Source organism: Nocardia sp. JW2 (assembly GCF_051843015.1).
Taxonomy (GTDB): domain Bacteria; phylum Actinomycetota; class Actinomycetes; order Mycobacteriales; family Mycobacteriaceae; genus Nocardia; species Nocardia coubleae.
Map to the genome: position 1 here is coordinate 225972 of NZ_JBPXLK010000006.1, position 55885 is coordinate 281856.

Below are 55885 nucleotides of genomic sequence, written 5' to 3' on the forward strand. Positions count from 1 at the left end.
CAGCGAACGCGTCCCGAACAGCGAACTGTCGAAGCTGGGCCCCTCGTCGGGCTCGGTGTGATACCGCTCGACCCGCAACACCTCGTTGCGGGACCCGAAGATGAGCGGCACCCGCTGATGCACCTGCGTCGGCGGCACCAGCATCACCCGTTCGTGCCCGGTGGTGGCGGCCCCGCCCGCCTGCTCGACGATGAACGCGATCGGGTTGGCGCCGTACAGCAGCGAAACCCGCCCCGGCCGTGCCGGATTGCGGGTGTCACGCGGGTACAGATACATGCCACCCCTGGTCAGGATGTGGAAGGTGTCGGCGACCAGCGACGCCACCCAGCGCATGTTGAAATCCCGGCCCCTCGGCCCGTCCACCCCTTCCAGGCACTCCTGCACATACCGGCGCACCGGCCGCTCCCAGAACCGTTCGTTGGCGGCGTTGATCGCGAAACCCGAAGTGTCCTGCGGGATCCGCATGCGCGGGTGGGTGAGCACGAACGCGCCGATCTCCCGGTCGAGGGTGAACCCGTCGACGCCGCTGCCGGTGGTGAGCACCAGCATCGTGGCAGGCCCGTACAGGGTGAACCCCGCGCACACCTGCCGCACACCGGGCTGCAGGAAGTCGGCGTCGCACGGTTCGGCGGTGCCCTCGAGCACCTCCTGCGGTGCGCGCAGAATGCTGAAGATCGAACCCACCGGCAGATTCACGTCGATATTGCTCGACCCGTCCAGAGCGTCGAACGCCAGCAGATACTTGCCGCGCCGCTGGGTGGCCGGCACCGCCAACGCGGTGGCACGCTGCTCGGACAACAACCCCGACAGGTGGCCGGTCCACTGGGTCTGGGCCACCATGATCTCGTCGGTCAACGCGTCGAGACGGACGCTCGCCGACTGCGGTCCGTCCTCGCGTCCCGGAATCGCCCCGCGTGTCACCTGATTGGCGATGATCTTGGTGGCGGTGGCGACCACATTCACCAGCGCGGAGAATTCCCCCGACGACCCGGGATGGCGGTGTTCCTCCTCGATCGTGTAGCGGGTCAGCGTTTTCAAACTGGTCGGCATGGCGAGGCACCCACCTCCTCGAAAACGCTGCTGCCCAACACGTCCTCGGCGCACAACGTGACCAGATCCTCGCGTGACAACGGCCGCCCCGCTTCCACCAGTCGCTTGGCCTGGCGCAATCGGCACCGATCTATCGCATTGCGCACACTGCGCGCGTTGGAGAACCGGGGTCGCGTCATCCGCACCGTCAGATACCGGGAGAACGCCTCGCGCGCCGCGGCGTCGAAAACGAAATTCTCCGCCGCCACCATCAGTTCCGCGATGGCAAGCAATTCCTCCTTGGTGTAATCGACGAACTCCAGGTGATGCGCCACCCGCGACGACAACCCCGGATTGGCCGAGAAGAACTTGTCCATCCGATCCGGGTAGCCGGCGAAGATCACCACCAGATTCGCCCGCTCGTTCTCCATCTCCTGCAGCAGGATCTCGATCACCTCCTGCCCGTAATCGCGTTCGTTCTCCGGACGGAACAGGTAATAGGCCTCATCGATGAACAACACCCCACCGGCGGCCTTGGCGATCGCCTCCTTGGTCTTCGGGGCGGTGTGGCCGATGAACTGACCGACGAGATCGTCGCGGGTCACCGTGTGCACCTTCGGTTTACGGATATAGCCCAGCGCGTGCAGCATCTGCGCCATCCGCAACGCCACCGTCGTCTTGCCGGTGCCCGGTGGGCCGGTGAAACTCATGTGCATCGTCGGGCGCGACGATTCGAGACCGAACCGGCGGCGCGCTCGATCGATCATCAACAGCGCCGCGATCTCCCGTACCCGCAGCTTCACATTCGCCAGCCCGATCAGTTCGGCATCCAGCGCGGTCAGGGTCTCGGCCACATCGTGACCGGCCAGATCCTGCGAAAGATCCAGCAGCGCATCGGCATCGAGCAGTTCCTCGGTCTGCGCCACGTCCTCGGCCGGACGCGACGGCCGGACGTCGGTGACGCCCGGCCGCGGCAGCCGGAAACCGTTGGCGGTTCCCTCAGCCCCCATACCGCTGTCCCTGCGGACGTTCGGTGGCGTAGGAGCGCACGCTGTAGACTTGGCGGCGGTCGGTGCCCTCGGCGCGAGCCAGTTCGAAACCTGGCTCCTCCGCCGGACGCTGCACCAGGAAACTCAGCGCCGTCGTCTGCTTGGTGTAGGTGGCGTCATAGGCGTTGACCCGCACGTAGTGGCGCGGAAACGTCGACCGGCAGGCGTTGATCTCGGCGAGCACCCCGTCGGGTTCGTCCAGATCGAACAGCGGCAGACCCCACATCTCCCAGTAGGTGTTGCGCGGATGCGGATCGTCGGTGTACTCGATCGACACCGGCCAGTTGTTGAGCAGCGCGTACCGCACCTGGGCGGCGATCTCGGTGTCGGTGAGTTCGGGCAGATACGAGAACGTTCCGTGTCGCAAATACATGACCGGTCTCCCTACAGGCTCGGCGTCGGCACCGCGTCGGGTGCGTCGGTGGACGTGTAATCGAAGGTGACATCACCCCAGGTCGACAGCGCGACCTCGAGCGGGCGGCATGTCGAGGCCGCCGTCCGCAGCACATCGGGACCTTCTTTGAACAGGTCACGGCCCTCGTTGCGGGCCTTGACCACCGCCTCGAGCGCCACCCGGTTGGCTTCGGCGCCCGCCGCGATGCCGAGCGGATGACCGATCGTTCCGCCGCCGAACTGCAGGATCACATCGTCACCGAACAGGTCGAGCAGCTGATGCATCTGACCCGCGTGGATACCGCCGGAGGCCACCGGCATCACACCGGGCAGGCTCGCCCACTCCTGATCGAAGAAGATGCCGTTGCTCAGCTGCGCCGGAATGTGGTTCTCGCGCAAGGTGTCGTAGAAACCGCGGGTCGTCGCCGGATCGCCTTCCAATTTGCCGACCACGGTTCCCGCGTGCAGATGATCCACCCCGATCAGCCGGCACCATTTGGCCAGCACCCGGAAACTCACCCCGTGCGTCTTCTGCCGGGTGAACGTCGAATGCCCGGCCCGGTGCAGATGCAGCAGCACGCCGTTGCGCCGCGCCCACTTCGACATCGACTGCATCGCCGTATAACCCACGGTCAGGTCCATCATGATGACGACCGACCCGATTTCCTTGGCGAACTCGGCCCGCTCGTACATGTCCTCCATGGTCGCGGCGGTGACATTGAGGTAATGGCCTTTGATCTCGCCCGTTTCGGCCATCGCCCGGTTCACCCCCTCCATCGCGAACAGGTACCGGTCGCGCCAGCGCATGAAAGGCTGCGAATTGATGTTCTCGTCGTCCTTGGTGAAATCGAGGCCACCCTTACAGGCCTCGTAGATCACGCGCCCGTAATTGCGGGCCGACAAACCGAGCTTCGGTTTCACCGTGGCACCGAGCAGTGGTCTGCCGTATTTGTTGAGGTATTCGCGTTCCATCACCGTGCCGTGCGGCGGACCCTGGAAGGTTTTCACATACGCCACCGGAATGCGCATGTCCTCGAGGCGCAATGCCAGCAATGGTTTGAACCCGAACACATTGCCGATCACCGATGAGGTGAGGTTGGTGATCGACCCTTCTTCGAAAAGGTCCAGATCGTAGGCGATATAGGCGAAGTACTCGCCCTCACGCCCCGGCACCGGGTCGACCCGGTAGCACTTGGCCTGATACTTCGAATGCGCGGTGAGCCGGTCGGTCCACACGACAGTCCAAGTGGCAGTGGAGGATTCACCCGCCACCGCGGCCGCCGCCTCGATCGGATCGACACCGGGCTGCGGGGTCACCCGGAACACGGCGAGCACGTCGGTGTCGGCGGGCACGTAGTCGGGCGAGTAATAGCCCATCGAGGCGTAGGACTGTACACCCGGATCCCAACGATCCCGTTCGGTTTCTTCCGCCATGGTTCCTCCTGTGGAATCCGCTGTCCCGTAGCGAATTCCAGGATGGGGGGCACCGGCCGGGGAAACAATCAGAATGTTTCCGACAACGCTCAACCGAAACGTTGAGTTTGCTACCGTCGGGTATGGGCAGGGTCAGTTCGGGTCGGATGGAAACTTTCCTCGCGGTCGCCCGCCTGGGATCCATCCGCCGTGCCGCGGCACAACTCCACGTCACCGAAGCCGCCGTCTCGGCCGCCGTCACCCATGTCGAAAAGCAGCTCGGCGCCAAACTGATCGTTCGTTCAGGACGGGGTATCGCGCTCAGCGAAGCGGGCCGGGTGTACGCCGAATACTGCCGGGGGATCCTCGGTTTGATGAAGGAGGCGCACGCCGCCGTCCGGCAGGCCGACGCCGGGCGATTACGCATCGGCGTCGTGGCCACCGCGGGCGAATCCGTGGTGCTGCGGCCGCTCGCCTCGTTTCGCCGCCGCTACCCCGATGTGGAACTGAGCCTGTCGATCCAGCCGCGCGACGTGCTGTTCCTCGAATTGCAGCACCACGAAACCGATCTCGTCATCGCGGGCCGACCGCCCCACGACGCGGGCCTGGTCATCCAGGCGCGCCGCCCCAGCACCCTGGTCGTCGTCGGCACCGACAATCCCGACCCGCGCCACACCACCTGGCTGCTGCGCGGCACCGGTTCGGGCACCCGCGAAGCCACCCTCGCCCTGCTCGACCGCCTCCAGATCGACCCACCAACCCTGACACTCGGCTCCCACGGCGCCGTCATCGCCGCCGCCCGCGAAGGCCTCGGGATCACCCTCATCCACTCCGACGCCGTCGGCGAACACCTCCGCTCCGGCGCCCTCCACACCATCGACGTCCCCGGCACCCCCCTCGACCGCCCCTGGCACGCCGTCACCACCCCCACCCCCACCCTCACCACCCGCCTGTTCCTCGCCCACCTCATCGACCCCGCCGAAACAGGCCCCGCCGATGCCTTCCACGCCGCCATCGGCCCGTGATCACCGGTTCGCCGAGGCGGTCCGCGATCGGAGCCGTGGTGCTCGGACAGGTGGTCGATCCCGGTCGAAGAAGCCGTGGACGGGCGCTTGTGCGGTGAGTACCGTCGTCTGGCAGGGGGCGGGATCGTCATCCGGTCGAATGAAGGGGTGGGACATGGCAACCGAGGTGAAACTTTCCGGGGACGCACTCGAACTACCGGGTGGGGTGCGCGTGACATTCGTGCGGACTTTGCGGCTGCCCGAGACGGGGACCTACCCGTTGCCGCCGGGGCTCGGCACCTTCCCGCTGAGGCGGGTCGCCGACTACCCCGACACCGTGCCCGAGGAATGGCGGGAACGCGGCGGGGTCATGTTGCCGGTCTATCAGCGCGAGGCCCTGTGGTTGAAATTCAGCGCAACCACCCCGGCCGCCTTGAAAGTGGCGGTCGGCAAGGTGTGCGCGGTGTCGGGTAAGCCATGGAGTGACGTGCTCGGCAAGGACCCGCAGAACTACCTCGCCCTGCCCGACCAACCGTGGCTCGACGGCATCAACTCCGGTGACGGCGTCGTGCGCCAGTTCGTCGCGGTGCCGATGGGGCTCGGCGCGACCGTCGAAGGGCAGGTCACCGGCACCGAGCAGTGGGGTGGGGTGCAGCTGGCGGTGCACGGGCTCACCGAAACGGCGCTTGCGATCTGGCGCAGGCAGCAGGAACAGGCACGCCCACGCCATCTGCCAGCTCCTCCGCCGGGAGGTAATCCGCCCTGGGCGACAACGGCTTACGGCGCTCCGATGCCGGTGAGCGCCCCGCCGTACGGTGCCGCGGTCGCAGGTGCGCCTGCGGGAAGTCCGGTCGGCGCTCCCCCTCCCGTAGCGCCCGGCAGTGCGCCCGCCCCGTCCGCCGCGCCCAGGCCGTCCGGTGCGCCCGGTGGCGCCCCCGCAGGTGCCGCCCGAAAAGCTCGAGGCCGCGCACGCCCGCAAGCCAGATCGATGGGTCTCGGCGCCGGCGGCACGATGCGCCAGGAGATCTACGCCGACCACCGCCCCGTCGACGACTACCGCCGCGAAGCCGACGCCCGGATCTTCGTCCACCTCGCTTCCGCCGCCGAGTGGGAACAGATCACCGGCGAACCGGCCCCCTCCACCCCCGTCACCGCGCAGTCCTACGCCGAACACGGCCTTCCCTGGTTCGACTACTACGCCGCCGACGCCGAAGACCTCGCCCCGGCCGCCGAGCTCGCCGCCGTCGAACCCACCGGCAACTGGCTGGCCGACGAACAGCCGAACCCGCCGATCGAAGACGACCTTCCGGTGATCCCATTGGGCGACAAGGCAGTTCAAGACGGGAACTGGTAGCGCACGGTCGTGGTCGGCAGGCTGTGCCCGCAGCTTCCCATCGGCGCCGAGTCGAAGATCGGAGTTCTCCGACAGCCGATCCCGGGCCGCCAGTTCCTCGGCTAGCAACTCGGCGAAGGCATAGCTGCCGGTGGGCAAGGGCAATATCGACGGGCACACGGCCGCAATTCAGCCGCCTCATGTCAAGGCGGGCCCAGGGATTCGATTCCCCTAGGCCCCACAAGTCAGCGCTCGACGGAGTCGACCAGCGCCCGGTACACCCAATCGTGGGCGCGTCCCACGGTGATACGCGCACCGAGAAGCTGTTCTGTCAAAGTCCAATACCGGTGGATTCGCTGATCGCTGTCGGTCGCGTCGTTCAGTAGTTGCGCACGGAAACGTGGCGTATCTCGCTCCCCGCGCGCACCGGCATGCGCGTCGACGAACCGATCGAGTTCGTCACCGCCGCGTGGCCGCACACCGTCGGTAACCAGGGGCACCACGTCGGCCATCACGTCACCGATCTGTCCGTAGAGCCCGCGAGGTTCACGAATCCGATCGGCCGGTCCGCGCCAGTACTGCCGGCCCGCTAGGAGCACACCGGCGAATAGGCGGGCGGTGGTGGGAGATTCGGATATCGGCTGTTCGGCCGAACCCGCCACCACGCCCGCCGACCCGACGTACGATCCGTCTGTGGCCGAATCAGATCGTTCCACCCCGCTGCGTGTGCTGGTCTACAGCAATGACGCCGATACCCGTCAACAGGTGATTCTTGCGCTGGGGCCACGGCCCCGGCCGGATCTACCGGAGCTCGACTACCTCGAGGTCGCGACCGCGCCGGTCGTCATCGAGCAGATGGATGCCGGGGGGATAGATCTCGCGATTCTCGACGGGGAGTCCGTGCCCGCGGGCGGTCTCGGGATCGCCAAGCAGCTCAAGGACGAGATCGAGCAGTGCCCCCCGGTTGTCGTGCTCACCGGGCGGCCCGACGATGCCTGGCTGGCCAACTGGTCGCGGGCCGAGGCCTCGGTGTCGCACCCGATCGACCCCATGCAGCTCACCCGCGCGGTCGCGGGCGTGCTCAACGCGCGCTGAGCGCAGTGTCCCGTTCCGTCGGATAGTCGACGTCACCCCCATCCCCACAGAACCACTGGTAACCCCAGTGGTTCTGTGGTGTGTGCACCGGCCGGATTACCACCGTTTCGCTCATGAATCTCGGTACTGAATTCGATCAAACAGTCCCCTGGAAACGCGCGGCGCACCCCTGAAACCGCGATAGTCTGTGCTCTAGCTCACACGAGCGCGGGTTCTGTATAACGCTCCGCCATCGCTGCACAGCGGGCGAGGCCCCGGTTCGGCGGACAACGTTGTCGGCCCCGTCTCGCCGAAAGCTGCCGTCCGCGGCCGCGCCACACGGCACGGCCTGCTCCAGCGAGGAGGGGAAGTGCAGTCGTGAACATCGAAGTGCCCGCACTCGTACTCGGCGCCATCGCCGCGGCGTTCGCGGTGTTCTCCGTCATCATGGCGGCGCTCGTCGGCCCGAAGCGATACAACCGGGCCAAGCTCGAACCCTACGAATGCGGCATCGAGCCCACACCGCACGCCATCGCAGGCGGGCCGGGAGATGTTGGGGGCCAACGCTTCCCGGTGAAGTACTACCTCACCGCGATGCTGTTCATCATCTTCGACATCGAGATCGTGTTCCTCTACCCGTGGGCCGTCCATTTCGACGCCCTCGGGTTGTTCGGGTTCGCCGCGATGGCGCTGTTCATCGTCAATGTGTCGGTCGCCTACGCCTACGAATGGCGCCGCGGCGGCCTCAGCTGGGAATGAGTGGGAAATAATGGGTCTCGAAGAGAAACTGCCCAGCGGGTTCCTGCTGAGCACCGTCGAGGATTTCGCCGGATACCTGCGTAAAGGGTCGCTGTGGCCGGCCACCTTCGGCCTGGCCTGCTGCGCGATCGAGATGATGGCCACCGGCGCCGGACGATTCGACATCGCCCGCTTCGGCATGGAAGCCTTCCGCGCCTCGCCCCGCCAGGCCGATCTGATGATCGTCGCAGGCCGGGTGAGCCAGAAGATGGCACCGGTCCTGCGCCAGGTCTACGACCAGATGACCGAACCCAAGTGGGTGCTGGCCATGGGTGTCTGCGCGTCCTCGGGCGGAATGTTCAACAACTACGCCATCGTGCAGGGCGTCGACCACGTGGTCCCGGTCGACATCTACCTGCCCGGCTGCCCGCCCCGCCCGGAAATGCTGCTCAACGCCATCCTCGCGTTGCACGCCAAGATCGCCGAGATGCCGATGGGCGTCAACCGCGAGGAAGCGATCCGCGCCGCCGAACAGGCCGCGCTCGCCAGCACCCCGACCATCCGCATGGAGGGCCTGCTGCGATGACCTTCGACTCCCCCGACAACGCCGACAACACTGCGGGGCAGGGTATTCCGGAGGAAACCCCGGAAGCGCCCAAGCATCGCAAACCGGCCGAGGACGAGGTGATCGGCACCCGCCACGGCATGTTCGGCGTGCACGGCACCGGCGACACGTCCGGCTACGGCGGCCTGGTCACCCCGGTCGTGCTGCCCGGCGGCACGCCGCCACCGTACGGCGGCTGGTTCGACGCCTTCGTCGGCACGCTGCGCGCCGCCCTCACCCACCGCGTCATCGCCTTCGACACCGTCATCGAGAAGATCGTCGTCTTCCGCGGCGAACTCACCCTGCACGTGCGCCGCGAACACCTCGTCGACGTGGCGAGCGCCCTGCGCGACGACAGCTCGCTGCGCTTCGAGCTGTGCCTCGGCGTCAGCGGGGTGCACTACCCCGACGAAACCGGGCGCGAACTGCACGCCGTGTACCACCTGATGTCGATCACCCACAGCCGTCGGGTCCGCCTCGAGGTCTCGGTTCCCGATGCCGACCCGCACATCCCGTCGCTGTTCTCGGTGTATCCGACCGTCGACTGGCACGAACGCGAAACCTACGACTTCTTCGGCATCCTCTTCGACGGGCACCCCTCGCTCACCCGCATCACCATGCCCGACGACTGGCGCGGCCACCCGCAGCGCAAGGACTACCCGCTCGGCGGGATCCCGGTGGAGTACAAGGGCGCGCGCATACCGCCGCCCGACGAGCGGAGGACCTACAGCTGATGACCGACACCGATTTCCGCCGTGACGAACCACGGGTCGTCACCGTGGCGGGCCAGGACTGGGACCAGGTCGGCGAGGTGCTCGACGGTGCCGGTGAGGAACGCATCGTCGTCAACATGGGCCCCCAGCACCCCTCCACGCACGGGGTGCTGCGCCTGATCCTCGAGATCGAGGGCGAAACCGTCACCGAAGCCCGCTGCGGCATCGGCTACCTGCATACCGGTATCGAGAAGAACCTGGAGTTCCGCAACTGGACCCAGGGCGTCACTTTCGTGACCCGGATGGATTATCTGTCCCCGTTCTTCAACGAGACCGCCTACTGCCTCGGCGTGGAGAAACTGCTCGACATCACCGAACAGATCCCCGAACGCGCCACCGTGGTCCGTGTGCTGCTGATGGAGCTCAACCGCATCTCCTCGCACCTGGTGGCGCTGGCGACCGGCGGCATGGAACTGGGCGCGCTCACCCCGATGCTGTTCGGCTTCCGCGAACGCGAACTCATCCTCGACGTCTTCGAAACCATCACCGGGCTGCGGATGAACCACGCCTTCATCCGTCCCGGCGGCCTCGCCCAGGACCTGCCCGACGACGGTGTCACCAAGGTGCGCGAACTCCTCGACATCATGCCCGGCCGGTTGCGCGACATGGAACACCTGCTCAGCGCCAACCCGATCTGGAAGAAGCGCACCCAGGACATCGGCTACCTCGACCTCACCGGCTGCATGGCCCTCGGCATCACGGGGCCGGTGCTCCGCGCCACCGGTCTGCCCCACGACCTGCGCAAGTCCGATCCCTACTGCGGGTACGAGAACTACGAGTTCGACATCCCGACCACCACCGGCTGCGACTGCTACGGCCGTTACCTCATCCGGGTGGCCGAGATGCGCGAGTCGCTCAAGATCGTCGAACAATGCCTCGACCGGTTGCGCCCCGGTCCGGTGATGATCGACGACAGAAAGATCGCCTGGCCCGCCGACCTGAAACTGGGCCCCGACGGACTCGGCAACTCCCCCGAACACATCGGCAAGATCATGGGCACCTCCATGGAATCGCTGATCCACCACTTCAAGATCGTCACCGAGGGCATCAGAGTGCCTGCCGGGCAGGTGTATTCGGCTGTCGAGTCACCACGCGGCGAACTGGGCGTGCACATGGTCAGCGACGGCAGCACCCGCCCCTACCGGGTGCACTACCGAGACCCCTCGTTCACCAACCTGCAGGCGGTCGCCGCGATGTGCGAGGGCGGCATGGTCGCCGACGTCATCGCCTCCGTCGCCAGCATCGACCCCGTCATGGGAGGGGTAGACCGATGACCGAAAAGCCCGCGAGCCCAACGGTTCTGCTGAATCTCACCGTCCGGCCCGAGCCGTATCCGCCGCATATTCGCCAGCGTCTCGAGCTCGACGCCAAGGACATCATCACCCGCTACCCGCATCCGCGTTCGGCCCTGCTGCCACTGTTGCATCTGGTGCAAGCCGAGGACGGATATGTTACCGGTACCGGGATCGACTTCTGTGCCGAGCAATTGGGGCTCACCGGTGCCGAGGTCACCGCCGTGGCCACCTTCTATTCGATGTACCGCCGCACTCCCACCGGCGACTACCACGTGGGCGTGTGCACCAACACGCTGTGCGCGGTGCTCGGCGGCGACGCGATCTACGAAGCGTTGCAACAGCATCTGGGCATCGGCCACGGTCAGACCACTCCCGACGGCGCCGTCACCCTCGAACACATCGAGTGCAACGCCGCGTGCGACTACGCGCCGGTGATGATGGTGAACTGGGAGTTCTTCGACAACCAGACCCCCGAATCGGCCATCGAGATCACCGACGCGCTGCGTGCCGGGCATCAGGTGCGGCCCACCCGCGGCGCCCCGCTCTGCACGTTCCGCGAGACCGCGCGAATCCTCGCCGGCTTCCCCGACGAACGACCGGGTGTCCTCGAGGGCGCTCCCGGCGAGCCCACGCTGGCAGGATTGCGCATCGCCGACGGTCCGGCCTCGGACCCTGAAACAGGCCTCCCGGCAACGGATTCCGGAGACGGCGAGGGCACACGATGACCACGCTCACTCCTGTACTGAGCCGACACTGGGATCGTCCGCAGTCCTGGACGCTCGACACCTATTCCAGCACAGGCGGTTACGAAGGTCTGCGGGCCGCGCTGCGGATGCAGCCCGACGACGTCATCCAAACGGTCAAGGACGCGGGCCTGCGCGGACGCGGCGGCGCCGGTTTCCCCACCGGGATGAAGTGGTCGTTCATCCCGCAGGGCCCCGGCCCCGACGGCACGACCAAACCGCACTACCTCGTCGTCAACGCCGACGAGTCCGAACCCGGCACCTGCAAAGACATCCCGCTCATGCTGGCCACCCCGCACACTCTGATCGAGGGGGTGGTGATCGCCGCCTACGCCATTCGCGCGAACACCGCCTTCATCTACGTGCGTGGTGAAGTGGTCCCGGTGCTGCGCCGCCTGCAGGCCGCCGTCGCCGAGGCCTACGCCGCCGGATTCCTCGGCAACGACATCCTCGGCTCGGGTTTCGACCTGGAACTGATCGTGCACGCCGGCGCCGGCGCCTACATATGCGGCGAGGAAACCGCCCTGCTCGATTCGCTCGAGGGACGCCGCGGCCAGCCACGGCTACGACCACCGTTCCCCGCCGTCGCCGGCCTCTACGCCTGCCCGACGGTGGTCAACAATGTGGAATCCATCGCGTCGGTGCCCTCGATCCTGCGCAACGGCACCGATTGGTTCCGCTCGATGGGAAGCGAGAAGTCGCCCGGCTTCACCCTGTACTCCCTCTCGGGCCACGTCGCCCGCCCCGGCCAGTACGAGGCACCGCTCGGCATCACCCTGCGCGAACTGCTCGACTACGCAGGCGGCGTGCGCGCCGGGCACACCCTGAAGTTCTGGACACCCGGTGGTTCCTCGACACCGCTGTTCACCGCCGAGCACTTCGATGTCGCCCTCGACTACGAAGGTGTCGCCGCCGCCGGGTCCATGCTGGGCACCAAGGCATTGCAGATCTTCGACGACACCACCTGCGTGGTGCGGGCGGTGCTGCGCTGGACCGAGTTCTACGCCCACGAGTCCTGCGGCAAATGCACACCGTGCCGCGAAGGCACCTACTGGCTTGTGCAACTGCTGCACCGGCTCGAGGCGGGTCAGGGCACCGAGGCCGACCTCGACAAGCTCGCCGACATCGCCGACAACATCAACGGCAAATCGTTCTGCGCGCTCGGTGACGGCGCCGCCAGCCCGATCTTCTCCTCGCTGAAGTACTTCCGTGAGGAATACCTCGAGCATCAGCGTCGCGGCGGCTGCCCGTTCGACCCGGCCCGCGCCACGGCGTGGGCCTCAGGAAAGGCGACCCGATGACCGCGATCGCACCCGGCAACAACTCCGGGGTGGTGCCCGCCGACCTGGTGAGCGTCACCATCGACGACACCACCATCCAGGTCCCCGCGGGCACCTTGGTGATCCGCGCGGCCGAACTGATCGGCGTGCAGATCCCCCGCTTCTGCGACCACCCACTGCTCGACCCCGTCGGCGCCTGCCGCCAGTGCATCGTCGAGGTCGAAGGCCAGCGGAAACCGGTGGCCTCCTGCACGATTCCCGTCACCGACGGCATGGTGGTGCGCACCCAACTCAGCTCCCCGGTCGCCGAGAAGGCTCAGCGCGGGGTGATGGAACTGCTGCTCATCAACCACCCCCTGGATTGCCCGGTATGCGACAAGGGCGGCGAATGCCCGTTGCAGAACCAGGCCATGTCCACCGGCAGCGCCGAATCACGCTTCGAGGGTGAGAAACGCACCTACCCGAAGCCCATACCGCTGTCGTCGGCGGTGCTGCTCGACCGGGAACGGTGCGTACTGTGCGCCCGGTGCACCCGGTTCTCCCAGCAGGTGGCCGGTGACCCGTTCATCGAATTGATGGATCGTGGTGCGCTGCAACAGGTCGGTATCGCCCAGGCCGAACCGCTCGACTCGTACTTCTCCGGCAACACCGTGCAGATCTGCCCGGTCGGCGCGCTCACCGGCACCTCCTACCGGTTCCGTGCCCGCCCCTTCGACCTGGTCTCCACACCCAGCGTGTGCGAGCACTGCGCGTCGGGTTGCGCGCAACGCACCGATCACCGGCGCGGGAAAGTGTTGCGGCGCTTGGCCGGTGACGACCCGCAGGTCAACGAGGAATGGAACTGCGACAAGGGCCGCTGGGCCTTCGCCTACGCCACCGAACGCGACCGCCTCACCACCCCACTGGTGCGTGGCTGGGACGGCGTGCTCGCCCCCGCCTCCTGGCCCCAGGCCCTCGCCGCCGCCGCGACCGGTTTGCAGGCCGCCATCGGCAACGCCGGTGTGCTGGTCGGTGGGCGCGTCACCGAGGAAGAGGCCTACGCGTACAGCAAGTTCGCGCGAATGGTGCTGTCCACCAACGACATCGACTTCCGCGCCCGCGTGCACTCCGAGGAGGAGGAACAGTTCCTCGCCGCGTGCGTCGCCGGACGCGGCATCGACGTGGACTACACGGCGCTGAGCAAAGCGCCCGCAGTGCTGCTGGTCGGATTCGAACCCGAAGAGGAATCACCGATCGTCTACCTGCGGCTGCGCAAAGCCGTGCGCACTCGAGGTCTGCGGGTGGTGTCGTTGGCGCCGTTCGCTTCTCGCGGGCTCGAACGTCTCTCCGGTGCGCTCATTCAGACCCCGCCGTGCGCCGAGGCCGAGGTCCTCGACGCCGTGCTGGACGAAACCTCACCGGACGCCGCCGAACTCATGAACCTGCTGCGCACGCCTGGCGCGGTCGTCATGGCTGGCGAACGGCTCGCAGGCAGCCCGGGCGCCTTGTCGGCGGTGGTCCGGTTGGCCGAGGCCACCGGCGCCGCGCTCGCCTGGGTGCCACGCCGAGCCGGTGAACGCGGAGCACTCGAAGCAGGCGCATTGCCCAGTCTGTTGCCCGGTGGCAGGCCCGTCGTCGATCCGACCGCGCGCCAGCAGGTTCGTCACCGCTGGCAAAGTGGCGAACTGCCCGACGGTCCCGGGCGCGACACCTCGGCGATCCTCGCGGGCGCGGCCCAGTTCGGTGCACTGGTGATCGGCGGCGTGGATCCCGCCGACCTGCCCGACCCCGCTGCGGCCCTGGCCGCGATCGATGCCGCCCGATTCGTGGTGAGTCTCGAACAACGCCACAGCAGCGTCACCGAACGCGCCGACGTCGTGTTCCCCGTTGCCACCGTCGTCGAGAAGGCGGGCACCTTCCGCACTTGGGAAGGCAGACCGCGTCCGTTCGCGGCCGCACCCCTGGACACCACACGCCGCGTCGCCGCCCCCCTGTCGGACCTGCGCGTATTACATTCCCTGGCCGCCGAAATGGGTGTCCCGATCGCGCTGCCCGATGCCGCCGCGGCCCGGGCCGAACTCGACGCTCTCGGGGCTTGGAGCGGTGAGCCGATCGACGCACCCGAATTCTCGAGCCACCCCAGACCCGCACCCGGTCCCGGTACGGCGGTGCTGGCCGGGTGGCGGATGCTGCTCGACGCCGGTCGACTGCAGGACGGCGAACCCAACCTCGCCGGTGTCGCGCGACCACCGGTCGCCCGGCTCTCGGCCGCCACCGCCGCCGAGATCGAAGCCGACGACGCCGACCACATCATCGTCGCCACCGACCGTGGCGAGATCACCGTGCCGCTGATGATCACCGATCTGCCCGACCGGGTGGTGTGGCTGCCGCTGCACTCACCCGGTTGCACGGTCGGTACCACCCTCGGCGTGACGCCCGGCGCCGTGGTGCGCCTGCGCCGCGCCGACGACAGGATGAAGGAACACCGCCATGAGTGATCGTGTGCTACTCCTCGCGGCCGACGCCGGGCCGGTCTTCGGCACCGACCCGCTGTGGCTGGTCGTGGTCAAGGCGCTGGCGGTGTTCGTCTACCTGATGCTCGTCCCGTTGGTCGCGGTGTACGCCGAACGCAAGGTCGTCGCCTGGATGCAGATGCGGGTCGGCCCCAACCGGGTCGGCCCGGGCGGCATGTTCCAGTCGATCGCCGACGGCGTGAAGATGGCGCTCAAGGAAGACATCATCCCCGCCATCGTCGACAAGCCGATCTATGTGCTCGCACCGATCATCTCGGTGATCCCGGCCTTCATGGCGTTCGCGGTGATCCCGTTCGGACCGGAGGTGTCGATCTTCGGCACCCGCACCGCGCTGCAGCTCACCGACATGCCCGTCGGCGTGCTCTACATCCTGGCCATCACCTCCATCGGCGTGTACGGCATCGTGCTGGCCGGTTGGTCGTCGAACTCGACGTATCCGCTGCTCGGCGGGCTGCGTTCGACCGCACAGGTGATCTCCTACGAGATCGCGATGGCACTGACCTTCGCCACGGTGTTCCTGCTCTCGGGCACCATGGCGACCTCCGGCATCGTCACCGCCCAGGAGGGCACCTGGTACGTCTTTCTGTTGCTGCCGTCGTTCCTGATCTACTGCGTGGCGATGGTCGGTGAGACCAACCGGGCACCGTTCGACCTGCCCGAAGCCGAGGGTGAGCTCGTCGGTGGCTTCCACACCGAGTACTCCTCGCTGAAGTTCGCGATGTTCATGCTCGCCGAATACGTCAACATGGCAACGGTTTCCGCGCTCGCCACCACCCTGTTCCTCGGCGGGTGGCGCGCACCGTTCCCGATCAGCCTGTGGGAGGGCGCCAACTCCGGGTGGTGGCCGGTGCTGTGGTTCACCGCCAAGGTGTGGACGTTCCTGTTCGTGTTCGTCTGGTTGCGCGGCACCCTGCCACGACTGCGCTACGACCAGTTCATGAACCTCGGCTGGAAACTGCTCATCCCCACCTCGCTGGTGTGGGTCATGGTCGTGGCCGGTGCACGGGTGCTCGACATCGAGGGCATTCCCGGGCAGACACCTATCCTGGTCGGCACCGGCATCGTCGTCACCCTCGGGCTGATCGGCATGTTCGTGCGGGCAGGCCGCACGAAGGGACTGCCGCCGCTGCCGGAGGAACCCGCGAGCTCGCCTGTGTTCCTCGGTTTCCCGGTACCGCCGATTCCACCGCGCACAGCCGACGCCGAACCACGGATCGGTCTGCTCGATCCCTTCGCCGGGTTCGCCGTCACCGGGGCCACGATGTTCAAGAAGCCCAACACCGAGTTCTACCCAGAACAGAAGGTGCCGACCGCCCCGCGCTATCACGGTCGCCACCAGCTCAACCGCTACGCCGACGGCCTCGAGAAATGCATCGGCTGCGAACTGTGCGCCTGGGCGTGCCCGGCCGACGCGATCTACGTCGAAGGCGGCGACAACACCGAGGACGAACGGTTCTCCCCCGGTGAACGCTACGGGCGCGTGTACCAGATCAACTACCTGCGTTGCATCGGCTGCGGCCTGTGCATCGAGGCCTGCCCCACCCGGGCGCTCACCATGACCAACGAATACGAACTCACCGACGACAACCGCGCGGACCTGATCTACGAGAAGGACCGCCTGCTGGCGCCGATGGAGCCCGGCATGGTCGCTCCGCCGCACGCGATGGCACCCGGCACCGACGCCGCCGACTACTACCTCGGTCGCGTCGGACCCGCGGCGTCCGAAGAGGAGGTCCTGCGATGAACACCCTGCTGGCCGCCGACATCGCCGCCACCTCCACCGGGGAAGCCGTGCTGTTCTGGGTGCTCGCCCCCATCGCCGTGCTCGGCGCGCTCGGCATGGTGACCGCGGCCAAGGCCGTGCACTCGGCGCTGTGCCTGGCCGCGACCATGATCGCGCTCGCCGTGTTCTACATCGCCCAGGACGCCCTGTTCCTCGGTGTGGTGCAGATCGTGGTGTACACGGGCGCGGTGATGATGCTGTTCCTGTTCGTGCTGATGCTCGTCGGTGTGGACTCGGCCGAATCGTTGCGCGAAACCCTGCGCGGGCAACGCATCGCGGCCGCGATCGTCGGCCTCGGATTCGGCTTCCTGCTCATCGGCGGCATCGGGTCGGCATTGGGTGGCGACGGAACCCGCTTCGCGGGCAACGGTTTCGGTGAACGCGATGTGATCGCCGAACTCGCCGAACTGATCTTCTTGCGCTACGTCTGGGCGTTCGAACTCACCGGTGCCCTGCTCATCACCGCGACCATCGGCGCCATGGTGCTGGCCCACCGCGAACACTTCACGCCGCGCCGCGGTCAGCGCGAGATGTCACGTGACCGTTTCCGTACCGGCGGTGAACGCGCCACCCCGCAGCCGACACCGGGCGTCTTCGCCCGGCACAACGCCGTCGACAGCCCGGCCCTGCTGCCCGACGGTTCCTACGCCGAACACTCGGTGAGCACCATCCTGCGCCACCGCCGCACCCGCGCCCACGAAGAAGCGCTGTTCCTGGCGGCGGGCGCGGCACGCGGCGACAACCCGACGGCCGACGAGGAAGGCAAGCGGTGAACCCCCAGAACTACCTGTTCCTGTCCGCGCTGTTGTTCACCATCGGCGCCGCCGGAGTCCTGTTGCGGCGCAACGCGATCGTGGTGTTCATGTGTGTGGAGCTCATGCTCAACGCGGTGAACCTGGCCTTCGTCACCTTCGCCCGGCTGCACAGCGACCTCGACGGTCAGGTGATCGCCTTCTTCACCATGGTCGTGGCCGCCGCCGAGGTCGTCGTCGGTCTGGCGATCATCATGACGATCTTCCGTGCCCGCCGGTCGACCTCGGTCGACGCCGCCAACCTGCTGAAGTTCTGACATGGGTACCGCAACGTTGTGGCTGCTGCCCGCGATCCCCCTGTTCGGCGCGATCGTTCTGCTGTTGCTCGGGCGCCGCGCCGACGGCTGGGGGCACTACCTCGGTACGGCCGCCGCCCTCGGTTCGTTCGTCGTCGCGGTCGTCGCGTTCGTCGGCATGCTCGGTCGCGCCGACGCCGACCGAGCCCAGCATCTGGAGCTGTTCACCTGGGTGCCGGTGGCGCAGATGCAGGTCGGGTTCGGGCTGCAACTCGATCAGCTGTCGATCTGCTTCGCGCTGCTCATCACCGGCGTCGGTTCCCTGATCCACCTCTATTCGATCGGCTACATGAGCCACGATCCGGGCAGGCGCCGCTTCTTCGGCTACCTCAACCTGTTCCTGGCCGCCATGCTGGTGCTCGTCCTGGCCGACAACTTCCTCGTGCTGTACCTCGGCTGGGAAGGTGTGGGTCTTGCGTCGTACCTGCTGATCGGGTTCTGGTACGAGAAGCCCTCCGCCGCAACGGCTGCCAAGAAGGCATTCGTGGTGAACCGGGTCGGTGACATGGGTCTTGCCATCGCCATGATGGTCATGTTCGCGACCTTCGGCTCCTTCGACTTCCAGACCGTGTTCGCCGCCGCACCGGACGCGAGCGAAGGCACGCTCACCGTGATCGGGCTGATGTTGCTGCTCGCCGCGTGCGGTAAATCCGCGCAGGTGCCGCTGCAGTCCTGGCTCGGTGACGCCATGGAAGGCCCGACTCCGGTGTCGGCGCTCATCCACGCCGCCACCATGGTCACCGCCGGTGTGTACCTGATCGCGCGCGCCAACCCGATCTACGATCTGGCCCCCGGCGCACAGGCCGCGGTGCTCGCCGTCGGCGCGGTGACGTTGCTGTTCGGCGCGATCATCGGCTGCGCCAAGGACGACATCAAGAAGGCGCTGGCCGCCTCGACGATGAGCCAGATCGGCTACATGATCCTCGCCGTCGGTCTCGGCCCCGCCGGCTACGCCTTCGCGATCATGCACCTGCTCACCCACGGCTTCTTCAAGGCCGGGCTGTTCCTCGGCGCCGGATCGGTGATGCACGCGATGAACGACGAAACCGATATGCGCCGCTACGGCGGCCTCCGCACCCTGATGCCGATCACCTTCGTCACCTTCGGGCTCGGCTACCTGGCGATCATCGGCGTGCCACCACTGTCGGGCTTCTTCTCCAAGGACAAGATCATCGAGGCCGCCTTCGACCACGGCGGCCCAACCGGTGTCCTGCTCGGGGTGGTCACCCTGCTCGGCGCCGGGCTCACCGCCTTCTACATGACCCGGGTCATGCTGATGACGTTCTTCGGTGAACGCCGGTGGAAACCCGACACCCATCCGCACGAATCACCCGCGGTGATGACCGGGCCGATGATCCTGCTCGCCCTCGGATCCGTGTTCGCCGGTGGACTGTTCGTGTGGGGCTCGTCGCTGGTGCACTGGCTCGAACCCGTCGTCGGCTCGCACCACGCCGAACCCGTCGTCCCGCCCATCGTCGTCACCGGACTCGCGTTGACGGTGGTCGCGATCGGTGTCGCCGTGGCCTACCGCAAGTACGCCGAGTCGGCCGTTCCCGAGGTCGCGCCGGAGCCGGTCACCGTGCTCACCCGCGCCGCACGCAAGGATCTCTACGGTGATGCCGTCAACGAGGCGGCGTTCGAACGTCCCGGCCGCTACCTCACCCGGGCGCTGGTATTCGTCGATGCCAAGGGTGTCGACGGGATCGTCAACGGGACGGCCGCCGCCATCGGCGGGCTGTCGGCCCGGACCCGGCGCGTGCAAACAGGTTTCGTCCGCTCGTATGCCCTGTCCATGTTCACCGGCGCGGCCCTGGTGGCCGCTGCCCTGCTCGCGGTGAGGTTCTGGTGAACTCGTTTCCCTGGCTGACGACGCTCTGGCTCGCCCCCGCGATCGGTGCCGTCGCGGTGCTCGCGGTCCCCGCCGCCCAGCGCACCCTGGCCCGCGCGCTCGCGTTCACGGTGTCGTTCGGTGTGCTCGTGCTCGCCGTCGTGCTCGCGGTGAATTTCCGGCCCGGCGGTGAGCAATACCAATTCGTCGAATCCCACGAGTGGATCCCGGCGTTCGGTGTGGGTTACACCCTCGGCCTCGACGGCATCGCCACCGCCCTGGTACTGCTCACCGCGCTGCTCGTTCCGCTGCTGATCCTGGCGGGCTGGAACGACGACAGCGGCGACGGCCGCAAGAACGCCCACCTGTACATGGCGTTGATGCTGCTGGTCGAGTCGATGGTGCTGATCTCGTTCCTCGCCCTCGACATCCTGCTGTTCTACATCTTCTTCGAAGCCATGCTGATCCCGATGTACTTCCTCATCGGCGGCTTCGGCGCCCGCACCACCGACGCCGCCGTGCGCGCGCAACGCTCGCGCGCGGCGGTGAAGTTCCTGCTGTACAACCTGTTCGGCGGGTTGATCATGCTGGCCGCGGTGATCGGGCTGTACGTGCTCACCGCCCGCGCCGGTCTCGGTCAGGGCTCGGCGGGCACCTTCGATCTGCGGGTGGTGGTCGAAGCGGCCAACAACGGCGAACTCGGCGGTAGTACGGCGGTCTTGAACGCCCTGTTCCTCGGGTTCATGTTCGCCTTCGCGGTGAAGGCTCCCCTGTGGCCGCTGCACACCTGGCTGCCCGACGCCGCCGTGTCGGCCACCCCGTCGAGCGCGGTGCTGATGATGGCGGTGGTCGACAAGGTCGGCACCTTCGGCATGCTGCGCTACTGCCTGCTGCTGTTCCCGCTGGCCTCCGACACCTTCGCTCCGCTCGTCATCACCCTCGCGGTGATCGGTGTGCTCTACGGTGCTCTGCTCGCGATCGGGCAGACCGACGTGATGCGCCTGATCGCCTACACCTCCATCTCGCACTTCGGGTTCATCATCCTCGGCATCTTCGCCATGACCTCCCAGGCGCAGTCCGGTGCCACCCTGTACATGGTGAACCACGGATTGTCCACGGCCGCACTGTTTCTCATCGCCGGATTCCTCGTCAGCAGGCGCGGCAGCCGGATGATCGCCGATTTCGGCGGCGTGCAGAAGGTGGCCCCCGTGCTGGCGGGCACGTTCTTCATCGCCGGATTGGCGACCTTGTCGCTGCCCGGACTCGCTCCGTTCGTCAGCGAATTCCTGGTGCTGGTCGGCACATTCAGCCGGTACGAGGTGGCCGCGGTGGTGGCGACCGGTGCGCTGGTCCTTGCCGCGATCTACGTGCTGTGGCTCTACCAGCGACTGATGACCGGTCCGGTGCGTGAGGGCAACGAGAATCTGCGCGATCTGGTGCCGCGCGAACTCGCCGTGGTCGTTCCGCTGCTCGTCGCCCTGCTGGTGCTCGGCCTGTACCCGAAGCCGATGCTCGACCTGGTGAATCCCGCGGTGGGACAGACCTTGTCGACCATCGGTAAGCAGGATCCGGCACCGAAGGTCCCCGCTCCCGAAGCAGCCCCCACCGGCGGACACAAATGAGGACGGACTCCGTGACCATCAACGAGCTCGCGGCCCCGCTGACCGCGCCGAGCATCGAATACCACCTGCTCGCACCGATGCTGATCGTGTTCACCGTCGGCGTCGTCGGTGTGCTGGTCGAGGCGTTCGCGCCCCGCGCCTACCGGTACGGCACCCATGTGGTGCTCGGCATCGCCGGTGTGCTCGCCGCGCTGGTCGCCGTGGTGCTGCTAGCCGGCACCGAGGCCACCGCCGTGGTCGGCGCCGTCGCGATCGACGGTGTCACCTTGTTTCTGCAGGGCACCATTCTCGTGATCGGGCTGCTCGGACTGCTGCTGATCGCCGAACGCGGTGCGGTACGGCGCGTGCGCAGCGGGCCGGGCACCTGGAGCCGGGCCGCCGCCGTCCTCGAACGCGGTGTCGACGCCTTCACCCCGCAGGCATCGTCGGTCCCGGGCAGCGCCAACGAACTCGCCGCCGTGCGGGCGGGCGTCTCGACCACCGAGGTCTTCCCGCTGACCATGCTCGCTCTGGGCGGGTTGCTGCTGTTTCCCGCGTCCAACGATCTGCTCACCATGTTCGTCGCGCTGGAGGTGCTGTCGCTGCCGCTGTATCTGCTGTGCGGACTCGCCCGGCGCAGGCGGTTGCTGTCGCAGGAAGCGGCACTGAAGTACTTCCTGCTGGGTGCCTTCTCCTCCGCGTTCTTCCTCTACGGTGTCGCCCTGCTCTACGGGCAGACCGGCACCGTCTCGTTGCCGGAAATCGGTGCGGCACTGGACAAGCAGGGCGACGACGCCACTCTCGCCCTGCTCGGTATCGCGATGCTCGCGGTGGGACTGCTGTTCAAGATCGGTGCCGTGCCGTTCCAGGCGTGGGTGCCCGACGTGTACCAGGGCGCACCGACCCCGATCACCGCGTTCATGGCGGCGGCGACCAAGATCGCCGCGGTCGGGGCGACCATGCGCGTGCTGATGGTGGGAACCGGTGCGCTCAGCGATGATTGGCGCCCCGTGCTCGCCGCCGTCGCGGTGGCGACGATGGTGGTGGGCGCGGTCATGGCGGTCACCCAGACCGATGTGAAGCGGATGCTCGCCTACTCCTCCATCGCGCACGCCGGGTTCCTGCTCGTCGGCATGACCGCCGCCGATTCCGCGGGTTTGGCGGCGGTGATGTTCTATCTGCTGGCCTACGGTCTCGGCACGGTCGGTGCGTTCGCGGTGGTCAGTCTGGTGCGCGACGGTTCCGGCGACGAGGCGACCGCCATGTCGCAGTGGGCCGGTCTCGGTAAGCGGTCCCCCTGGCTGGCCTCGGTTTTCGCGCTGCTGCTGCTGTCGTTCGCCGGGCTTCCGTTGACCAGCGGATTCGTCAGCAAGTTCGCGGTATTCGCCGCGGCATCCGGTGCCGACTACATCTTCCTGGTCATCATCGGTGTCGTGTGCAGCGCCATCGCGGCGTTCTTTTACGTCCGCGTCATCGTGCTGATGTTCTTCACCGACCCGCCCGCTGACGCCCCGACCGCGACCTCGCCGTTCGCGACCGTCCTCGTCGTGGCCTTCACCGCGGGCGCGACCGTGCTCCTCGGCCTGTTCCCCCAGCCCGTTCTCGACCTGGCAGAACGGGCGGCCCACTTCGTCCGTTGAGTCGCTTGGAGGCACAACCTCTCAGCGGGTCGGGTTGTGCAGGTGGGTGAGTTTTTCGGGGTTGGTGACCGAATAGATCCCGATCACGGTGTCGTCGGTGGCGACATCCAGCACCACCACCGCGAGGGGCGCATCACCGTCGAAGACAACGGCGCACGGGTCACCGCTGACCGTGCGCCAACCCACGTGATAGCCGTCCAGTCCGGCCGCGGCGACGGCCATGAAGACCTCGGCGACGGCAGTCTTGCCGTGCACGGGCCGCAAACTGGTCGCCGGTCCGGTGCCGCCGCCGTCGGTCCACAAGGTGACCTCCGGTGAGAGGACCGCCAGGAGTTCGTCGAGGTCGCCCCCCATGGCCGCGGCAACGAAACGTTCGGTGACCGCCCGGCAGACTCGCGGGTCGACCTGGGTACGGGGGCGCCGCGCCCGCACATGCGCGCGGGCGCGATGAGCGATCTGCCGGACGGCGGCCGGTGAGCGATCGACCATCTCGGCGATCTCGGTGTGCGGATAGGCGAAGACCTCGTTGAGAACGAAGACGGCCCGCTCGAGCGGGGTCAGCGATTCCAGGACGACCAGCATCGCCATCGAGAACGCTTCGGTGCGTTCCACCGTTGTCGCTCCGTCGGGCTCGCCGTCGAGCAACGGTTCCGGAAGCCATTGCCCCACATAGTCTTCGCGGCGCCGACTCAGCGTGGCGCGGCGGGCGAGGGCCTGGTTCACCGCCATCCGGGTGAGGTAGGCGCGGGGATTGTCGATGGGTTCGCTGCCGACCGACCGGGACTGCCAGGCCAACCACACTTCCTGCAGCACGTCCTCGGTGTCGGCGACACTGCCGAGCATGTTGTAGACCACCGAGAACAGCAGTTCGCGGTAGCCGACGAACACCTCGGTGGCGTTGTCGATGTCATCGGTCATGGTGTCCTCCGGTCCAGCGGAAACAGGTCTTCCCACAAAGAGGTGGCCGACGAGGCGAAGTGTGACAGCCGCATCCGAATCTGTGATCCATCGCATAGGAACCGGCCGTATTCGTCACATTCGGTGGCGCGGCTGCCTCTTTGTCGGCGAATCCGTTTCAACCAAGGAGGTTCCATGCGTACTCGAATCAGTGATGTCCGGGTTTTCGACGGCGAGCGCAGCGTCGATAACACCAGCGTGCTCATCGAGGGCGACCGCATCGTGGTCGACGACCACGCCCCGGCCGAGGTGGAGGTCGACGGCACAGGTCGCACCGTCCTTCCCGGATTGATCGACTGCCACACCCACATCTTCGACGGAGACCTGGCCCGCGCGCTCACCTTCGGAGTGACCACCGAACTCGACATGTTCTGTCTGCCCGAGGTGCTGCCCACCCAACGCGCGCTGGCCGCCACCCGTGACGATGTGGCCGACTTCCTCAGCGCGGGCACACTGGCCACCGCGCCCGGCGGTCACCCCGGTCAACTGCTCGCAGCGCCCGGTGTCGCCGAACTCGGACTCGCACCGTTCGACACCATCTCCGGCCCCGAACAGGCCGCGGACTTCGTGCGGGCCAGGCTGGCGGAAGGCGCGGACTACCTGAAGATCGTCGTCGACGACGGCGCCGTGCACGGCGCCGAGCTTCCGGTGTTGTCCGCCGCGACCGCGACCGCCCTGACCGAGGAAGCACATCGGGCGGGTTTGCGGGTCATCGCGCACGCGATCACCGAGGGCGAGGTGCGCATCGCGCTGGACGCGGGAGTCGACGGGCTGGCGCACGTCTGGACCGATGTCTCGCCGCACACCGCCGACCTGGTCGAACGGGTAGCCGCCGAGAACGTCTTCGTGGTGAGCACACTCGTCTACTTCGAAACCCTCGGCCATCAGCACGAGAACGCGGCGGATTGCGCGCGTCCGGGCTCTTTCGAGGACGCTCTGAGCGTGGCTCGGGCGCTGTATCGCGCGGGAGCGCCGCTGCTCGCGGGCACCGACGCCAATCCGTTCGCGCCCACTCATGGTGCGAGCTTGCATCGGGAACTGGTGTTGCTGAGCGAGATCGGTCTGTCTCCGCTGGAGGTGCTGGCTGCGGCGACCAGCCGACCGGCGGATCGATTCGGGTTGGCCGATCGTGGTCGGATCGCGCCGGGTTCGCGCGCCGACCTGCTGCTCGTCGAGGGCGACCCGACCACCGACATCACCACCACCGGCGCCATCGCCGACGTGTGGCGCCGTGGTGTGCGGCAGGCGCGCCGATGACCGCGGCGCACCCGCGGTGGCCGCTGCCGGTGTTCCGGGCGACGGTGACCGTCGCCGCCGCGCTGGTGTTCGCCCAGGCGGCACTGGCCGGCGGGTTTCTGGCCGGGCATTTCGAGGCCTTGGCGATGCACAGCCGCAACGGCGGGCTGGTCGGGGTGGTGTTCCTGGTGCAGGTCGTCGCATCGGTGTTGTTGTGGCGCAAGGGCAGTGGCCCGGCGTGGCCGGTGCGCACCGCGGTGATCCAGTTGCTGATCGCGGTGGCGCTGATCCCGCTCGGTGAGCAACGGGTACTCGCCGTGCACATCCCGCTCGCCGTCGCCTTGTCGATCGGCACCGCGTTGCAGGTGAATTGGGCGTGGCGGTGGCAGCGATGAGGATCAGCAGGCGCGGGTTCCTGCGCGCGGGCATCGCGGTCGGCGCTGCCGTCGCCGTCGGGGCGGGGGTGCCACGGGTCGTGCGGCCTGGTCAACCGGGGCTGCTGCTGCCGAGCGCCGCCCGATTGCCCGTGCTGTTCCAGACGCGGCTCCCCATGCCCCCAGAACTGGCACCGTTCCGGTCCGACGCCACCACCGACTACTACGAGATCATCCAGCGCACAGCACAACTCGACATCCTGCCTGGCTTACGTACCGAGGCGTGGACCTATCACGGCAGTTTCCCGGACCGACGATCCGGGCACGATCGGGTCGGGCGACCTCGGTGCGCCACCGCAATGAACTGCCACACCCGACCGTGGTGCACCTACACGGCGGACACACGCCCGCCGACAGCGACGGGTACCCGATGGATGTGATCCTGCCGGTCGGGGCGACATCGATGCCGCAGCACAATGCCCACGGACACGGCGCCGCCGCGACCACTGGCAACCTCGCATACGAAGAACGCACCTATTTGTATCCGAACCGTCAACGCGCCGCGTCGCTGTGGTACCACGATCACCGGCACAGTTTCACCGGGCCCGCCGTGTGGCGCGGATTGGCCGGTTTCCATCTCGTCGGCGACGAGATCGAGGATTCTTTGCCGCTACCCCGCGGTGACCGTGACATTCCGCTGTTCATCTGCGACCGCTCCTTCGCCGAGGACGGCTCGTTCGCCTATCCGCTGATCGACCCGGACCTACACACCCCAGGGGTGACCGATCGCTACATGAACGGTGTTCTCGGCGATGTGGTCCTGGTCAACGGGGCGCCGTGGCCACGGCTCGAGGTGTCGCCGGTGCGCTACCGGTTCCGGCTGCTCAACGGGTCCAACGCGCGCCGCTATCGGCTGACACTCGAGCCTGGTTCCGCCGCAGACCCTTTCGTGCAGATCGGCAGCGACGGCGGCCTTCTGGATCGCCCACTGCCGCACAACCACATCGATATCTCCCCCGGCGAACGTTTCGACGTGGTCATCGATTTCGCCGCGTACCCGCCCGGCACGTCGGTCCGTCTCCGCAACGCTTTCGGCACCGGCCCGGTCACCGATATCCTCCGCTTCGACATCACCGGCCCCACCCGGTACGACGACGCCGCCGTCCCGGATCGCCTGGCCCCGGTCGAACGCCTCGACCCGGCGACCGCGGTCGCCGAACGCACCTTCCTGTTCCAGCTCGGGCCGAACGGCTGGTCCATCAACGGCAGGCCTTACGAATCCGGCCGTGCCCTGGCCGCTCCGCGTCTCGGCACCGTGGAGATCTGGCGTTTCATCACCGATGTCCACCATCCCGTCCACGTCCACCTCGACCCGTTCCAGGTGATCTCCCGCAACAACCGCCCGCCCGGACCCTTCGATGCGGGCTGGAAGGACACCGTCGACGTCCGTCCCGCCGAGGCCGTGGAAGTCGCGGTCCGCTTCACCGACTATCCGGGGCCGTTCATGTTGCACTGCCACAACCTCGAGCACGAGGACATGGCGATGATGGGAGATTTCGTGGTCAGCTCGGGCGCGGCGCGTACATGATGATCGCGACGCCGAGCAGGCAGACGGCCGCCCCGATCACGTCCCAGCGGTCGGGGCGGAAGCCGTCCAATGCCATGCCCCACAGCAAGGATCCGGCGACGAACACCCCGCCGTAGGCGGCCAGGATCCGCCCGAAATTGGCGTCGGGCTGCAGCGTGGCGACGAAACCGTAGAGGCCGAGGGCGATGACTCCGGCGCCGATCCACGCCACGCCCTTGTGTTCGCGCACGCCCTGCCAGACCAGCCAGGCGCCGCCGATCTCGGCAACGGCGGCCAGGGCGAACAGCAGGATGGAACGCAACACGGTCATGGGCGTACATCCCGAATTCTGATCCGCGACGGTGGCGAGGTTGCAGTGAATGCGAGCCGGCCTATCCGTGAAAGGCTCACCCGGCCGCCTCGATCGCGGCCGAGGCGCGTGCGGCGAAGGCGTCGAGTACATCGACGTGGTTCGCCGGAACACCGACTCGCATCATCAAGCCCTCCTCCTCGACAGCGAAGTCGAAGGTGAAGAACGCGCAGCAGCGGCTCTCACGGTCGGAGAGTTCGCGCGCCGTCGCCTCGGCACCCGGATCGAGGATCACTTCGAGCCGCGTCCGATCGGGACGCCTGGTCGTGCGTGCAGAGCTGCGGAAAAGCTGGTCGAACTCGGCGACCCGGATCGGTTGCTCCGCCGTGGGCAGGGTGCACGCCGGAGACACCCAATCGCCCTGATCTGGTTGAAGCTGCATTCTTCGACGGTAACCCTGTTGCTCGGTATCGGATACAACCTTCTCCGGGCACCGGGAGCGGTGGATCAGCCGCAGAGCCCGCTGGTGATCCAGGCGCCCATGCTCGTGGCGGTCGGGGTGCCGGTGTAGGAATAGGTGAAGGCGCGGCCCGCGGTGGTGGCGCCCGCGAGGGCGCTGAAGCCGCGGACGTTGCCGTTATGGCCGATGAAGCGTGTGCCGCAAGGGAGCTGGGCGTAGCCGATGCCGAGTCCGTAGGACATGCCGTTGCCTTCGCCCATGTCGACGCCGTCGAGCATGTCGCGCAACTGGGCAGGCGGAACCACCTGGCCCGACACCAGTGCGAGGTAGAAACGATTGAGGTCGGCGCCGGTACTGACCAGGGCGCCCGAGGCCCAAGGCAGAGACGGTTCCATGAGGGTTTCGTCGGTGACGTTTCCGTCGACCGTGGTGTAGCCGGACAGGTGGGGTCGGCGCAGACCGGTTTCGCCGGTGGCGGGCAGATAGGTGTGGGCCAGGCCGAGCGGGGTGATGATGCGGTCGGCGAGCTCGGTGGCGTACGAGCGCCCGGTGACAGCTTCGATCAGCATCCCCGCCACCAGGTAGTTGGTGTTGTTGTACTGGAAGCGGGTGCCGGGAGCCGACTCGGCGGGTGACTGCAGGATGATCGCCATCTCCTCCTCGGGTGTGAAAGTACGTCCGACGACGGCCGCCTGATGCTCCGTCAATTCGAACGAACGCGGAACCGGCAATCCGCTGCGGTGACCGAGGAGCTGACGAACCGAGATCGCCTGCCCGTCCACGCCGTCACCACGAAGCAAACCCGGCAGATACTTCTCCACCGGCGCCTCCAGCGCCACCCGCCCCTCGGCGACCAACTGCAACACCACCGCCGCCGTGAACGTCTTGGTAATGCTGCCGACCCGCACGTGGTGCGGTCGATCATCAGGAATCGGTGCGCCCTCGACGAGATCGGCGACCCCAGCACTCATCACCGCCGTCGCACCGTTGTCGGTCAGGGTGGCGACAGCGCCGACAGCACCGGACTCGACCAACCCGGCAAGGTCGGCCCGCACCGAGTCCAGCCGCGCGGGCGCGACGGCGGGCGCCTCAGCGGAACTCGTAGTACAGCTCGTCAGCAACAAGGCGATGGTGCAGATCGGCAGGATCAACGTACGTGTCAGCATGAGCAGACAGTAGAAAGCTCTGGTACACAGGCACATTGGACTGCGGTACTACCCGGCTGTCAGACTGCCGTACTCCCCAGGGAAGTGTCAGCAGGCGCATAGAGGAAGACCCTTCGCACGTCCCGGCCGCCGTCGTGACGACAAACGCGGACAGATGGCTTAGATCGTCCGCCTGCGACGAGCAGGCCCCGAGGCTGACCGGGAGCGGGCAGACGGCGACCACAGATGTGCGGGGCGCGTCATGGGAGCAAGGCTACGGCGCCGAGCAGCGATGTCGTTCCGGGCGGATACGGTGGGCGGCATGAAGGGTAAGGGGAGGGACTTGTCGGACGAGGTTGCGGGGATGTCCGCGCCGCAGCGGATGCGGACATTGGCGGTCGAAGCTCGACGGTTGGCCGGGACCGCCGAATTGACGAGGCTGCTCGACGAGATGGTGGCGGGTGGTCGTGCAGGGGCGCGAACGGCGAACTTCCTCGCGGTCGTCGGAGAGCAACGGGATTACCTTCTGGCGCAGCTCGATTCGGCGGACCAGGAGATCGCGTCCCGCGCTCTGTCGGGATTGATCCGCCTCGGGGTCGGTCCCGCGGTGGTCGTCGACAGATTGCCGGGCGCCTCACAACGAACCCGCAAGAGCATCCGCTGGGCTCTCGTGCGCGGTGACCGCCAGGAAATCGCAGATGCGCTGGTTCCCACGCTCCGGACGTTGTACGGGGACGCGGAGGCCGCGCGGGTGCTGCCTTCGTGTTCGCCCGCTGTGGTCACCGAATGGCTGCCGACGCTCGCGTACGCGGTAGCGAACCGGACTACCTTGTCCGGCAAGCACATCGGTGTAGTCTTCGATTTCGTCGAGGCCCGGTCGGGGAAAGCAGACCGCGCCGAGTGGCGAGAACTGTGGGCATGGGTCACCGCGAGCCCGGTCGCCGCGGCGGATTACGCACCCGACCGATTGCTCGCCCTGGCCGCGGCGGCCATCGAGTTCATGCCGGTGACATCACTGAATCCGATCATCGGAAGACTCGCACGCCACGACCCGCGCGCAGTGCATAGGCTGATGTTGCATCCGAGCGGGAACGGCCGCGCGCTGGCAGGCCCCGCGTTGTGGCGGGCAATGCGATCGCTGTCCGACGACGACCTGCGACAGGTCTATCTCGGCACCCGGTCGAAGCGCGAATTCCTGCGCGCACTTCCCCCGTCGCGACGCACCGCGATCGCCGGCCCCGACCTCGCGCGGCCGGGCTCGGCGCCCGCAGCGGTCGATCTCGCTCTCCTCGACATGATTCCCGGTCCAGCCCGGGCGGAGATCGCCCGCGAACTCCTGTCCCGCCCCGGCAGCACCGGCATCCCGGACGTCACCGACAGGCTCACCGCGCGACTCACCTGGGCCGAAGCCGAACCGGCGCTGACCGAAGCCATCCGGCGCCCGACCACCGGCGAGCGTGCCACCGCCTACCCGCAACTCGTCACGGCAGCGGTGGGAAGTCGCGATCCATCGGTGATCACCGAACTGCTGTCCCTGCTGGCGCGGTTGCGCAACGAACAGGATCCGGTGCGCAGCAGCGCCCTCACCGCGGTCGCCGACATCCCGATGTCGTTGTTCACCACCGACCACCTGCCAGGTCTCGAGCAACTCGCCACCGACGCACTGCAAGCACGCGACCGATCGTGGAACACATCGAACGCGGTCGGCAGGCTCGCGCGCACACTGCTGCTGCGCGGCAGTATCACCTCCGAACCGGCGTTCACCGAGGCCGCACTCCGCATCATGGGCAGGCTCGCCGACCTGTCGATCGACCCGAATCTGGCCGGATTGCACCGCAATCTGCCCCGCGGCGCCGAACAGCGGATTCTCACGACGCTGCTCCCCCGGCTCGAATCCGAGGCGGAGCGGGAACGCTGGGGCCTGTGCCTGAGCTTGGCCGACGGACTCGAACACCGCGCCTTCGACCTGCCTGTACTCCAGCGGCTGATCCTGCGCGCCTGTTCCGCGTCCTCGGACACGACCGTCCGCCACGCTGTTCGGCTCGCACTAGCCGCACCGGCCACCCGCGACACCCACCTAGACCAACTGCTCGCCCGCGATCGTTCCCTGATCACACTGCCGCTGGTCCAGTCGCTGATCGGCGACCGCCGCACCGATCTGCTCGACGCCCTGCTGAACACCAGGACACCTGGCCGGTTCCTGTCGGCGAAGGTGGTGTTCGTGCCGATGTTCGTCACCGGATTCCACCGGTGGCCACCGCACCACATCGACCGCTACACCAGACTGCTCTACGACTACGCACGCGGCCGCAAGACCACCCCGTACGAGCGAGCCTCGGCGATCCGCCAGCTCGGCCGCCTGCCCGGCAGTCTCGCTCGGGTCACGTGGTTCGTCGACAACGGCGAACTCATCGATGTCGAGGCCGCGCTCACCGCACTCGGCACCAGCGACGAGCCGACAGCCGCCATCAGCGTCCTCGCCCGGCACGTGGGTGACGATCGTGCCCGCGTCGCGGTGAGCAGTATCGCGACCTGCGCCAAGTGGATAGCGCCGGATCAGTTGACGAGAACCGTTGCGCCGCTGCTCGAATCGCCGAAGATCACCGCGCGCAAGGAAGCGATCCGACTTCTCGCCGAGTTGCGGGCCCCTGACGCGTTGCCGATCATCGCCGGGCTCGCTACCCGCCCCGATGCGCACCGCGACGTGCGGCGCGCGGCGGTGTTCGCCACCCGATTCCTCCTCGACAACGACCAGACGTGGGCGTTGCTCGACGACGCCGCAGCCGATGTCGAGGTAGCAGGCGCCATTCTCGACATCGGACCCGCATCGCTGCCGGTCCCGCAGCGGAAACGGTTCGCGGCGCTGGTGCGCGACCTGGCCACCGCTGACGATCCTCGCGTGGCCGCCGCCGCTCTCGACACACTGACTACGTGGCAGCGTTGGTGGGCGACGGGCACCCGCGAGGTGATCGTCTACCGGCTCACCGACCTCGAATCGATCGGCACCTGGGCAGCCGCGATGCGCGCCCTGTTGGCGGGTGTCCGAACCGACGGCGACCCTGCGGCGGTGGTCGAGGCCGTCCGCAGATTACGCAGCTCCGATTTCAGCGCCGTCGAACGGGATATCCCCGCGCACCAGCGTCTTTCGAAATTACTGCACTGGTTCATGACGGTTGTCCGCAACCACCCCACGAGCCCGCGCGCCTTCTCCGCGCCGGTCGTCGCCGCATTGGCCGACGACCCGACCTGGCATGACCAGGCCATCGAGCTGACCGTGGTGGCAATTCGCTGGACCGACCCCGCCGGTGTCGTCACGACGCTCGACGAAGTCGCCCGCTATGCCACCGGAGCCCTGGTCACCCGACCGGCCCATCACCTGGGCCAACGGCTCAACTCCGAACTCGACACCACTCCACCGACGACGTTTCTCACGATCAGCACCGAACTCGCCCGCAGCCCGGCACCTTCCACCGCATTGGCAGCACTCGCCATCGTCGATCGCTGCGCAGGCAAATTCGGCTGGTCACGGGAGTGGGCTCGATTGCTGACAGCATTGCGCGCCCACCCCGACCCCGATGTCCGTCGTACCGCCCACACTGTCTTCATGGCTCCGGAGTAGCCCACGGGACTCATTCGGCACGCTCACCACGAGACCTGATCGCTCGAGTCCGAGACAGCGTGCGGCGCTGGAGCGGTAGCCGCGGGCGGCTCACGGCTCGTCGAGCACTTCTTGCAGGCGGGCGGCGAAAGTGGCTGGTTCGTTGACGAATCCGGTGTGGTCGCCGGGGAACAGGACCGGGTCGATGCCGAGCGCCGAGGCCAGTTGGCGGGAGGTGCGGTCGCAGAGCTGGCCGCTGGAGTCGGTGCCGATACCGACGATGACGCGGGTGGGGATCGTGCGGAGCAGGGGCGGATCGGGCACCCATGCGGTGGTGTGGCGCAGTTCGTGGGTGAGCCAGTAGCGTTCGCTCGCCACCTGGCGTGGGTCGCGATCGGCGCCGAACATCTGCTCGAGGACCGGGTCGGGAATCGGAATGTCGGCTTGGGCGAAGAACTTCCGCCACGCGCCGAGTACATCGCCGACGGTGTAGGTGGCGATGATGTCGTCGGTGCGGGCCCGCTGAGCGTCGGCGTCGGGGAGCAGTTCGCGCAGTGGGGGTTCGTGGGCGACGACCGTGGTGACGAGGTCGGGGTGATTCTGGGCCAGGGCGAGCGCGGACACGGCGCCGCCGCTGGAACCGAACACCACCGCCGGGCCCGCGTCGAGATGGGTGACGAGCCGGGCCAGGTCGTCGGCGCGGGCCGCGACGGTGGAGTCCTGATCCGGGTCGTTCAGGGAGCTGGCGTTGTGACCGCGCGGGTCGGTGGTGAGGACCGTGTTGGTGGTGGCGAGCTGCTCGGCCAGCGGGGCGAACGCGGCGGCGTTCATCGGTGCGCCGACGAGCACCATCAGCGGTCCCGACCCCCTGACCTCGTAGTACAGACGGGCATCAGGCACCACGAGGGTGCCGGTGGTGACGGCGGAACTGGCGGTCATGAGCCTCTCCCGGATCTCGGCCTACAGGTAGCACCCATAAAGACGGTGCCCACCGCCAGAACTCATCGCTGCCCGCGAAAAACTTTTTCGCCCCGGGATATTCGCAGGTCGGCGCACCGAACTCAGTTGTAAGACTTGGCGACCCCGTCGAGTAGGTTTTCCAGCGTCTCGTACGCGGGCACATCGACCACGTCGATCAGGTCGGCGGGAACCGGCACCTTGCGCTCGGCGGCCACGGCGGTGAACTGCGCGTTGTCGCCCGTGCGGAAACCGTGTTCGGCGGCGAGACGGCGCAGTTCGGGGTTCTCGGTGAGCAGCTTGCCGATCCGGTCGCCGGTATCGGTGAACGGGACAAGCGTGTGGCTCGACAGCACGGTGGGTGTCGGATAGGTGAGAACCATGTCATCGGTGATGCGTCCCTGCCCCGCGGCCTCGACGAACTGGGCCTCGTAGATGCACACCATCGGTGTCGGGCCCATCCCGTTGGTCAGGTACTGGGTGAAGGGCCCTTCGCTGCTGTTGTCGGTGTAGCCCTGGGCGAGGAACAGTTTCGACAGCGTCGGAAGCACATGCTGTTCGGCGGTGCCGCCGCGCACGATGGTGTGATCGTTGGCCACATAGCCGGCGATGGCCATGTACATCGCGGCGGAATTTGAGGTACGCGGGTCGGTGGTGGAGACCAGGATGTTCTTGGCCACCGGGTAGGTCGTGTTGCCGGGCAGGTCGTCCCACTGCACGCCCTGGGCGGTGAGTTCGAGGTAGCGCTGCATGTCGAAGGTCGCGACCGGGCCGGGCTTGATCACGCCTGCCGCGGTGAGCAGGTCGGCGATCGGCCGGTAGGTGGCGATCGCGATCGGCGAGGAGAACGGTGTGTACCCGGCGGTGACATTGCGCAACCGCTGAATGCGTTCGGCGGCGGGCTTGCTCGACGGAAACGCGAAATCGAAACTGTCGAGGTTCACCTCGGTGGCGATCTGCCGCGATCCCGCGGGCTGCACCTCCACCCGGATCCCGTTGTCGGTGAGCACCTTGACGACCCGCTCGTCGGCGAAGAACGACATCTTCTCCGACCCGACCACGCCGCGCACCACGGTGACCGCGCCGACCGGTGCGGCGGCCGGACTTTCGGCGCTGCTCGGCCACAGCGTCATCCCGGCGGCCACGATCGCCACCGCCCCGACCGCACCCACCGACAGCGAAACGAGCTTCCGCCTGCTCACCGACGGCGCGGCAGGCTCCTCCTCGGCGACGACCGGTTCGACAGGCTGCTCGGGGGCGGCAGGGCGTGCGGTCGGCGCAGGCACTCGCACGGTCGGGTCGGAATCGGCGAGTTCGTTGCGCACGATCCGCTCCACCAGGATCGGCACGAACTCACGGATCGGCTTGCCCTCGAAGCGGGTGTGCGCGGCACCGACGGCCGAGGTCACCTGCTCGACGGGAACATTGTCCGACAGATCTTCGACCAGGCTTTCGGTCATGCGCCGCATGGCCTGCTTCTCACGTTCGACGGCATCGGCAGCTACGCCGGGGATTACGCGCGACACCACAATTCTCCTGGTCATACTTCGGGCTGCGGACGCGGCGCGCGGCGACCTGCGCACGCCGCGGGCCACGCTACCGGCGCGCAGCACAGTTACCCCAGCTGTGAACGGCCCGGCACGCAGAGTTCAGCACCCGCTCCGTTTCCGGCAACGTCATGTTGTCCCGATGTTCGTCCACCGCCGCGAAAAGTGCACTGCGGGTGCGGGATTGGGGGTCAGCGGTCGGCGACGGCCTGTGTGTTCACCGTCGGGGCGGGCGCGGTGGCGGTGTGTGTGGCCCGCACGATACCGGCGGCGAGCAGGTCGAGCACGCCGATCACGATCAGTCCGGCGCCGGTCATCGTCGCCAGGCCGGTGACGGTCTTGAAGGTCATGGCGATGATCGTGATCCCGATCGCGAGGGTGCCGAGCCCACAGAGCTCGGCAGTCCAGCTGTCGGCGCGATCGTCGTCCCACACCGCGACGAGTGCGAGCACGATCCCCCGCACCGTCCACCCGAGCCCGATCCACAGCGCGAGCAGTTCGATGTTCCCACCGCTGAACGCCAGCACGGCCAGCACGGACGTGAGCGCGGCACTCACCAGTACCAGCACCCGAAGCAGGAACCCGATCCGCGCCCACAGCGCCAGGAACCCCTGCACGAGCGCGCTGATCACCAGGGCGATCCCGAAAATCAGTGCCAGCGTCGATTCGTCGCGCCCGGGCCACAGCAACGTCACCACCCCGAGCACGAACGACGCCCCGCCCGCGATCACCATCGCCTGCCGGGTCCCCCCGCTGTGCTGCCCCTCCCCGTCGGTCAAGGACATGCCGCCCACCCTATGCCCGATGAGCCCCGGTGCGCCTCAACCACCGTGGCGTGGCGCACCGACATCGCCTGTCACCTCGGACCGGTGTCCTGACCTACCGCTTCTTCGAGCGTGCATGGTGATTCTCGCGGTGACGAAGGCGTTGCCGTCGGCGTCGAGGACGTCGACCGGGACGACGAGTTCGGTGGGGTTGTCGGCGGATTCGGGCGTTGCGGCGTGGTCCGGAGCGCTCGGTTGGTACTGCCGGCCTATGTGGTCGTGGTCGGCATCCTCCGGTCTCGTCTCAGCGCAGGGCCGCGGTGACGGCGGCGTACATGGTGTTCTTGATGGCGGCGAGGGTGGCGGGGTTCTTGCCGAGGATCGGGGTGAGCTTGGTGGCGGCGTCGGCGACGAGTTCGGTTTCGGTGGCCGTGGCGTCGACGAGGCCGGCGGCGAGGGCATCGGGACCGCCGAAGCGGTGGCCGGTGGTCATGGCGGTGACCGCGGCCTGCGGGCCGAGTTTGGCCTGGATGAGGGCGGCCATGCCGGGGGTGAAGGGGATGTCGATGTCGACCTCGGGGAAGCAGTAGTAGCCGCGGTCCGCACGCATGATCCGGAAGTCGTGGGCGGTGGCCAGCATGGCGCCCGCGCCGAAGGCGTGGCCGTTGACGGCGGCGACGGTCGGCAGCGGGAAGGTGAGGATGCGGGCGAACAGTTCCTGCACCCGGCCGACGTACCATTCGCCTCGGTCGCCGTTGGCCATCAGCCATTCCAGGTCGAGCCCATTGGAATAGAACTTGCCGCTACCGACGGTGATCAGGCCCTGCGCTTCCTGTTCGATGGTGTCGAGCTGGGCGTTCACGCTGTCGATCCAGTCCGGGGAGAACCGGTTTTCGTTGTCGCCGAGGGTGAGCACGGCGATCTTGTCCTCGTAATGCACTGTCGCGGTCATGGTGTTGCCTCTCATTTCTTGGGGGTGGAGTCGTCAAGGGGCAGGGCCAGAACGGCGCGGACGGCGGCGGCAAGCCGTTGGCGCACTGCGGTTTCGGGGTCGCGGCGGCCACGCAGCAGCAGAGCGGTCGGCAGTTCGACCACGCAATCGCGGACAACGGTCACCGCTTCCCGATCGCCCCGCCCGTAGACGCCGCGCGCCAGGTCGACGAGCAGTCCGGTCAGCAGGTCGTCGAGCCGTTGCAGTTCTTCGGCGATGTCGCCGGGAATCTCGCTCGATCCGAGCAGTTCCTGCCGGGACACGGTCAACAGGAAGCGCCCCGATGCCGGGTGCTCCAGCAGGAATTCCGCCGGTGTATCGGCGGCCGCCACCACCGCTTCGATCGCATGTTCCGGCGCGGAACTGGTCGCCAGCGCCCGGTCCACAGCTCGACGTTGTAGCTCGAGGAACCGTTGCGCGGCGCGCAGCCAGGTGCGGCCCAGCAGCCCGGCGCGCGACCCGAAGGCGTGATAGATCGCCCCGTTCGACACACCGGTCGCCTCCGACAGCGCCCGCACGGTGACAGCGGCGGGACCGGAGTCGACTGCCATTGTCTCGGCGGCGTCCAGCAGGTGGTCGAGATCGTGTATCCGGGGGCGGGGCATGAACCGAGATTAACAGAGCACTCGCTCTGTAACAATCCACGAGGCAGTCAGGCTGATGCAGGTCGACAGCCAGCGTGAATCGAGGCGAACAGAGAGCACTCACTCCAATATTTCGGATCTCGACGAGCCAACGAGTCTCTGATACATTCTGTTTCATAGTTGTGAAACAGTTTGTATCGGAAATGGGAGTCGCATGAGACCGCCGGATCCGCGCGCCGAGCGCACCCGTAATTCTGCTCTCGCGTCAGCGCGCGAACTGCTGGTCGAACAGGGCCTGGCAGGGCTCACTCATGGTGCCGTCGCGGCCCGCAGCGGGGTCAGCCGCGCCACGCTGTACCGGCACTGGCCCGAACCCGCCGATCTCGTCTGCGATGCCGTCGCCTGGCATATCGAGGCGGTGCGACCCGAACCGACGGGCGACCTACGCGCCGACCTGCTCGCCGTGCTTTCCGCGACGCGCGCGATGCTCCACGAACCGGTGATGGAACAGGCCATGCGCGTCATCATCGAAAGAGCCGGGGTCGATCCGCGTTTCGCGGAGGTCAAGGTGAGCCTGCACCGGTCCGGAACCGGAGCGGCTCGCGCGATCCTGGCCGAGGCCATCGCGCGCGCCGAACTACCGGCGGGACTGGACATCGACCTCGCGGTCGATCAATTGCACGGCCCGTTGTTCTTCCGTCGACTCGTGGCCCATCGAACGTTCGATCTCGATTACGTCCGTCGTGTCATCGACCAATTCCTGCGCTCTCACCAGCCCGAAAGCCGACACCCGCAAGGACACACATGATCACGCTCGGAAACGTCTCCCGCCTGCTCGCCGGAATCGTCGCGCTAGCCACCATATTCGGGGCGCTACTCGCCGACTTCCTGATCCCGGCCGGCGCCGCACAACACCTGCGCAACGACGCCTGGCCGCCACACGCGAAGTTCCACGACGCCCAATACATCGTCATGTCGCTCCTGCTCGGCGTCATCGCCCTGATCCTGCTCGTGCGACGGGGAGGCGACCGGTTCCCGACGCTCGGCTCGGCCTGCGCGATCCTTGCCGTTCCATGGCTCGCACTCCTGGGCGCGCTACTTTTCCCCGGAACCGCCATCCAGGACCCTGAGTTCGACAACCCGTCGCCCCTCGGCCTGCACCCCCAGGTACTCCTGTCGCTGATCCTGCTGGCCCTCCTGCTCGCTGCCGTACTGTTCGCCGCCAGGAAACGGCCGCGCGCGGATCGAAGTGGATTCGGGGCGTAAGGGGTTCAGAAGAACCAGCCCAGTTCGGGCGCGCGCGATGTCGTGAAGGCTTCGGTGAAAGCGGCGAGGGTGGTGGGACTTTCGGAGTGGAGCCGGTGGGCGGTGGCGTAGGCGGTGGCTCGGTGGGCGCCGAAGTAGAGGCCCGCGAGGACGTTGATGTCACACGTCAGGGCGGGGCGGCGGGTGGTCGGGGTGCATTCGGCGTGGCCGTCGCGGATGTGAAGGGCGAAGGTGCCGCCCGCATTGCGGAATGGATCGTGGACCGCGATGACCGTGTCGAGGTCGTGGCGGTAGGTGCGGGCGGTAAGGGCTGCGGGGACGTCCATGAGGCGGGCCCACAGGGAATCGCCACGGTGGGTCAGCTGGACGGCGCGCGGGTTCGTCAGGAGGTAGGGCAACGGGTCGTCGTCGGCGACGTTGGCTTCGACGGTGTCGACGAGATCCATGCCGAGCAGAACCCGCCACAGGGCGATCTGGGCTTCCGTAGTGACGGCGCGCCATTCGGCGACGACGACGGCCGATTTGCCGTCGTCGTAGCGGCGGCGATACAGGACGTAACCGTCGGCGTGGAGCAGCACGAACAGGGAGGTGGCGTTCCCGCGATGGCGTTGCGGATCGGTGAAGACGAGGTCCCATTTCGCGTCGGGACGCCGCTGGGCACCGGGTGTGCGGGCTTGCCATCGGTCGTAGACGGCACGGATGTGGTCGGCGGCCTCGGCGAGGGTGCTGAGCACGACGCCACCGGGATCCGGTGTGCCGGGGCGGAACTCCGCCTTGCGCCGATCCACGACCACCGTGTTGTCGAAAATCGCCGTCTCGTACCCGAACCGGCCGTAGATCGACCCTTCACTGGCCGTGAAGATCGTCAGTGGCAGTCCGTCCGCCTCGGTGCGCTCGTGTTGCGCCGCATACAGGGCGCGCAGGATGCCGCGCCGCCGGTGCGTCGGCGCCACCGCCACGCCCGACACGCCGCAAGCCGCCACGCTGCGCTCCCCCGGCACCGTGACGCTCATGGTGATGTCGACCGTGTGCCCGACGACCCGATCTCCGTCGACCGCCACCAACGACCTTTCCACCGGAAAGATCCGCAGCTTGTGCTCGAGCTCGGCCTCCTCGTACCGCATCCCGAACCCGGTCTCCTGCAACAGCACGATCGCCTCCGCGTCCGCGCGAGTGGCTTCCCGTACCCGAATCGTCTGCACCGAAGTCATGCATCGCACCCTCGCACGCCGGGCCGCCGATCACACCTGATTTTCCTCCGGCGCCGTTGCGCGCGTCCGCACGCTGACAATCTCCACGACCGAGCGACGCACGCCGGCAAGCACATACGGTACGGCGACCGCGCCCACCGCATCGGGCAGCGGGTCCACGGGGAGGCGGTGGATGCGTAGCGTCAGCTCCGGTGACACCGGGAGGTCGGTGTGGGTGTCGGTGTCGGTCGGCTGTACCGAGTTGTCCGGTACGTCGAATCGACGCACCTCCACGGAGGAGTCGACGGTGTCGCTGTAGTTCTGGGCCTGGGCGGTCGCCCGGCCGGCGAGGAGGTCGACGACGGCGTTCACCGCGACCGGATCCCGGGTGGCATCGTAGGCCCATCGCCGCCCGAGGACACCGTGTTCCATGGTGCCGACCAAGCCTTCGTCGGCGCCGTGCAGTGGCGCACCTCGGTATGTCAGCGGGACATGGTAGAGCTGCGGGCCGGTAGCCGAGTCGTCGATCAGGAGCAGGAATTCGATGCCGACCACGCCGTCGGGATCGTCGAGCCGGAAACCGCCCGCCTTGCTCAGGCGCGGGGTGGTGCCGCGATACCACCGCCGTGTCGGCAACCATGCTTCCAGCAGCTCGAGCTTGCTCGGGGTCAGGGTGGTCTGGTGAACGATCGCCATATCGCAGGCTACATCCGAGCCGTCATCGCGCGCAGGTCCGGCAGCGAGCCGATGCGCTGGGTGACCGGGCGGCCGGGGGCCGCGGCCTGGGGTGAGCCGGTCGTGCGCAGCAAGGTGCGAACCGATTCCGGGGTGGCGCGACCAGGGCCGGTGGACCGGATGCCCTGATAGGCGGCGATCGCGCCCACGACGATCGGTGACGCGCTCGAGGTGCCGCTGAATTCGTCGGTGTACCAGAGGTCTTCGTCGTCACCGCCCTGCAGGTCCCCGTAACCGGTGGTGGTCACCTCGCGCCCCCAGCCCTGCACGTCGAGGCGGGCGCCGTAGTTGGAGAAGTCCAGGCGAGAGCGCGCCGGGCCGTGGTCGCGGCCGTGGAGTCCGGGCGGTGGTGCGCCGGCACCGACGATGATCGCGCCGGAGTCGTTGTTACGGAACGGGTTTCGCCAGTCGGTGGGAAAGTCGGCCGGTCGGGTGTCGTAGATCGGTGCGTCCAGGTCCTCCGCACCGTTGCCCGCGGCTTCCACCACGATCACGCCGCGCCCGACCGCGTAGCGAACGGCCGCGAAATCGTCGGGCCACCACTCGACGGCGATGTAGCCGCGCTGATCCGGGGTCGCCCGGTAGTCGAATCGGGGTCCGGGCCGGTGCAGTTCGATGAGCAGCACGTCACCGGGGTCGAGTGCGTCGGCGGCCGAACGGATGGCCGTCGCCGAACCGATCCCGAAGATCGAGATCGCCCGGATGTGCGCCTCGGGCGCGATACCGGTGATGCCGAACGGATTCAGATCGCCGCTGATCTCCCCTGCCACCGCCGTGCCGTGGTCGCGCCAACCCCGGTCCGTCGACGCCGTTCCGCCGATGATCCCGCCCTGGTTGTGGCGCAGATCCTCGTGGGTGAATCGCCACGCGCCCTCGATGTCGATGACCCGCACGCCGGTGCCGAGACCACCGGGGCGGGTATGCGCCCAGGTCGCGTCGATCCCGTTCGGCGCCGCGTCCAGGTACACCTGCCTGCTGCGGAAGTCCGGGGTCACCGATGGTGCCTCGGGGACACGGGCGACGGTCGTGCCGGGCGCGAGCGGCGGCTCGGCGGCGGGTTTGACGTACGCCGCGCTGACGGTGTCTTCGGCGCGCAACCGGTCGGCCACCTCGGTCAAGTCCCCGACCGCACCGACGACCCGGTGATAGCCGAGATAGGAACCGGCCTGCGCGGCCTGCGGTGTGTCGGCGAGTTTGCCCGCGAGCCGGTTGCCCGGTCCGAAGATCGGCACCAGGTGCGCGTCGCCGGGCAGCAGGCCGTCGACGTGACCGCGTACCGCACTGGTCTCACGCAGAGCGGCCGGTGTCAGATCGGGCCCGATCGGGGCGGTGACGACGATCAGTTCCGCAGGCGACACGGCGGGCGCGGGCGTCCCCGAGTTCCGCTGCCTGCTGGATCGGGTGGAGGCCATGGCTACCAGTGAACAGGGCGTGCTCGCACACCGCCACCGTTGTGCCGCATCAGCTTTCGCGACACGCCGATCACATGACCACGGCCACCGCTCCGGCCACCGCGATCGCACCCACATACAGCAGCACCAGGCGGGTATCGCGCAACCAGCACCGGCTGCGCCGCAGTCCGGCCCGCCACGCCCGCCAGTAACCGGCGAACGCCAGCGCACCGAACGCGGTGACCGCCCAGGGACCGAACAACCAGGTGAGCAGTGCGGCGGTCGCCACCACACACAGGGTCAGCGGGTCGTGCGGTGGACGCGCGCGCACCGCTTCCTCGTAGTAGACGCCGCGCTCCGAACTCACCGCACCTCCATCGGCAGCAGGCTCCGCCCGGCAGGGGCTGCCACCGGCAACCGCTGCCGGGACAGTGCCGGCCAGGCCTGTACCGCGCAGAACGGGGCACATTGGTCGGCGTCGGAACGGGTGCCGACGTGCACACAGCACTGGGTGAGCCGTTCCTCGATCATCGTCGAGATGTCCATGAACGGTTTCACCGTCACCCGCACGACTCGCTCCCCCAACAGCTTCCGCAGCCGTGCGCGCCTGCCCGGCAGCGCCGAGGACGCCAGCGTCAGCAACGTCGACATCCCCAGGTCACAGTGTTGGCAGATGTTCTCCCACACCTTCCCGATCTCCGGATGCGACAGCGAGGACTGCTCCGACAACAGCCCGAGCAGCGACTCACGCACCGCTACCCGCAGCTCGGCGGGCAGATCCGTATCGGCGATGCGGTTCGACACCAGTCCCAGTTGCGACTTCAACCGGTCGTGGCCGATCAGCGACACCAGTGAGCGCCATTGCCCGGCGTCGTCGCGCAGCAGGTAACCGACCGAGCAGCAGTGCGGGTGCGAGCACGGCAGGGCGGTGAGGTCGCGCCAGGTGACCTGACCGCCGGTTTGCGGACCGAGCCTGCGCAGCACACCGGTATGGGTGAGGCGGCGCATCGGGTCGATGGCCCCGGAACGACCGGAACCGAATTGGGGCTGGATCGACACGCCACCGACGAACGGGGTGTCCATCGCCGTGCGCAGCACCGCCCCGATCTCGTCGTCGTTCACGTCGAGCGCCACGGTCATGACCAGGGTGGTGAACACACCCGCTTGCGAAAGGCGTTGCAGTGCTTGCTGTTTACGCAGCCGCAGATCGCCGCCGCGATGATGGCGTGAGGCCCGAGCCGATTCGCCGTCGTACTGCAGGTACACCTCGACCCGGTCGCGATGCGCACCGACCAGGGCCAGCAGCTCGTCGTCCACGGCCAGGCGAACGCCGTTGGTGTTGAGCAGGATCCGGGTGATCGGCCGGGCGGTCAGTTCGGCGAACAACCGGGGCAGCTCGGGATGCAGGGTGGGTTCACCGCCGCTGAGCATCAGGACGTCCAAGCGCCCGTCTTCCCTGGCCAACCGCTGATCGACGTTGGCGAGCACGTCCTCCACCGCGACGACTCCGCGCAGTTCCGGCGACGAATCGGCGAAACAGGTCGGGCAGCGCAGGTTGCAGCTGTCGATGATGTCCTCGAGCAGGATGCAGGTGTGCTGGGTCTGCATTTCGGGCAGACCACGCAGATACGCCGCGGGCACCGGGTCGAAATTGCCCGGCACATCGGGACGGTGGGCCTTGGTCGGTGCGGTCCACTCCTCGAGATAGGCCAGGATCTCGGGATCTTCGTCGTAGAGGGTGCGCACCATGCCGTGACGCGGGCAGCCGCGTTCGAGCCACACCTGACCGTCGCGCTCGGCCAACCACCCCGACAACCGTGCGACCTCCGGCAGGTGGCGGTCGTCGTGGCAGTGCGGGCAGAACGCGGTGACGTAGCGCAGGATGCGGTCGCCGCGCAGCGGCATCCCGGTCACGGCGCCATTCCGAACGTGTCGGTGTACAGGTAGGGATTGACCGCGGTGCAGAACCCGGCGGTGCACACTGTCGTCAACGCCCAGCCGATCATCAGGCCGAGCCCGAAGCCCTTCCATACGGGCTTACGCAACCGGATCAGCGCCCACCCACCGCCGAACGCCGCCCCGGCACTCACCAGGGCGGCGAGCCCGAACAGCACGCGGGCGGCGGTGGCGTCGGCGGTCGAGGCGGCCAGCATCAGCACGACGAAGCCCGCCATGGCGTTGACACCGATGAACGACAGCGCACCGGCGACCGTCATCGCGGCGACCTGGCCACCCTGCCCCGGCGGATTCGCGCCGGGCGGTGGCGGTGGTGGTGCGGGCGGATAGTTCATACCGCGACCTTTCGTCGGAGAACGCCCTCGTAGTACCCGCGCCGCCAGCCGATGCTCAGACGCACCGCGACCAGGACGAGACCAGGGAGCAGAAACCATTGCGGGCGAGTCAGATCCAGCCACACCGTGTCGTTGGCGCGGGTGAACTCGACGAGGAACCGGAAGACGGCATACGCGCCGACATAGAGGGTGAACAGCTCACCGGGCGTGGTGATGCGGTCACGTAGCCACCACAGCGTCACGAACGCGGTGAGCTGGAACAGGATTTCGTAGACGAAGCTCGGATGCATCGCCACGCCGGCCGCGCAGCCGGGACATTGGGGCACGGTGCCCGGAGCGTGGATGCCCCACGGCAAGCGGGTCGGGCGACCGGGTGCCTCGGTGAGCAGGCAGCCCACCCGCCCGACAGCCATCCCGAGCGCGACAGCGGGGGCGAACAGGTCTCCGGTGCGTTCGCGGTAGCCGATGATCCGTTTGGCAACGAGCACACCCACATAGGCGCCGAGCAGGCCACCGAGCACACTGCGCGCACCGAAGAGCCAGCTCTCGAGCGGATCGAGGGTTTCGGCCAGGCTCGACAACCGCATGCCGATCGCCCCACCGACGAGCGCACCGGTCACCGCGACCAGCGACTCCTCGCGCAGTGCGTCACGGCGTCGGCATTCGGCGACGAAAACCACGGCCGCGACAGCGACGCCGAGCGCGACGAAGAACCCGTGCGTCGGGATCCCCCAGTACAGCTCTGGCACCATGGCGAAAGGTTAGCCGTCCGGTAGCGCGGCGCGGATGAGTGAAACTACGCGCGTCTAATCGGACCCGGATCTGGGTACTCCCCCGGCATCGGTGAATGAGGATGCCGCAGTGAGTGTTTCGATTAGAATCATTCCAGGGTGAGTTCCTCGGTCACCCCGTGCCGGTTGTCGGTACAAGCGTGAATCATCTCGGTAGTTCCACCATTTCCCGGAATTCCATCGGATACGCAGTCATGCAGGGGGTCATCATGTCTACCGCTGTCGATTTCGCGGCGCGGCTCATCAACCCGGCGGCCATCGCCGAAGCAGGTCATTCGGCGGTGCTCGCCTACGTGTCGCCGAGCAGACCCGGTGCGAATTTCGGGGCCAAACCGATCACCGCCGACTACGCCCGGGCTCTCGCGGCGGCGGGGCTCGACATCGTGTCGATCTGGCAGTACGGCAAGCCGGGTGACCCGACCCCCTCGGACTGGACCACCGGGTTCGACGGTGGCAGGCGCATGGCCGAACAAGCCCTTGCCACCCATCTGAGTCTCGGCGCACCACGCGAGGCACCGATCTTCTTCGCCGTCGACGAAGACATCTCGCTGGCGCAGTGGAACAACACCGCCGTCGAATTCTTCCGCGGGGTCAACGCGGTGCTCGGCGTGGCGTGGACCGGGATCTACGGGCATTCGCGGGTGTGCGCGTGGGCCATCGAGGACGGGGTGATCGGCACCCGCGGCGAATTCAGCTGGGCCTGGCAGACGCGGGCGTGGTCGGGAACCGAACGCGAACCACGCGCGGTGCTGTACCAGCGGGTGATCGACACCCCCAGCAATCCCGGGCCGCTCATCGACAGCACCCACGTCGACGTCAACGACATTCTCGCCCCCGATTTCGGCCAGTGGAGTAAGGACCGTTCCGTGACGATTCCGCAGTTCACCGAGCTCGACCGCCTCGGCCCGTCGCACTCACCGCGCGAGGGCGCCCGCATCACCAACTTCCTGCTGCACACCCAGGAAGGCAACGGCACCGCCGAATCCCTTGCCGCCTACCTCAACAACCCGTCCAACGGGGTGTCGTACCACTACACGCTGCGCGACGGCGTGGTGGCGCGGGTGGTGCCGGAGGAGCTGGCCGCGTGGTCGGTGTTGTCGGCCAATCCGTTCACGGTGAATCTGTGTTTCGCGGGCAGCCGCGTCGCCTGGTCGCGCGAGCAGTGGCTGGCCATCGACGGTGACCTGCGGATCGCGGCCTACCTCGCTGTTCGCAGCGCCCACCGGCACGGGTACTCCACCCAGGTGATCGCACCCCCGTACCACGTGGCCGAGGGGATCAGCGACCACAACTATGTGACGAGGGCACTCGGCATCGGCTCGCATACCGATGTGGGGCCGAACTTTCCCTGGGACGTCTTCGCCTCGCACGTGGCGGGTTTCGCGGGTGCGCGCCCCAACGCCATCGACGATCGAGCGGCCGCCTCGCCGTGGCTGGGTGCCCGGCGCACCGACGGCGAGATCGCCACACCGGACGGGCTCGGCCGCTTCGCCGAGTTCGAACACGGCTACGTGTACTGGCACCCGTCCACCGGCGCCTATGCCATCCCGACCGCGATCATGGCCAAGTACGCCGAATCGGGCTGGGAGGCTGGGCCGCTCGGCTATCCGATCGCCGAACACGCACAGCTGCCCGACCCGCGCGGCACCGGACCCGCTGTGGCGCAGGCGTTTCAGGGCGGCGCGATCTACCGGCGCGCCGGGCAGCCCGCCTACCGGGTGCACGGCGCGATCGGTGAACGTTGGCGGGCATCGGGTTTCGAGAACGGCGAGCTCGGCTGGCCGGCCTCCGACGAGGTCGCCCACGACGACGGCCGGTATCAGGAGTTCGAGTTCGGGCGGATCTACTGGGCGCCGCAGCAGATCATCGCGCTGCGGCACTCGGGGGATCCGGACACGCCGCTGGACCGGCCCGCATAGCGCGGGCCGAGGTGTCGGCGGGGTCAGGCCAGAAGTAGGGCGAGGGTGGTGGCCGCGGCGCCGAGCAGTAGGGCTGCGACCACCACGATCGCGATGATTCTGGTGCGGGACGACGGTCCGGTGTAGGTGTCGTCGTCGTTCAACATGTCGGCGAGGTCGACGGCCGCGAATTCGCGGGTCGTCTCCAAGGGTCCGGGCTGCTCGGTCATGTGCGCTGACGCTAGTCGAGTGTGCCGATCGCCGCTGCCGATACCCCGGCCGTATCCGTGGACCGGGTGGCAGCGAGGAGTTCGTCGAGTTGGCGTTCGGCGCGTTCGGCGCGGGCCAGGGTCTGTGCGCGGGCGTCGTCGAGGGCGGCGAGGCGTTCGGCGGTTTCGGCTCTGACCCGCTCGAGTGCCGCTTCGGATTCGACGCGGCGGGCCTCGGCCTCGGTGGCGGTGGTGCGTCGCAGCTCCGCCAATTCGCTTCGGGTGCGGTCGAGTTCGGTGCGGGTCGTGTCCAATTCCGCGCGGGCTCGGCGCCACTCCTCGCGGGCCTCGTTGGCGGCTTCGACCCGTTCGGCGGCGGCGAGTTCGGCTCGCTGGGTCGCTCGGTCGGCATCGGCGGCCCGCTGCACGGCGAGGTCGCGTTCGGCATGGGCGGCGTTGATGCGGGCTTCGGCGTCGCGGCGCACCTGGGTGATCTCGGTGTCGGCGCGTTGCTCGGCGCGTGCCACCTCCTCGGCGGCTTCTTCGCGGATGCGTTCGATTCTTTCGGCGGCGTCGCGTTCGGCCTGACGCACCTGTGCTTCGGCGGCGCTGCGGGCGGCGAACACGTCATCGGCGGCCTGCTTGGTGAGACGCTCCAGTTCGGCCAGCGCTTCGTCGCGAGCGGTCTGCGCGGCGGTGATGAGCTGTTCGGCTTGTTCGGCCACACTTGCCGCGTCCTCGGCGGCCGATTCCGCGTACGCCCGCGCTTCCTCCGCCTCCCGCCGCGCCTGTTCGGCGGCAACCACTTTCACGTCCGCCTCGGCGATCCGCTGCGCGGCATCCGCCTGCACTGCCTGGACCTGTGCCTCGGCGACCGACGGGTCGCCGAGGGTCGCCAGTTCCGCGACCGCGGCGTTCAGCGTGGTTCCCAGTTGTTCGGCCAATCCACGGAATTGCCCGAGCAGCTCGTCGGCTCGCAGCCGCGCGACGGTCACCGGCCCTTGCGTAGCCGTCACAGTGACGGTTTCTCCCCCACCCGCCGACTCTTGTTGCTGTCGTTGCCTTTCCCGCCACGCGCGCCATCGGGTGTGGTCGGGGTGGTCGCAGTATTCCGACGGTCGGCCGGGGCCACCGTTGCGGGTGATGGGGCGGGCACATCCTGGGTAGTTGCAGACGCTCGACACGACTGAATCGTAGCGTTTGATTCGTTGGCGCGTTACGTATTGCACGAAACGAATTACGTGTCGTCCCCAGAAGACTCGATTCTTCAGAGTGCGGTTCTAACCGCCGATAAGTGAACATTATCGGCGGTTAGGGATGGAGATTCGTCTCAATCGACTCCCTCGGATTCCGTTTACGTTTGGTAGCACGCAACGAAACGAAAGCGCGACGTTACTGGTTGAAAACTGTGCACCCTAAGTCCGAAGGCGCGGCGACACGATCGGGCACACCGGAGTTTCCGGCGGTGCCGCGTGGGTAGGCGGCAGGGATCGAACCCATCCCACGTGTGAGGAGTGCGATGTTCGTCCACAACAAGGATCTGCAGTTCGAGGTGCGGGTCGAACGCCCTGACCCCCGCTTCGCGACTCTCCTACAGGAACAGTTCGGCGGCGCCAACGGTGAACTCAAAGCCGCCATGCAGTACTTCAGCCAGGCGTTCGTGCTGCGGCGGAAACATCCGAAAATGTACGACCTGTTCATGGACATCGCGACCGAGGAGTTCAGTCACCTCGAGATCGTCGGCTCCATGATCACGATGCTCCTCGACGGTCTCAACGACGACCTGAAACAGGCCAACGAGCACTGCGACTGGATGCCCGTCATCGCGTCGAGCGACGGCCGCGAGCAGACCATTCACCAGGTCGCCACCGATCCGCTGTTCCTCGCGCTGCGCGGCGGCGGACCCGATGTCGGCAACTCCGCCGGCGTGCCGTGGAGCGGCGCCTACGTGAACTCCAACGGAGAGCCCTCGGTCGATCTACGGAGCAATCTGGCGGCAGAATCGCGTGCCAAGATCGTGTACGAGTACCTCAAGCAGTTCACCGACGATCCCGGCGTTCAGGACACCCTGTCGTTCCTGATGACCCGCGAAGTAGCCCACTTCCAGCAGTTCACCGCGGCGCTCAACGACCTGCCGGTGAATTTCCCTCCCGGCGCCCAGCCCGGCGACGACCGGTTCCAGAACCTGGCCTTCAACATGTCCAACGGCGACGCCAGTGCGCGTGGACCGTGGAACGAGGGCAGGGGTCCGTGGCCGGAGGGCGTGGAATGGCAGTACGTGCAGGACCCGGTCCACGACTGGCTCGGCACGGACAAGCGGGAGAACCGTGGCGCCACCGCCAATCCCGACGGCAGCCCCGCCGTCGCGGGGAGCAAACCGTTCACCCATGAACAGCACAGTCCGGCCTGATCCGAGGAGCTGCTCATGGACGTGCTGTCGTTTCTGCGCGCGGATCACGAAAGCGTGCTCGGATGATCGAATCGCTCGAGCGCGGCCGCGGCAACAGCGCGGCCGAACTCGACGCGCGTGGTCGTCTGGCCACCAGTCTGGTCATCGCCTCCTCGCGACACGAAGCGGTGGAAGAGAAGATGGAGCAGGCCGAGCGGGCCGCGCCGACACGGCCACACCCCAACACACCGTCGGGCTCCGTGGTCCAGAAGACCGCGGGCTTGGCGGCGGCGGTGCTGGACAAGGTGCGGGATGCGGTCACCGGCCGCAAGGACGATCAACCGCCTCGGCCGCCCAGGCCGTGACGTCGTAACCAGTACGCCCCCGGCGCCGTCTCGCCCAGAGATGGCTTCGGGGGCACTGCAACTTTCGAGGACCGCTTCGAAGATCCCGGTTCGGCCGATGAGTTCTCGTCCTACGGCACGTCAATACGGACATGACCACACACAAGCTCGATACCCCTGGCGCAACGCTCACCTACGACGTGCACGGTCCGCTCCCCACCGCTGACGGGCGACCGCCGCTGCTGATGACCGGTCTTCCGATGGATGCCGGCGGGTTCGCCGCGCTCGCCGCGCATTTCCCCGATCGCACTGTTGTCACCTACGACCCGCGTGGGCTCGGGCGCAGCGTCCGATCCGACGGTGAGGTCGACAATGTCCCCGCCGTGCACGCCGAGGACGTCCACGCTGTCATCGAGGCTCTCGGCGCGGGTCCGGTCGAGCTCTTCGCCAGCAGCGGTGGTGCCATCGTCGCGCTGGCGCTGGTGACCGCGCACCCCGAGGACGTGACCACCCTGGTCGCGCACGAACCGCCGCTGCTGACCGTTCTTCCCGATGCCCCGGCCGCCGAACGCGCGGCCGACGGATACCGCGCAGCGTACGCGGCCGGCGGATTCGGTGCGGGCATGGCGACCTTCATCGCGATGACCTCCTGGCAGGGCGAATTCACCGACGACTACTTCGCCGCACCAGCGGCCGACCCCGCGATGTTCGGCCTGCCGGTCGAGGACGACGGTGCCCGCGACCACCCGCTGCTGTCGGAGCGCTCCCGCCCGGTCCTGGCCTACCACCCGGATATCGCCAGACTCACCGCGGCACCGACCCGCATCGTCATCGGCTACGGCGAGGAATCTCGCGGCACGGTCACCGAACGCACCTCGTCGGCGCTGGCCGACCGACTCGGTGTGCAGCCGGTTGTCTTCCCCAGCCATCACGGTGGTTTCGCCGGTCCCGAGTCCGGTTATCCGGGCCAGCCGGAGGCTTTCGCCCGTATTCTCCGGGAAGTCGTCGAGCCGTTCGGCTGAGCGACGACCTCACTCAGCGCATCGGGCCGATACCCAACGACCCCTTCGACCAGGTCGCCGATTGTTCCTCCACCGCCTCCACATAACCTTCGGGATCCTTGTCGACGGGGCGCACGCCCGCGTAGTGTCGCGCCTCGTACGCGGCGAATTCGACGGCGAGCCGGTGACGTTCGCCGAGGCCGGCGAGGCGGCGGAAATCGGTGAGTCCCTCGCGTTCCTCCTCGGCCATGTGATCGCCGTTCGCGGTGTTCGCGGCCGCCACGGCGGCGAACCACTCGGGCGATCCGACCTTGTGACGTGCCACCTCTCCTACCGCATCGCGGATGTCGTTGTGGTCACCGATCGCGTCGAGCGTTTCGTCCTCCACCCGGCGGGTGCGGCGAGCGGAAATTCCGACCCGCAGCAGTTCCGGGTAGAAGATCTCCTCCTCGGCCTGGGCATGTAGTTCGAGAAAGGCCGCCAGCCGCTCCCAGATCGCCGCGAGAACATCGACGTTCTTCGGGTCTATCTGCTCGAGAATCGCGAACAACCGCCGTTGTTCACGATGGTCGTCGAGGATCAATTCGGTGATATCCACGCATTCCTCCTGGCTCGAATCAGGCAGTCATCGCAGGTCACTGGGCTATCGAACGCGGAGGCGGTCACAGACCGCCGCTGTCGCCAACAATAGCCAGGTTGCCTGCGTTCGGTGTCGGATAGCGTGGCAGCGACCGTCCGGCGCGGACGTGCGCGATTTCTGGAGAGCTGTGCTGTGGTGTCCTTTTCCTTGCTCGTGGTCGCGGGTATCGAATTGCTGTGTGTCGGACTGCTGTGGATGCGTGCCGCGCGACGGCCACGCGTGCTCGTGCTGGGTGTGGTCGGCCTCGGCATCGCTTATGACTCAGCCGTTTTCGGGCTCGGTGCGCTGATCGGTGAAGGAGCGGTGCTGCACGGGCTGAGTATCGGCCGGTTCATCGGTCACGCGCTGCTCACGCCGCTACTGGTGTGGTGGGCCGTCGACCGGGTGGATGCCGGGCTGTGGTGGCGACGTGCCGCGTTTGTTCTCACCGCATTGCTGGTGGTGTGGGGTGTATTCGGTGAGTTGGCCCATGTGCGACTCGTGCCACGAACATTCGCCGACACCCTGCGCTACGGCTCGGAACACCCGGCGATACCGATCCCCGCGCTCGTGGTCTCCGCCGTACTGTTCACCGCGACGGTGTCGTTGTGGCGCAACGAGCGGTTGCGTTTCCCCTTGATCGGCATCGTCTTGCTCGTCGTGGCTTCCGGCGCGGCCACGGCATGTCCCCCGCTGGGCAACGTCGGCGAGGCGATCATGATCGCGGCACTGACCGGAGCCGAGTTGGTCCTGGTGGGCAGGGCGGCTGCCGACAGCCGGGTCATCGGCGAGCCCGCGCCGATTCGGACCGGGCGGTGACGTGCTCTACACCTACCGGGTCACCAAGTACGACCCCGACGATCGAGACGAGCACGGCCGCTATCTCGGCGCCGAGGACACCGACAGCGACCACGGCGCGGTCGAATCCGCCTATCTGCGGGCAGTGGCCGCCTTCGCCGACGATGCAGGCGTCGACCGGCTGGCGATCCGGGAACCGCAGATCGCCGCCGTCGATGCCCATGGTCTGGCCGGGCTCTTCCCACCCGACCTCGCCGGATTCCACGACGGAGCGGAGATACCGATAGCAGTCGGCCTGGAGTTGGTTCGCGCGATGCTTCGCGACAACGGCGCCTGGTGCCGCTTGGAAGTGGAAGACGTGTTCACAGTCCACGTCGGGTGGGACCAGTACGTATATATCGGTGCTGATCACGCGTGTGAAAGGGCGTTGTCACGCACACACGCACTCGGGTTGTTCGCCGAGCGGCTGTCGGCCTCCCCCTACGATGTGGTTCTCGACGACGAACCCGGCGAGCAGCGACCGGCCGACGACACTTTCTGGGCCCAGCTTCGTCGGCACCTCGCCACGCATAAGGCTGTCCTCCTCGAAGAGGGATACGTCGCTGGCGCGTCGCGTTGGCACCGCCTCACCGATGACACGATCGACGCGGTGCGCGCCGAACTCACCCCGCGTTCTCGACTCACCGTCTGGCCGGACCTGTCCGGCAATGTCGAGGAAGTCCTCGCCCACCTCCCTGCAGAAGCTCTGATCGAACTGATCTGGGAGGACGAACACGGACGAATCAGCAGCACGATCGCCGACGACACCGAGTTCGACGACCTCGCCGCCATGGTCGCCCGTGCACGGGCGGCGACCACACTGTCCGTGGACATGGACCAGCGGTGCCCCTTGTTCGCCGCCGTCCTGCCCGACAGCGACGGCGTCCTGCGCGCACGGTGGCGAACCGACGCCATACCCGGCGATTGCGGGGAAGACGACGGTCAGGACGACGCCTAGGCTCGTCAGTATGACGGCGGAACGCGCTGACGAGCCGAAAGTCCTCGGACGAGAGCACTACCGCGCAGGCCGAGGTGGGTGGACCGTCGGAACCGCCGAACCGCGATCACCCGAAGCGGATGCCCTGCTTCGCCTGTTTCTTGCCGAAATGATCACGCGGTACTACCGGCGTCCCACCGACGACGCGGAGATCGACAGGCACCTCGCGCAGGGTCACGACAGCGACGACCTGCGACCACCGACCGGATCGCTGCTTCTCGCACGCCGACGTGGTGAGCCCGCCGGTTGTGTCGGTCTGCGGCGCCTCGATACCCGCACGATGGAGCTCACGCGGATGTTCGTTCGGCCGGACGCGCGCGGAGAGGGCGGTGCCGCGGTGCTGCTCGACGCTGCCGAGGACACCGCTCGCCGTCTCGGCGCGCACAGGATCCGGCTCAATACTCGTAGAGATCTGGTCGAGGCCCGCAGGCTGTATGCCCGGCGCGGGTACACCGAAATCGCGGCATATGGCGACGATCCTCTGGCCGACCACTGGTTCGAGAAGCGCATCAGAGTAGATCCGCCAGGGCTGACGAACACCGACATTGTCTGAGAGCGACCCGGGACGGTGGCGGCCTTCTTGCACTGGATGCATCGATGCGCACAGTGCGAGCCGCCACCGCGGTCAGCGAATGAGCTGATCCTCCAAGGAGGTCGGCAGGGTGACGTCGAGGATCGACTCCTGCTTCGCCTCGCCGAGGATTTTCACCACGGATGCCGCGGGGCTGACGAACACCTGTGGGTAGTCGATCTCGCCGAGTGCGGGATCGACGGCCCAGGCCAGTCGTTCCTCGGCGAGGGAGAACTCGGCGGTGATGCCCTCCTTGTTGCCCCGCGGGTCCTGACGGTGCCAACCACCCTCGAGGTAGACGGCGACCAGGCCGTGGAGAACGTGGCCGTCGTCGTCCGCGAGCTTCTGGTAGCACAGCCCGGTGGGGATGCCCGCGCTGCGCAGGAGGGCGGTGAGGAGGTGGGATTTCGCGTAGCAGAGGCCGACTCGTTCGCGGGCCACCTCCCCGGCGGTCAGGGTGACCCGGGGGTCCTGGACGTCGTAGGAGTGGTCGACTTCGTCGCGGACCCAGTCGAAGGCCGCGCGGGCGAAGTCCACGTCGTCGGGGGCGGTTCGTCGCAGGTCGCGCGCGATGGCGGTCACCGCGTCGTCGTAGAGTTGGATGACGGAGTCGCCCTCGAGGTACGCCTGCGGGTTCTGCGCCTCAGGAACCCAGGATTGTTGTGTCACAGCGGAAATCTACTGCCCGCCGCTGTCTGTCGGCACCTCCATTTCGCGGCCGGGCGATGCCGAGCGGGTAGTCATCGACGCCGCAGAGTGGCGTCGAGGATCGACGGTGGCGTGTCGTACTTCTCCTCGGCCGCGAGATCGACCCCCGGAGAAACGATTTCGTCGATCTCGTCGAGGACTTCGGCCGACAGGACGGTATCGGCGGCAGCGAGCTGCGAATGCAGATGCGCCATGGTTCGCGGGCCGATGATCGCGCTGGTCACGGCACGGTGGGCGGTGACGAATCCGAGCGCCAGTTGAATCATCGTCAACCCGGCCTCGTCGGCGACCTTCGCCAGCCGCTCGACAGCCTCGAGTTTGGCCCGGTTGGCGGGCACATCGAGATCGAAACGGTGGGGCATGAATCCGGAACGGCTGGTGGTGATCTCGCGGCCCGCCCGGATGGCGCCCGACAACCAGCCCGAGGCCAGCGGACTCCAGGCGAGCACACCGAGGCCGTATTCCTCGGTCACCGGAAGCACATGGGATTCGATGCCGCGTTGCAGGATCGAATAGCAGGGTTGTTCGGTGACGTAGCGGCTCAGGTGATGCTCGCGGGCCGACCATTGCGCCTGCACGATGCGGTAGGCAGGGAAGGTCGAGGAGCCGAAATAGCGGATCTTCCCGGCCCGCTGCAGGTCGGTGAGCGCCGAGAGCGTCTCCTCGTCACTGGTGCTCGGATCCCACCGGTGGATCTGATAGAGGTCCACGTGATCGACGTCGAGGCGGCGCAGGCTGTCTTCCAGCGCGGTCACCAGCCAGCGACGTGAGCTTCCCCGCCGGTTGGGGTCCTCGCCCATCGGCAGGTAGGCCTTGGTCGCGATGACCAGGTCGTCGCGGCGACCGGCGATGGCCTGACCGACCATTTCCTCGGATCGGCCGTCGCTGTAGGCGTCGGCGGTGTCGATCAGATTGATCCCGGCCTCGATCGCGGCATCGACGATCGCGGTGGCCTCG

Annotated in this window: 56 protein-coding genes and 1 pseudogene (2 of these 57 only partly in view); 31 read left to right on the forward strand and 26 right to left on the reverse strand. The window is 67.6% G+C overall.

The genetic code is table 11. From position 1 onward, the window contains the following. The 4 genes in view from ACSVDM_RS11905 to ACSVDM_RS11920 are tightly spaced (at most 11 nt apart) and all read right to left on the reverse strand, a layout consistent with a single transcriptional unit that may run on beyond the window. Window positions 1-1050: the 5' portion of a class 1 fructose-bisphosphatase gene (locus ACSVDM_RS11905; protein WP_439264702.1), read on the reverse strand. Its footprint begins 33 nt before the window's first position; the window shows 1050 of its 1083 coding nt (coding positions 1-1050); the start codon lies at window positions 1048-1050; its stop codon lies off the left edge, out of view. Continuing rightward, entirely contained in the window at window positions 1035-2039 is a 1005-nt protein-coding gene (locus ACSVDM_RS11910; RefSeq protein ID WP_378666332.1) for an AAA family ATPase, read from the reverse strand. Before ACSVDM_RS11910 ends, ACSVDM_RS11905 begins: the two co-directional genes overlap by 16 nt. After that, the gene (locus tag ACSVDM_RS11915) at window positions 2029-2451 is read right to left on the reverse strand and encodes a ribulose bisphosphate carboxylase small subunit (RefSeq protein ID WP_439264704.1); all 423 of its coding nucleotides are present in this window, start codon (window positions 2449-2451) and stop codon (window positions 2029-2031) included. The genes ACSVDM_RS11910 and ACSVDM_RS11915 overlap by 11 nt, the downstream gene beginning before the upstream one ends. Before the next feature lie 11 nt (window positions 2452-2462). Further along, a complete protein-coding gene (locus tag ACSVDM_RS11920; protein ID WP_439264706.1) occupies window positions 2463-3905 on the reverse strand; it encodes a form I ribulose bisphosphate carboxylase large subunit in 1443 nt (480 codons plus the stop codon). A 146-nt stretch (window positions 3906-4051) separates the two neighbouring features. Between ACSVDM_RS11920 and ACSVDM_RS11925 the strand changes: the two genes are divergently transcribed. Beyond that, window positions 4052-4909: a LysR family transcriptional regulator gene (locus ACSVDM_RS11925; protein WP_067490379.1), complete on the forward strand. Its 858-nt coding sequence runs from the start codon at window positions 4052-4054 to the stop codon at window positions 4907-4909. Window positions 4910-5063: 154 nt separating this feature from the next. After that, entirely contained in the window at window positions 5064-6242 is a 1179-nt protein-coding gene (locus tag ACSVDM_RS11930) for a hypothetical protein (RefSeq protein WP_439264707.1), read from the forward strand. Window positions 6243-6466: 224 nt separating this feature from the next. Here ACSVDM_RS11930 and ACSVDM_RS11935 read toward each other — a convergent pair whose 3' ends face one another. Beyond that, window positions 6467-6820 carry a hypothetical protein gene (locus tag ACSVDM_RS11935; protein WP_439264708.1) on the reverse strand — a complete coding sequence of 118 codons (354 nt, stop codon included), beginning with the start codon at window positions 6818-6820 and terminating at the stop codon, window positions 6467-6469. Between the two features lie 94 nt (window positions 6821-6914). Between ACSVDM_RS11935 and ACSVDM_RS11940 the strand changes: the two genes are divergently transcribed. From ACSVDM_RS11940 to nuoN, 14 genes are all read left to right on the forward strand, one after another. After that, the gene (locus ACSVDM_RS11940) at window positions 6915-7316 is read left to right on the forward strand and encodes an Rv3143 family two-component system response regulator (protein ID WP_133734114.1); all 402 of its coding nucleotides are present in this window, start codon (window positions 6915-6917) and stop codon (window positions 7314-7316) included. Window positions 7317-7673: 357 nt separating this feature from the next. Beyond that, window positions 7674-8054: an NADH-quinone oxidoreductase subunit A gene (locus tag ACSVDM_RS11945; protein WP_181697247.1), complete on the forward strand. Its 381-nt coding sequence runs from the start codon at window positions 7674-7676 to the stop codon at window positions 8052-8054. Between the two features lie 10 nt (window positions 8055-8064). Beyond that, window positions 8065-8619 (forward strand): NuoB/complex I 20 kDa subunit family protein, encoded by a 555-nt coding sequence (locus ACSVDM_RS11950; RefSeq protein WP_067489943.1) that lies wholly within the window; start codon window positions 8065-8067, stop codon window positions 8617-8619. Beyond that, window positions 8616-9371, forward strand: a complete 756-nt coding sequence (locus ACSVDM_RS11955; protein WP_439264712.1) for an NADH-quinone oxidoreductase subunit C — start codon at window positions 8616-8618, stop codon at window positions 9369-9371. Before ACSVDM_RS11950 ends, ACSVDM_RS11955 begins: the two co-directional genes overlap by 4 nt. Further along, window positions 9371-10684: an NADH dehydrogenase (quinone) subunit D gene (gene nuoD, locus ACSVDM_RS11960; protein WP_439264713.1), complete on the forward strand. Its 1314-nt coding sequence runs from the start codon at window positions 9371-9373 to the stop codon at window positions 10682-10684. The genes ACSVDM_RS11955 and nuoD overlap by 1 nt, the downstream gene beginning before the upstream one ends. After that, the gene (gene nuoE, locus ACSVDM_RS11965) at window positions 10681-11430 is read left to right on the forward strand and encodes an NADH-quinone oxidoreductase subunit NuoE (protein ID WP_439264714.1); all 750 of its coding nucleotides are present in this window, start codon (window positions 10681-10683) and stop codon (window positions 11428-11430) included. Before nuoD ends, nuoE begins: the two co-directional genes overlap by 4 nt. Beyond that, window positions 11427-12749, forward strand: a complete 1323-nt coding sequence (nuoF, locus tag ACSVDM_RS11970; protein ID WP_439264716.1) for an NADH-quinone oxidoreductase subunit NuoF — start codon at window positions 11427-11429, stop codon at window positions 12747-12749. The genes nuoE and nuoF overlap by 4 nt, the downstream gene beginning before the upstream one ends. Continuing rightward, complete coding sequence (locus ACSVDM_RS11975; RefSeq protein WP_439264718.1) at window positions 12746-15205, forward strand: NADH-quinone oxidoreductase subunit G; 2460 nt, start codon at window positions 12746-12748, stop codon at window positions 15203-15205. Before nuoF ends, ACSVDM_RS11975 begins: the two co-directional genes overlap by 4 nt. Then, the gene (gene nuoH / locus ACSVDM_RS11980; RefSeq protein ID WP_439264720.1) at window positions 15198-16985 is read left to right on the forward strand and encodes an NADH-quinone oxidoreductase subunit NuoH; all 1788 of its coding nucleotides are present in this window, start codon (window positions 15198-15200) and stop codon (window positions 16983-16985) included. The genes ACSVDM_RS11975 and nuoH overlap by 8 nt, the downstream gene beginning before the upstream one ends. After that, on the forward strand, window positions 16982-17797 hold the full coding sequence (locus ACSVDM_RS11985) for an NADH-quinone oxidoreductase subunit J (protein ID WP_067638458.1): 816 nt from the start codon (window positions 16982-16984) through the stop codon (window positions 17795-17797). Before nuoH ends, ACSVDM_RS11985 begins: the two co-directional genes overlap by 4 nt. Next, entirely contained in the window at window positions 17794-18093 is a 300-nt protein-coding gene (nuoK, locus tag ACSVDM_RS11990) for an NADH-quinone oxidoreductase subunit NuoK (protein WP_067489925.1), read from the forward strand. Before ACSVDM_RS11985 ends, nuoK begins: the two co-directional genes overlap by 4 nt. A gap of 1 nt (window position 18094) precedes the next feature. Beyond that, the gene (gene nuoL / locus ACSVDM_RS11995) at window positions 18095-19981 is read left to right on the forward strand and encodes an NADH-quinone oxidoreductase subunit L (RefSeq protein ID WP_439264723.1); all 1887 of its coding nucleotides are present in this window, start codon (window positions 18095-18097) and stop codon (window positions 19979-19981) included. Continuing rightward, window positions 19978-21582: an NADH-quinone oxidoreductase subunit M gene (locus ACSVDM_RS12000; protein ID WP_439264725.1), complete on the forward strand. Its 1605-nt coding sequence runs from the start codon at window positions 19978-19980 to the stop codon at window positions 21580-21582. The genes nuoL and ACSVDM_RS12000 overlap by 4 nt, the downstream gene beginning before the upstream one ends. Beyond that, window positions 21579-23201: an NADH-quinone oxidoreductase subunit NuoN gene (gene nuoN, locus ACSVDM_RS12005; protein WP_067638464.1), complete on the forward strand. Its 1623-nt coding sequence runs from the start codon at window positions 21579-21581 to the stop codon at window positions 23199-23201. The genes ACSVDM_RS12000 and nuoN overlap by 4 nt, the downstream gene beginning before the upstream one ends. A 21-nt stretch (window positions 23202-23222) precedes the next feature. Here the strand turns inward: nuoN and sigJ are convergent, their stop codons facing one another. Next, window positions 23223-24119 (reverse strand): RNA polymerase sigma factor SigJ, encoded by an 897-nt coding sequence (gene sigJ / locus ACSVDM_RS12010; protein WP_439264727.1) that lies wholly within the window; start codon window positions 24117-24119, stop codon window positions 23223-23225. A gap of 174 nt (window positions 24120-24293) precedes the next feature. Here sigJ and ACSVDM_RS12015 point away from each other — a divergent pair, with 174 nt between their 5' ends. From ACSVDM_RS12015 to ACSVDM_RS12030, 4 genes are read left to right on the forward strand one after another with little or no spacing between them, the layout of a single operon-like run. Continuing rightward, entirely contained in the window at window positions 24294-25415 is a 1122-nt protein-coding gene (locus ACSVDM_RS12015) for an amidohydrolase family protein (RefSeq protein WP_439264729.1), read from the forward strand. Next, window positions 25412-25789, forward strand: coding sequence for a hypothetical protein (locus ACSVDM_RS12020; RefSeq protein WP_439264731.1), 378 nt, complete (start codon window positions 25412-25414; stop codon window positions 25787-25789). Before ACSVDM_RS12015 ends, ACSVDM_RS12020 begins: the two co-directional genes overlap by 4 nt. After that, a complete protein-coding gene (locus ACSVDM_RS12025; protein WP_439264732.1) occupies window positions 25786-26208 on the forward strand; it encodes a twin-arginine translocation signal domain-containing protein in 423 nt (140 codons plus the stop codon). The genes ACSVDM_RS12020 and ACSVDM_RS12025 overlap by 4 nt, the downstream gene beginning before the upstream one ends. Continuing rightward, window positions 26115-27356, forward strand: a complete 1242-nt coding sequence (locus tag ACSVDM_RS12030) for a multicopper oxidase family protein (protein ID WP_439264734.1) — start codon at window positions 26115-26117, stop codon at window positions 27354-27356. The genes ACSVDM_RS12025 and ACSVDM_RS12030 overlap by 94 nt, the downstream gene beginning before the upstream one ends. On the opposite strand, the gene ACSVDM_RS12035 is transcribed toward ACSVDM_RS12030, so the two are convergent. The 3 genes from ACSVDM_RS12035 to ACSVDM_RS12045 form a co-directional block, all read right to left on the reverse strand. After that, window positions 27331-27666, reverse strand: coding sequence for a YnfA family protein (locus ACSVDM_RS12035; protein ID WP_439264735.1), 336 nt, complete (start codon window positions 27664-27666; stop codon window positions 27331-27333). The genes ACSVDM_RS12030 and ACSVDM_RS12035 overlap by 26 nt on opposite strands. Before the next feature lie 76 nt (window positions 27667-27742). Beyond that, complete coding sequence (locus ACSVDM_RS12040; RefSeq protein ID WP_439264737.1) at window positions 27743-28087, reverse strand: hypothetical protein; 345 nt, start codon at window positions 28085-28087, stop codon at window positions 27743-27745. A 65-nt stretch (window positions 28088-28152) separates the two neighbouring features. Next, window positions 28153-29271 (reverse strand): serine hydrolase domain-containing protein, encoded by a 1119-nt coding sequence (locus ACSVDM_RS12045; protein WP_439264739.1) that lies wholly within the window; start codon window positions 29269-29271, stop codon window positions 28153-28155. A gap of 343 nt (window positions 29272-29614) precedes the next feature. Between ACSVDM_RS12045 and ACSVDM_RS12050 the strand changes: the two genes are divergently transcribed. Next, window positions 29615-32869, forward strand: a complete 3255-nt coding sequence (locus ACSVDM_RS12050) for a hypothetical protein (RefSeq protein WP_439264741.1) — start codon at window positions 29615-29617, stop codon at window positions 32867-32869. Window positions 32870-32959: 90 nt separating this feature from the next. Here the strand turns inward: ACSVDM_RS12050 and ACSVDM_RS12055 are convergent, their stop codons facing one another. The 5 genes from ACSVDM_RS12055 to ACSVDM_RS12075 all read right to left on the reverse strand — a co-directional run bounded on the left by ACSVDM_RS12055 (window position 32960) and on the right by ACSVDM_RS12075 (window position 37712). Next, the gene (locus tag ACSVDM_RS12055) at window positions 32960-33787 is read right to left on the reverse strand and encodes an alpha/beta fold hydrolase (RefSeq protein ID WP_439264743.1); all 828 of its coding nucleotides are present in this window, start codon (window positions 33785-33787) and stop codon (window positions 32960-32962) included. 122 nt (window positions 33788-33909) lie between these two features. Next, complete coding sequence (locus ACSVDM_RS12060) at window positions 33910-35331, reverse strand: three-helix bundle dimerization domain-containing protein (RefSeq protein WP_439264745.1); 1422 nt, start codon at window positions 35329-35331, stop codon at window positions 33910-33912. A gap of 212 nt (window positions 35332-35543) precedes the next feature. Beyond that, window positions 35544-36137, reverse strand: coding sequence for a DUF308 domain-containing protein (locus ACSVDM_RS12065; RefSeq protein ID WP_439264747.1), 594 nt, complete (start codon window positions 36135-36137; stop codon window positions 35544-35546). A gap of 283 nt (window positions 36138-36420) precedes the next feature. Next, complete coding sequence (locus ACSVDM_RS12070; protein WP_439264749.1) at window positions 36421-37068, reverse strand: enoyl-CoA hydratase-related protein; 648 nt, start codon at window positions 37066-37068, stop codon at window positions 36421-36423. 11 nt (window positions 37069-37079) lie between these two features. Then, a complete protein-coding gene (locus ACSVDM_RS12075) occupies window positions 37080-37712 on the reverse strand; it encodes a TetR/AcrR family transcriptional regulator (RefSeq protein ID WP_439264751.1) in 633 nt (210 codons plus the stop codon). Window positions 37713-37905: 193 nt separating this feature from the next. On the opposite strand from ACSVDM_RS12075, the gene ACSVDM_RS12080 reads away from it, so the two are divergent. Together ACSVDM_RS12080 and ACSVDM_RS12085 are read left to right on the forward strand one after the other, a co-directional pair. Next, a complete protein-coding gene (locus ACSVDM_RS12080; protein ID WP_439264752.1) occupies window positions 37906-38499 on the forward strand; it encodes a TetR/AcrR family transcriptional regulator in 594 nt (197 codons plus the stop codon). Continuing rightward, on the forward strand, window positions 38496-38957 hold the full coding sequence (locus ACSVDM_RS12085; RefSeq protein WP_439264754.1) for a DUF6640 family protein: 462 nt from the start codon (window positions 38496-38498) through the stop codon (window positions 38955-38957). The genes ACSVDM_RS12080 and ACSVDM_RS12085 overlap by 4 nt, the downstream gene beginning before the upstream one ends. A 5-nt stretch (window positions 38958-38962) precedes the next feature. Here ACSVDM_RS12085 and ACSVDM_RS12090 read toward each other — a convergent pair whose 3' ends face one another. The 7 genes from ACSVDM_RS12090 to ACSVDM_RS12120 form a co-directional block, all read right to left on the reverse strand. Continuing rightward, window positions 38963-40168, reverse strand: a complete 1206-nt coding sequence (locus ACSVDM_RS12090; RefSeq protein WP_439264756.1) for a GNAT family N-acetyltransferase — start codon at window positions 40166-40168, stop codon at window positions 38963-38965. Window positions 40169-40198: 30 nt separating this feature from the next. Then, entirely contained in the window at window positions 40199-40843 is a 645-nt protein-coding gene (locus ACSVDM_RS12095; RefSeq protein WP_439264757.1) for a maltokinase N-terminal cap-like domain-containing protein, read from the reverse strand. Between the two features lie 8 nt (window positions 40844-40851). Beyond that, on the reverse strand, window positions 40852-42294 hold the full coding sequence (locus ACSVDM_RS12100) for a S8 family serine peptidase (protein WP_439264759.1): 1443 nt from the start codon (window positions 42292-42294) through the stop codon (window positions 40852-40854). A gap of 70 nt (window positions 42295-42364) precedes the next feature. After that, window positions 42365-42640, reverse strand: coding sequence for a hypothetical protein (locus ACSVDM_RS12105; RefSeq protein WP_439264761.1), 276 nt, complete (start codon window positions 42638-42640; stop codon window positions 42365-42367). Beyond that, window positions 42637-44178, reverse strand: coding sequence for a radical SAM protein (locus tag ACSVDM_RS12110; RefSeq protein WP_439264811.1), 1542 nt, complete (start codon window positions 44176-44178; stop codon window positions 42637-42639). The genes ACSVDM_RS12105 and ACSVDM_RS12110 overlap by 4 nt, the downstream gene beginning before the upstream one ends. A 5-nt stretch (window positions 44179-44183) precedes the next feature. Further along, the gene (locus tag ACSVDM_RS12115; RefSeq protein WP_439264762.1) at window positions 44184-44564 is read right to left on the reverse strand and encodes a hypothetical protein; all 381 of its coding nucleotides are present in this window, start codon (window positions 44562-44564) and stop codon (window positions 44184-44186) included. Then, the gene (locus tag ACSVDM_RS12120) at window positions 44561-45316 is read right to left on the reverse strand and encodes a prolipoprotein diacylglyceryl transferase (protein WP_439264764.1); all 756 of its coding nucleotides are present in this window, start codon (window positions 45314-45316) and stop codon (window positions 44561-44563) included. Before ACSVDM_RS12120 ends, ACSVDM_RS12115 begins: the two co-directional genes overlap by 4 nt. A 233-nt stretch (window positions 45317-45549) precedes the next feature. Between ACSVDM_RS12120 and ACSVDM_RS12125 the strand changes: the two are divergent. Both ACSVDM_RS12125 and ACSVDM_RS12130 read left to right on the forward strand, forming a co-directional pair. Next, a pseudogene (locus ACSVDM_RS12125) lies at window positions 45550-46218 on the forward strand (DUF1906 domain-containing protein); the annotation flags it as partial. 3 nt (window positions 46219-46221) lie between these two features. Beyond that, window positions 46222-47274 carry an N-acetylmuramoyl-L-alanine amidase gene (locus ACSVDM_RS12130; RefSeq protein WP_439264812.1) on the forward strand — a complete coding sequence of 351 codons (1053 nt, stop codon included), beginning with the start codon at window positions 46222-46224 and terminating at the stop codon, window positions 47272-47274. Between the two features lie 23 nt (window positions 47275-47297). On the opposite strand, the gene ACSVDM_RS12135 is transcribed toward ACSVDM_RS12130, so the two are convergent. Next, window positions 47298-47483 carry a hypothetical protein gene (locus ACSVDM_RS12135; RefSeq protein WP_067489870.1) on the reverse strand — a complete coding sequence of 62 codons (186 nt, stop codon included), beginning with the start codon at window positions 47481-47483 and terminating at the stop codon, window positions 47298-47300. An 11-nt stretch (window positions 47484-47494) separates the two neighbouring features. Next, the gene (locus tag ACSVDM_RS12140; protein ID WP_439264766.1) at window positions 47495-48457 is read right to left on the reverse strand and encodes a hypothetical protein; all 963 of its coding nucleotides are present in this window, start codon (window positions 48455-48457) and stop codon (window positions 47495-47497) included. A 524-nt stretch (window positions 48458-48981) separates the two neighbouring features. Here ACSVDM_RS12140 and ACSVDM_RS12145 point away from each other — a divergent pair. The 3 genes from ACSVDM_RS12145 (at window position 48982) to ACSVDM_RS12155 (ending at window position 51217) form a co-directional block, all read left to right on the forward strand. Next, on the forward strand, window positions 48982-49872 hold the full coding sequence (locus ACSVDM_RS12145; protein WP_439264768.1) for a manganese catalase family protein: 891 nt from the start codon (window positions 48982-48984) through the stop codon (window positions 49870-49872). A gap of 62 nt (window positions 49873-49934) precedes the next feature. Beyond that, the gene (locus ACSVDM_RS12150; RefSeq protein WP_439264770.1) at window positions 49935-50216 is read left to right on the forward strand and encodes a hypothetical protein; all 282 of its coding nucleotides are present in this window, start codon (window positions 49935-49937) and stop codon (window positions 50214-50216) included. A gap of 131 nt (window positions 50217-50347) precedes the next feature. Further along, window positions 50348-51217 carry an alpha/beta fold hydrolase gene (locus ACSVDM_RS12155; RefSeq protein WP_439264772.1) on the forward strand — a complete coding sequence of 290 codons (870 nt, stop codon included), beginning with the start codon at window positions 50348-50350 and terminating at the stop codon, window positions 51215-51217. 13 nt (window positions 51218-51230) lie between these two features. On the opposite strand, the gene ACSVDM_RS12160 is transcribed toward ACSVDM_RS12155, so the two are convergent. Then, window positions 51231-51794 (reverse strand): hemerythrin domain-containing protein, encoded by a 564-nt coding sequence (locus ACSVDM_RS12160; protein WP_067638513.1) that lies wholly within the window; start codon window positions 51792-51794, stop codon window positions 51231-51233. Between the two features lie 174 nt (window positions 51795-51968). Between ACSVDM_RS12160 and ACSVDM_RS12165 the strand changes: the two genes are divergently transcribed. The 3 genes from ACSVDM_RS12165 to ACSVDM_RS12175 all read left to right on the forward strand — a co-directional run bounded on the left by ACSVDM_RS12165 (window position 51969) and on the right by ACSVDM_RS12175 (window position 54202). Continuing rightward, window positions 51969-52634 (forward strand): hypothetical protein, encoded by a 666-nt coding sequence (locus ACSVDM_RS12165; protein ID WP_439264774.1) that lies wholly within the window; start codon window positions 51969-51971, stop codon window positions 52632-52634. 1 nt (window position 52635) lies between these two features. Next, the gene (locus ACSVDM_RS12170) at window positions 52636-53610 is read left to right on the forward strand and encodes a hypothetical protein (RefSeq protein ID WP_439264776.1); all 975 of its coding nucleotides are present in this window, start codon (window positions 52636-52638) and stop codon (window positions 53608-53610) included. Window positions 53611-53758: 148 nt separating this feature from the next. Then, window positions 53759-54202 (forward strand): GNAT family N-acetyltransferase, encoded by a 444-nt coding sequence (locus ACSVDM_RS12175; RefSeq protein WP_439264814.1) that lies wholly within the window; start codon window positions 53759-53761, stop codon window positions 54200-54202. A 72-nt stretch (window positions 54203-54274) separates the two neighbouring features. On the opposite strand, the gene ACSVDM_RS12180 is transcribed toward ACSVDM_RS12175, so the two are convergent. Further along, window positions 54275-54889, reverse strand: a complete 615-nt coding sequence (locus ACSVDM_RS12180) for a transglutaminase-like domain-containing protein (RefSeq protein WP_439264778.1) — start codon at window positions 54887-54889, stop codon at window positions 54275-54277. A gap of 71 nt (window positions 54890-54960) precedes the next feature. Then, a protein-coding gene (locus ACSVDM_RS12185; RefSeq protein ID WP_439264780.1) for an aldo/keto reductase crosses the window boundary here: on the reverse strand, window positions 54961-55885 show its 3' portion. 95 nt of this gene lie beyond the right edge of the window; the window shows 925 of its 1020 coding nt (coding positions 96-1020); the start codon falls outside the window, past its right edge — the gene reads right to left on this strand; it ends in the stop codon at window positions 54961-54963.

Bases quoted from the DNA above. Each gene is read 5' to 3' on its own strand.
- ACSVDM_RS12175 (WP_439264814.1), top strand. From the start codon at position 53,759: ATGATCACGCGGTACTACCGGCGTCCCACCGACGACGCGGAGATCGAC.
- ACSVDM_RS12025 (WP_439264732.1), top strand. From the start codon at position 25,786: ATGAGGATCAGCAGGCGCGGGTTCCTGCGCGCGGGCATCGCGGTCGGC.
- ACSVDM_RS12120 (WP_439264764.1), bottom strand. From the start codon at position 45,316: ATGGTGCCAGAGCTGTACTGGGGGATCCCGACGCACGGGTTCTTCGTC.
- ACSVDM_RS11910 (WP_378666332.1), bottom strand. From the start codon at position 2,039: ATGGGGGCTGAGGGAACCGCCAACGGTTTCCGGCTGCCGCGGCCGGGC.
- ACSVDM_RS12115 (WP_439264762.1), bottom strand. From the start codon at position 44,564: ATGAACTATCCGCCCGCACCACCACCGCCACCGCCCGGCGCGAATCCG.
- ACSVDM_RS11915 (WP_439264704.1), bottom strand. From the start codon at position 2,451: ATGTATTTGCGACACGGAACGTTCTCGTATCTGCCCGAACTCACCGAC.
- ACSVDM_RS11920 (WP_439264706.1), bottom strand. From the start codon at position 3,905: ATGGCGGAAGAAACCGAACGGGATCGTTGGGATCCGGGTGTACAGTCC.
- ACSVDM_RS12035 (WP_439264735.1), bottom strand. From the start codon at position 27,666: ATGACCGTGTTGCGTTCCATCCTGCTGTTCGCCCTGGCCGCCGTTGCC.
- ACSVDM_RS11975 (WP_439264718.1), top strand. From the start codon at position 12,746: ATGACCGCGATCGCACCCGGCAACAACTCCGGGGTGGTGCCCGCCGAC.
- ACSVDM_RS12070 (WP_439264749.1), bottom strand. From the start codon at position 37,068: ATGACCGCGACAGTGCATTACGAGGACAAGATCGCCGTGCTCACCCTC.
- ACSVDM_RS12055 (WP_439264743.1), bottom strand. From the start codon at position 33,787: ATGACCGCCAGTTCCGCCGTCACCACCGGCACCCTCGTGGTGCCTGAT.
- ACSVDM_RS12085 (WP_439264754.1), top strand. From the start codon at position 38,496: ATGATCACGCTCGGAAACGTCTCCCGCCTGCTCGCCGGAATCGTCGCG.
- ACSVDM_RS12135 (WP_067489870.1), bottom strand. From the start codon at position 47,483: ATGACCGAGCAGCCCGGACCCTTGGAGACGACCCGCGAATTCGCGGCC.
- nuoN (WP_067638464.1), top strand. From the start codon at position 21,579: ATGAGGACGGACTCCGTGACCATCAACGAGCTCGCGGCCCCGCTGACC.
- ACSVDM_RS11950 (WP_067489943.1), top strand. From the start codon at position 8,065: ATGGGTCTCGAAGAGAAACTGCCCAGCGGGTTCCTGCTGAGCACCGTC.
- ACSVDM_RS12020 (WP_439264731.1), top strand. From the start codon at position 25,412: ATGACCGCGGCGCACCCGCGGTGGCCGCTGCCGGTGTTCCGGGCGACG.
- nuoF (WP_439264716.1), top strand. From the start codon at position 11,427: ATGACCACGCTCACTCCTGTACTGAGCCGACACTGGGATCGTCCGCAG.
- ACSVDM_RS12080 (WP_439264752.1), top strand. From the start codon at position 37,906: ATGAGACCGCCGGATCCGCGCGCCGAGCGCACCCGTAATTCTGCTCTC.
- ACSVDM_RS12150 (WP_439264770.1), top strand. From the start codon at position 49,935: ATGATCGAATCGCTCGAGCGCGGCCGCGGCAACAGCGCGGCCGAACTC.
- ACSVDM_RS12110 (WP_439264811.1), bottom strand. From the start codon at position 44,178: ATGCCGCTGCGCGGCGACCGCATCCTGCGCTACGTCACCGCGTTCTGC.
- ACSVDM_RS11955 (WP_439264712.1), top strand. From the start codon at position 8,616: ATGACCTTCGACTCCCCCGACAACGCCGACAACACTGCGGGGCAGGGT.
- sigJ (WP_439264727.1), bottom strand. From the start codon at position 24,119: ATGACCGATGACATCGACAACGCCACCGAGGTGTTCGTCGGCTACCGC.
- ACSVDM_RS12045 (WP_439264739.1), bottom strand. From the start codon at position 29,271: ATGCTGACACGTACGTTGATCCTGCCGATCTGCACCATCGCCTTGTTG.
- ACSVDM_RS12155 (WP_439264772.1), top strand. From the start codon at position 50,348: ATGACCACACACAAGCTCGATACCCCTGGCGCAACGCTCACCTACGAC.
- ACSVDM_RS12040 (WP_439264737.1), bottom strand. From the start codon at position 28,087: ATGCAGCTTCAACCAGATCAGGGCGATTGGGTGTCTCCGGCGTGCACC.
- ACSVDM_RS11930 (WP_439264707.1), top strand. From the start codon at position 5,064: ATGGCAACCGAGGTGAAACTTTCCGGGGACGCACTCGAACTACCGGGT.
- ACSVDM_RS11985 (WP_067638458.1), top strand. From the start codon at position 16,982: ATGAACACCCTGCTGGCCGCCGACATCGCCGCCACCTCCACCGGGGAA.
- ACSVDM_RS12100 (WP_439264759.1), bottom strand. From the start codon at position 42,294: ATGGCCTCCACCCGATCCAGCAGGCAGCGGAACTCGGGGACGCCCGCG.
- nuoE (WP_439264714.1), top strand. From the start codon at position 10,681: ATGACCGAAAAGCCCGCGAGCCCAACGGTTCTGCTGAATCTCACCGTC.
- ACSVDM_RS11925 (WP_067490379.1), top strand. From the start codon at position 4,052: ATGGAAACTTTCCTCGCGGTCGCCCGCCTGGGATCCATCCGCCGTGCC.
- ACSVDM_RS12015 (WP_439264729.1), top strand. From the start codon at position 24,294: ATGCGTACTCGAATCAGTGATGTCCGGGTTTTCGACGGCGAGCGCAGC.
- ACSVDM_RS12065 (WP_439264747.1), bottom strand. From the start codon at position 36,137: ATGTCCTTGACCGACGGGGAGGGGCAGCACAGCGGGGGGACCCGGCAG.
- ACSVDM_RS12075 (WP_439264751.1), bottom strand. From the start codon at position 37,712: ATGCCCCGCCCCCGGATACACGATCTCGACCACCTGCTGGACGCCGCC.
- ACSVDM_RS12145 (WP_439264768.1), top strand. From the start codon at position 48,982: ATGTTCGTCCACAACAAGGATCTGCAGTTCGAGGTGCGGGTCGAACGC.
- ACSVDM_RS12050 (WP_439264741.1), top strand. From the start codon at position 29,615: ATGTCCGCGCCGCAGCGGATGCGGACATTGGCGGTCGAAGCTCGACGG.
- nuoD (WP_439264713.1), top strand. From the start codon at position 9,371: ATGACCGACACCGATTTCCGCCGTGACGAACCACGGGTCGTCACCGTG.
- nuoH (WP_439264720.1), top strand. From the start codon at position 15,198: ATGAGTGATCGTGTGCTACTCCTCGCGGCCGACGCCGGGCCGGTCTTC.
- ACSVDM_RS12090 (WP_439264756.1), bottom strand. From the start codon at position 40,168: ATGACTTCGGTGCAGACGATTCGGGTACGGGAAGCCACTCGCGCGGAC.
- nuoL (WP_439264723.1), top strand. From the start codon at position 18,095: ATGGGTACCGCAACGTTGTGGCTGCTGCCCGCGATCCCCCTGTTCGGC.
- ACSVDM_RS12095 (WP_439264757.1), bottom strand. From the start codon at position 40,843: ATGGCGATCGTTCACCAGACCACCCTGACCCCGAGCAAGCTCGAGCTG.